Source organism: Streptomyces sp. MGP-P1, assembly GCF_057766565.1.
This window is the reverse complement of the sequence record NZ_JBYMEM010000003.1, coordinates 1-55,454: the sequence shown is the minus strand read 5'-3', so window position 1 is coordinate 55,454 and position 55,454 is coordinate 1. Positions and strand designations below refer to the sequence as shown.

The following is a 55,454-nucleotide window of genomic DNA, read 5'->3' as shown; positions in this document are numbered from 1 at the left end:
AGACCGGCGGCGACGCGGGCTTCGGCGGGCTGCGGCTGCCGGAGCTGCGGACGCTGCGCCGGGACGCCCAGCGCGACGAGGCCGATCTCAGTTACGTACGCCGGCTGGTGCAGGGCCGGATCGACATCCTCCGCGCCGAACTTGCCCGCCGCCGGGACCCCGCGGCCCCCGTGGAGGACGCGGCGGTGGTGAGCCGGCTCTCCGAGATCCTGGCCGACACCCCGTCCCGGCACCGCACCTCCGCGCGGCACGTCACGCTGACGACGCCGCGCGGCGACGAGTTCCGGCAGCTCGCCGCCGAGAACCTCGCCGAGGTCGAGCTGTCCGACCTGGAGGCCCGGACGGACGAGGAGCTGCACACGGCGATGGGGCGGCTCGTCCGCTACGAACAGCAGGTCTCCCGCCGCCGTCACGAGCTCCAGCGCACCGCCGACGATTGCGGCGCGGAGATGGCCCGCAGGTACCGTGACGGGGAAGCACAAGTAGACGACCTGCTCGCCTGAAGCGACCCTTCCGGGCGCGGGTCCCGCACCCCCGTCCCCGGAAGGCCACCATGACGTCCACCGACGCCCCGTCCGCCATATCCTCCGCCCCGGCCCCCGCCCCGCCCGTCCTGGCCGAGGTCGTGCGCTCCGGGTTCACGGAGGGGCACCACCGGGGGGCGCTGGTCCTGCTGGCCGCCGACGGCAGCGTGGAGCGGGCGATCGGGGACCCGGCGGCGCCGGTCTTCCCCCGGTCCTCCAACAAGCCGATGCAGGCCGCCGCGATCCTGCGGGCCGGCCTCGACCTCTCGGGCGAACGGCTGGCGCTGGCCGCCGCGAGCCACTCCGGGGAACCCTTCCACCTCGACCTCGTGCGGAAGATGCTCGCCGAACACGGGCTGAGCCCGGCCGACCTCCGGACCCCGCCGGACCTGCCGCTGGACCCGGTGGAGGCGGAGGCCTACCTCGCGAACGGGAACGCGCGCGAGCGGATCACGATGAACTGCTCCGGCAAGCACGCGGCCATGCTCGCCGTCTGCGTCCGCAACGGCTGGGACACCGCGACCTACCTCGCCCCGGACCATCCGCTCCAGCAGCTCGTCGGGCAGGTCGTCGCCGAGGCCGCCGGCGAGCCGGTCGCGGCGGTCGGCACGGACGGCTGCGGGGCCCCGCTGATGGCGATCGGGCTGACCGGCCTGGCCCGCGCGTTCCGGTCCTTCGTGCTGGCGGAGCCCGGGAGCGCCGAGCGCCGGGTCGCGGACGCGATGCGCGCCCACCCGGAGTACGTCGCGGGCACCCGGCGTCCCGACACCTGGCTGATGCGCGAGGTGCCGGGGACGCTCTCCAAGATGGGCGCCGAGGCGGTCCAGGCGGTGGCCCTGGCCGACGGCCGGGCCCTCGCCTTCAAGATCGACGACGGGGCCACCCGGGCGCTCGGCCCGGTGCTGGCCCGCGCCCTGGAGCTGCTGGGCGTGGACGCCCCGGTGGTCGCCCGGATCGGACGCTCACCGCTGCTGGGCGGGGCGGCGGAGGTCGGGGAAATTCGCGCGACATTCTGAGGGGTGCCTGCCTAGCGTGGAGGGATGAGCCTTGATGTCCGTACCGTCACCGCGTCCGAGTTCCCCGAGTGGATGAGGGCGGTGGGCACCGGCTTCCTGACCGCCGGCCAGGGGCCGGGCGAGGAACTCGCCGCGGACCGGCTCGCCGATGTCGACCTCTCCCGCACGCAGGGCGTCTTCGACGCCGGGCGCTGCGTGGCGACGTTCCGCTCGTTCACACAGCGGCTGACCGTCGTCGGCGGAGCCACCGTGGCGGCCGACGCGATCACCGCGGTCACGGTGACGCCCACCCACCGCCGGCGCGGACTGCTCAGCCGGATGATGGCGACGGACCTGGCGGCGGCCAAGGAGCGCGGCGACCTGGTCGCCTCGCTGATCGCCGCCGAGTACCCGATCTACGGGCGGTACGGTTTCGGCCCCGCGGCCTGGAGCGCCGTGTGGGAGGTCTCCGTGCACCGGGCGGGCCTCGACCCGCGCCGCTCCGGTCAGCCGGCGGGCGGTGGCCGGATCGAGATGGTGGACGGCGCCGACATCCGCAAGATCGGCCCCGAGGTGCATGAAGCGCTGGCGGCCCGGCAGCCCGGGATCGTCACCCGCGGGGAGCGCTGGTGGCGGCGGCACACGGGGGTCGCCCCCCGCCCGGACCACGAGACGTGGACCGAGCCCTTCCACGTGGTGCACCGGGCCGCCGACGGCACGGTCGACGGCCTGATGACGTACAGCACGGACGACAAGTGGGGCGACGCCAAGCAGCCGCTGAACACCGCCTCCGTACGGGACATGATCGCGCTGAACCCGGCGGCCGAGCGGGCCCTGTGGCACTTCCTCTGCTCGGTCGACTGGATCACCGCGGTCCGCTCCGGCTACCGCGCCCCCGACGATCTGCTTCCGCTGCTGCTGCCCGACCCGCGCGCGGCCCGGCTGGTCACGAACTCGGACTGGCTGTGGCTGCGGATGCTGGACGTGCCGCGCGCCCTGGAGGCCCGGACCTACGGCACCGAGGCGTCGCTCGTCCTGGAGGTCCGGGACGACGCGGGGCTGGCCGGGGGCCGCTTCCTGCTGGACGCCTCGACCGACGGCGCCCGGTGCGTCCCGACCACCCGGAGCGCCGATCTGGCCCTGGACGTGGCCGAGTTGGCGACGCTGTATCTGGGCGACGAGTCCGTGCGGCGGCTGGTGGACCTGGACCGGGCCGAGGAGCTGCGGGCGGGTGCGGCGACGACGGCGGACGCCGTGTTCCGTACGGGCCGGCGACCGTGGTGCCCGGACGTGTTCTGAGTCCTGTCCGCTGCCGCCGCCGGGACCGGACCAGGACAGGTGCCGCCGGACGGAGCCGGCGGTCAGCGGGTCCGGAGTTGGCGGTCAGCGGTTGAGGTTCCGCCGGGTCAGCGGGTCAGCGGGTCCGTATCCGGCGGTCAGCGGGTCCGGATCCGGAACAGCGTCCCCGAGACGCCGATCGCCACGGCGAGCAGCCCGGCGGCCCAGGCGAGCGCGATCCAGGGGGTGTTGCCCACGTCCTGGCCGAGCAGCAGTCCGCGCAGGGACTCGATGGCCGGGGTGATCGGCTGGTGGTCGGCGAAGCCGTGCAGCCAGTCCGGCATGTTCTCGGTCGGGACGAACGCGCTGCTCGGGTAGGGCAGGAACGACATGAAGAACGTGAAGCCGCTCGCCGCCTCCGGGGTACGGGCCAGCAGCCCGATCGCCGCCGAGATCCAGGACAGGGCCACGATGTAGGCCACCAGGACACCGCCCACCACGAGCCAGCCGCTCCAGGAGGCCGTGGGGCGGAAGCCGATCAGCAGCGCGACGCCGAAGACCAGGGCGGTGGCGCAGAGATTGCGGACGGTGCTCGCCGCCACGTGCCCGGCGAGCACCGACGTACCGCCCACGTCCAGGGAGCGGAACCGGTCGATGATGCCGCCCTTCATGTCCTCGCTGACGGCGGTGGCGGTGGTCGCGGCGCCGAACCCCGCGGACAGGAGCAGGACGCCCGGGACGACGTACATGACGTACGAGTCGTAGCCCGTCCCGGTGTCGATCGCGCCGCCGAAGAAGTAGACGAAGATCAGCATCAGCATGATCGGCAGGGCCAGCGACGTGATCAGCGCGTCGGTGTTGCGGCTGCTGATGCGCAGGGCGCGTGCGGCCATGACGGCGGTGTGGGTGAGCGGGCCGGGCCCGGGGCCGGGGTCGGGGCGCCGCGCGGCCCCGTCGGTGTGCCGGGCCGGGGTTACGCGCCGAACGGCGGTGTCAGACATGGGTGGATGCCTCCGGAGTCGTGGGCGCCTTCGAGGTCAGGTCCAGGAAGACGTCGTCGAGGGTCGCGCTGTACAGGCCGAAGCGTTCGATCTCGTGGCCCGTCGGGTCGATCTCGTCGAGCAGGGCGCGCACCTGGGCCGCCGAGCCGTCGGTGGGGAGGCCGAGCGTCAGGGTCTCGGGGGAGTGGTGGACGGCCCGGCCGGCCAGCCGGAGGTAGGCCTCGCTGCTGGTGAGGACCAGGTCGAGACGGTGGCCGCCGACGCGCGACTTGAGGTCGGCGGCGGTGCCCTCGGCGACGATCCGGCCCCGGTTCAGCAGGGCGATCCGGTCGGCGAGGCGGTCGGCCTCCTCCAGGTACTGGGTGGTGAGCAGGATGGTCGCCCCGCTCGCGGCCAGCTCCCGGACGACCTCCCAGAGTTCCTGCCGGCTGCGCGGGTCGAGGCCGGTGGTCGGCTCGTCCAGGAAGAACACGCCGGGCTCCGGTGAGCCGACGAGCCCGGCCGCCAGGTCGAGGCGGCGGCGCATGCCTCCGGAGTAGGTCCGGACGGGGCGACGGGCCGCCGCGGTGAGGTCGAAGCGTTCCAGCAGCTCCCCGGCCCGGCGCCGGGCGTCGGCCCGGGAGAGCCCGGTGAGCCGGGCCATCATCCGCAGGTTCTCCTCGCCGGTCTGGGTCTCGTCGACGGCGGCGAACTGTCCGGTGAGGCTGATCGACCTGCGCACCGCGCTCCGCTCGGCGACGACGTCGTACCCCGCGACACGGGCGGAGCCGGAATCGGCCTCGGTCAGCGTCGCGAGGATCCGCACGGTGGTGGTCTTGCCGGCCCCGTTCGGCCCGAGGAGGGCGAAGACGGTGCCGAGCCCGACCTGGAGGTCGATGCCGTCGAGGACCCGGACGGCGGGTTTTCCGTAGGACTTGGTGAGGCCGTACGCCTCGATGGCGTGGGCGCCGTCGGCAGCTCCGCCGCTGCCGCTGCTGGTGGTTCCGGTCGCGCCGGTCATGGGCGGGCCTCCTTCTGCGTATGACATACGCGTTATTGCGTAAGCATTACGCATCTCTAGGATGGGGTCAAGGCGCACGGGGGCGAGGAGCGCGGCGGCGCCAGGACGGCGGCGTGGTCGGGACGGCGGGCGAAGGGGATGCGGTGACGGAGAAGAACGGCTCGGGCGGCGGCGATCTGCCGGCCAGCCTGGAGGCGGCCTGGGGGCTGCGGGACCGCCCGGCAAAGGGGCCGAAGCCCGGCCTGAGCCTGGAGCGGATCGTGGCCGCGGCGGTGGCCGTCGCGGCGGCCGACGGGCTCGCTGCCGTGTCGATGGGCCGGGTCGCCCAGGAGGTCGGCGCGTCCACGATGTCCCTGTACCGGTACGTCTCCGCCAAGGACGAGCTGTACGTCCTGATGCAGGAGGCGGCCGTCGGCCCGCCGGAGCCCCTGTCCGCCCTGGAGACCGGTGCGGGCTGGCGGGCGGCGCTCACCGAGTGGGCCGCCACGCAGCGCGACCGCTTCCGCGCCAACCTCTGGGTGCTCCGGATCCCCATCGGCGGGCCGCCCGCCACCCCCAACTCCCTCGCCTGGTGGGAGCAGGGGCTCCAGGCGCTGGAGGGCAGCGGTCTCGGCGAGGGCGACAAGATCTCGGTGATCCTGCTGGTCTCCAGCTTCGTCCGCAGTGAAGCGCTCCTGATGAGCGACCTGGCGGCCGCCGTCACCGCGCGCGGAGTGTCGCCCGATGAGCTGTCGGCGTCCTACGAGCGGACACTCAAGCGGCTCGTCGATCCCGAGCGGCACCCCGGGATCACCCGGCAGCTGGAGGCCGGGATCATGAGCGAGCCGGACGACCCGGAGTACGAGTTCACTTTCGGCATGAGCGTGCTGCTGGACGGGGTGGAAGCGCTCATCGGGAAGACGGCCGACGGCTCCCACCCCGGGCGGTGACGTCAAGTCCGCTTGAGGTCAAGGGCGTACGCTTCATGGTCATGAGCGGAGAGAACACCGGGAGCAGGACCGGGAACGATCCCGGGAACGGCGTCGACGGGCAGACCGCCGGCCACGCGCGGCAGCGTCCCCCGGCACCGGTCGGTCTGCGGGAGCGAAAGAAGCGGCTGACCTATCAGGCGGTCTCCGACGCGGCCATCACGATGTTCCTGGAGCGCGGATTCGACAAGGTGTCCGTGGCGGAGGTGGCGGCCGCGGCGGACATCTCCAAGCCGACGCTCTTCCGGTACTTCCCCGCCAAGGAGGACCTGGTCCTGCACCGGTTCGCCGACCACGAGGACGAGTCCGCCCGGGTGGTCGCCGACCGGCCCCCCGGCGAGGGCCCGCTGGACGCCCTGTGCCGCCACTTCCTCGACGGCCTCGACCGGCGCGACCCGGTGACCGGACTCTGTGACGTACCGGAAGTGCTGGCGTTCCTCCGCCTGTTGTACGGAACGCCGTCCCTGGTGGCCCGCATGTACGCCTACCAGGGCCGCTCCGAGGCGGCACTCGCCCGCGCCCTCGGCGGCGGGCTGCCCGAACGGCTGGCGGCCGGGCAGATCATCGCCGTCCTGCGCATCCTGGCCCTGGAGAACTGGCGGCGGATCGACGCGGGGGAGAGCGCGGACCGGGTCCACGCGTCCGCGGTAAGGGCGGCCGAGCAGGCGTTCGTCCAGTTGCGGACGGGCCTGGAGCCGCAGCCGCGCGCCTGAGGCGCGCGGCCGGTGGGTCGGCGGTGGTCAGCCGGCGAGCGGGGGCCCCGGCGGGTTGACGGCGGTCAGTCGGCCAACAGGGCGGCGGTCAGTCGGCCAACAGGGCGGCGGTCAGCTCGCGGTGATGGTCCACCAGCCAGGTCTGGTGCCGGTCCCACGCCGCACGGCCGCTCTCCTCGTACGCCGCTACGTACGCCGCGTCCCCCCGCGCCACCCGCGACTCGACGAACGTCCGGCACACGGCGGTGGCCTGCTCGATCAGCCCGGGCAGGGCGGCCCGGTCCGCGCGCCCCAGCCCGTAGCCGTCGGCCAGGACCCGTAGACGGTGCGGCGGGTCGAGGCCGGCCCGGCCCCGCATCGGCGCCCAGTAGCGCGCCGCCATGGCCACGTCCCACGCCGGGCGGCCGGGCGCGGCCAGGTCGAAGTCGATGAGCGCGGCGGCGCGGCCGTCCCGGAACACCACGTTCTCCAGGCACACGTCGTTGTGGCAGACCACCGCGCCGGGAGCCGTCGCCCCCTCCGGGTCGGCCAGGTCGGCGGGCCAGCAGGCCGCCCGGCCTGACGGAACGGCCGCCGCCGCGTCGTGCATGCGCCGGAGCAGCACCCCCACGGAGCGCAGGGCCCCGTCCGTCCAGGCCCACGGCGGGTACGGGGCGACGGCGACCTTGCCGGGGACGTACGAGAGCCGCTCGCGACGTTCGGAGGCCGAGACCCCCAGAGGGACGGGTACGCCGTCGAACCCCTGCTCCCGGAGGGCCCGAGGTGGCTGTGCAGGAGGGCGGCATGCGGTGGGGCGGGGCGTTCGACGGCGTCGCCGTGACGGACGACGGCTCCGGCGTTGGCCAGTCCGCCGGACAGCACCTCCGGGTCCCGGTCCACGGGTCAACGCTCCCGGCCGGGCTGCGGAGCCCGCTCCGCGCAGGGCCCCAACGCGGCGCGCAGATCCGCCGGTTCGCGGTAGAGGACACCGGTCATGCCGAGGGCGGCGGCCGCGTCGACGTTCTCCTGCCGGTCGTCCACGAACAGGCACCGGTCCGGCGGTACGCCCGCCCGCTCGGCCGCGATGCGGTACATGGCAGGGTCGGGCTTGGCCACCTGCTCCACCGCGCTGCTCACGACCGAGTCGGCCAGGTCGGACAGGCCCAACAGGGCCAGATCAGCGTCCAGTTGGAGGGTCGCGTTGGTGACGATCACCAGGGGGACGTGGGTCCTGGCCCGGCGCAGCAGCGCCACCACCTCCTCATCGGCCCGGAACGGCGCGTCCGCGAGTGCCCGGCCCAGTTCGAGTGCCCGGTCCGCGCCCACCCGCTCCACGAGCCCGGCGGCGATGGCCGCCACCCAGGCGTCCGGGGTGATCCGGCCCAGGAGCAGCGGGAGATCGACCTCGGGCGCGTAGGCGATGTCGGTCGTGGTGCCCTCCGGAAGACCGGCGGCCCGCTCCAGGGCGGCGAGCGGGGCGGTGTCGTAGAAGCGGACGACGTTGTCGAGATCGCAGAGCACCGCGTCGAAGGCGCGCCCCGCGGGGGCCGGAGGGGCCGGGGTGGCTGGGGAAGCCGGAAGGGCCGGGGGAGTCGCTGCCGGGGTGCCGTTGTCGCCGGGGGCGGGTCGCGTACGCATCCTGGTACCGGACTCCTGCGGTGGGTTTCGGCGATGGTGCGCCGGGTGGGGAGGGGGACGTGGTCGACCATAAACGGCCGCCGGACCGCTCATGGTCGACCACTGCCGCCCTTGCGGGCGGCCCGCGGGACATCACGCGTCACCGTGTGTCCCACACTCGGCGGCGGTCAGTCGGTCAGCGCCCGCCAGGTCACCGGGCCCGCCTCGCCGTCGGCTACCAGACGGTTGCCGCTCTGGTAGGCGCGTACGGCGCTCGTGGTGACGGAACCGAACCCGCCGTCGACCGCCAGGCGGGCACCGCGTCTGTTCAGCGTGGTCTGCGGGGCGCGGACGTGGGACCCGCTCGCCCCCTGCCGCAGCCGCCGACGGGACAGGCCGCGGTCCGGGCTCTCCCGGTCCGCAGGTGTCCCCGTCGGCGAGGCGGCGGTCGCACAGGCTGGGCACATCATGTCTCCCTCGAAGCGGGTCGAGCCCGTGGGACGTCAGGGTGCGTGGGTGTCCGGGTGAGCGGCGTCAGTGGATGGATACGAGGATCTACTCGCATAGAAGATAGGGCCGGGCGGCTGCCCGGTCAGGGGCCCACGGGCCCACTGGGGGGCCCAACACGCGTATGGGTGGGCTGATTTCCGTTCCGGCCCCGCCTGTCACCCGGTCCCCGGTGGCTCCCGCGCCCGGCCGGGAACGCGCGGCGTCGGCTCTCCTCGGCCGGGCGGGCGGGCGGTCAGAGTGCCGCGAGGCCGGCGAGCAGTTCGGCGGCGGGCTTCGGGTGGACGAGCCAGCGCAGATGGCTGCCGGCGAGGGTCCGGACGTCGAAGATGTTGTCGGGGGTGAGCGCGTCGGCCTCGCGGATCATGCGGTCCTGCACGGCGGGCGGAACGCTGGCGTCGGCGTCCAGGCGGACGTAGGTCCTGGGTATCCGGCCCCAGGTCGTGGCCTGTGCCCGGTCGGCGGCCGTACCGGCGTCGAGGTTCTCGTCGCACTGGAAGGTGCTGAGGAAGGTCCGGAACTCGTCATCGGTGAGGTCGGCGGCGAAGGCCTGCTTGAGCGCGGTGAGCGCTGTCGGGTCGGCCGTGCGGAAGTTGAAGCGCAGCAGCCCGAGTTCGGCCGGGTTCCCGACGAGTGCGGCGGTGAGGGCTCCCGCGTCGACGTCGGCCATCTCCGGCTGGGCGTAGTAGCCCCCCACCTCCAGCTCGACGGGGCACCAGGCGGAGACGTAGACGATCCGGTCGATCAGGTCGGGCCGGGCGTTGGCGACGGCGGTGGTCGTGATGCCGCCCCTGCTGTGGGCGACGAGGACGGTGGGGCCGTTCCGCTTGGCCCGTTCGAGGACGTCGATCACGCGGGCGACGTTGTCCGCGAGCGTGACTCCCTCGATGCCTCCCGGCTCCGTGGCCAGCGTGTCCAGATCCTGGGGAGCCTGGTAGGACGCCGGCGACGTCGCCTCGAATCCGTGCCCCGGAAGGTCGACCGCGACCGAGCGGTGCCCGAGCAGGGCGAGTTCGGCCTGGAGGGGCGCGAACGAGAACGAATTCGCGAAGGCGCCGTGGACAAGGATGAACGTCGGTTGAGTATGCATGCTTCAGCCTCCAACAGAACGATCTTCGGAACAAGATCCGCCGGCGCCGGCTCATGCCAGGGTGACATCCATGCCGCCCTCGGTCAGGGACTCGAGGACTGCGGAGAACAGGTCGTACGGCCGGCCATCCGGTCTCAGGGCGTGGGACAGGTGCCCGCGTGCGGTCGCCGCGTCTCGCCAGAGCAGGGTGGCGGGCGCGGTGTAGCCGAAGGTGCCGCGCAGGCAGTCGTCAAGGGCGGCGAGACAGCCGCCGAAGTAGCCGCCCGGCCCGTTGACCGCCTCGCCGAGTGCCAGGTAGAGGGCTGGTGGGTCGGTGACGTGCCGGCCGTCGAGTTCGTAGGGGTGACCGGCCGGCCGATCACGGTGGGTACGCCGGCAGGCCCGCTCCCGGACGAGGTCATGCCAGGCCCCGCGTCGGCGGGTATCCAGGTCGGCCCAGGCGTTCACGGCGTCCGGCGGCCCGGAGAGCCACCGCTCCCAGATGGGCCGGGCGTATGCGGCAACGGGGGTGAAGCCGCCCCCGTCGAGCTCCAGGTCGATCAGGTCTGCTCCGCATGCGGACGGGCGCCAGCCACTGACTGTGGCCCACAGCGGTCGGTCGGCAAGCAGCTCGCCCTGGCCGTCCTGTATCTCCAAAGCGGTCCTCTCCAGATCCAGCGCCCGCCGGGTGCCTTTCATCAGCGCCGCTCTCAGCTGATCACTCGGCGCGAGCCCGCGCAGGACCAGCGGGGGCGGCGCCTCGTCGGGCGGCAGGATACGGGTGAACTCCCGGCAGGAGCCCAGCCAGCGATGCCCGTCGTGGAGGCGGACGCGCCCTCTGTACCCCTCGGGCGGACCTTCGTAGTCGTCCATGCCGGTGAGCAACAGACTGTCCGTCCCGCACGGTTTCCCCAAGCGCTCCGCGTCCTCCAGCAGCCAGGCGTCGAGTGACTCGTCGTCCGGGACCAGCCACACCCGGCTGCCGACCCCAGCGCGTACGCCGGATTCCTCCGGCACCCAACCGAACAGCTCGTACGTCCCACGCCGGGGTTCCCTGAACAGCCCCTCCGCCTCGGCGCAGACGCCCCAGACATGGCCGTGCTCAGTCTCGGTCAGCGTGTACCGGGCGCGCACGCGCTCGTTCTCGTCCTCATGCACAGCGGGAATGATGCCCGACAGCCCGACGGCGGAGTCGGCCGTCGCCGGCCGGCTGCGCACGTGCTCGGTGTCAGCCGGCACGACTCGATGTCATCTGCCTCGAAGAGCCGCTCAGGCGCGGGCGCCCAGGGCAGTGGCACGCGACACTTTTGCAAGCATGTGCTTGCAAAAGTTAGCAAGGGTGTGCACTATCGAGTCATGGCATCACTCAACGTCGGCAATCTCGGGGAGTACCTGCGGGAGCAGCGCCGTGCGGCGCAGCTCTCGCTGCGGCAGCTCGCCGAGGCGACCGGGGTGTCGAACCCGTATCTCAGCCAGATCGAGCGCGGTCTGCGCAAGCCCAGCGCGGACGTGCTCCAGCAGGTCGCCAAGGCGCTGCGGATCTCGGCCGAGACCCTGTACGTCCGTGCGGGGATCCTCGACGAGCGGGAGCGGGAGGAGCTGGAGACGCGGGCGGTGATTCTGGCCGATCCGTCGATCAACGAGCGGCAGAAGAACGTGCTGCTGCAGATCTACGACTCCTTCCGCCGCGAGAACGGATTCGTCCCCGGGCCCGACGCGGACGGGAAAGCGGACGCCGACGCCGGCGCGGGCGGCGATGCCGGGCCCCGTGAAGATGCCGCGCCCCGTAACGGCGACGGTGCCGGTGCGGACGCTGCCGAAGACCAAGACCCTCACAGCTGAACAGCTGGTTCTGATGATCCGGGAGGACCACAGTCATGGCCATCACCGATGACCTGCGCAAGACCCTCACCGACCCCACCCCCCTCTACTTCGCCGCCGGCACGGCCGACCTGGCCGTGCAGCAGGCGCGCAAGGTCCCGGCGCTGATCGAGCAGTTGCGGGCCGAGGCGCCCGAGCGGATCGAAGCGGTGCGCAACACCGACCCCAAGGCCGTGCAGGAGAAGGTGACCACGCAGGCCAAGGAGGCCCAGGCCACCGTGCAGGCGAAGGTCACCGAGGTGTTCGGTTCGCTCGACGCCGCCGACCTGAAGAAGCTGGGCGAGAGCGCTCAGGACCTGGCGCTCCGCAGTGTGGGCGTGGCCGCCGAGTACGCGATCAAGGCCCGGGAGACGTACGAGAAGGTCGCCGAGCACGGCGAGCAGACGGTACGGACCTGGCGCGGGGAGACCGCCGAGGAGATCGTCGAGATCGCCGCCGTCGTCGAGGCGGAGCCCAAGCCGAAGGCCGCGCCCGCCGCCACCAAGGCCTCGCCTGCCGCGAAGCCCGCCGCGCCTGCCGCGAAGCCCGCCGCGCCTGCCGCGAAGCCCGCCGCGACGAAGACCGCGCCCGCCGCGACCAAGCCCGCCGCCCCGGTGGAGTCCGCCGAGGCCAAGACCGCGCCCGCCAAGAAGACGCCCGCGCCGCGCAAGCCCGCGGCCAGGAAGACCCCGCCGCCCGCCGGCAAGTGACCCCCACGGGTCCTTCCGGTACGCGGTTCGCGGGACGCGTGACCGGGGCGCGAGGCGGGCACCTTTACGGGTGGCCGGCTCGTTGTCCCGGTACCTTGGCCTTCTCGGCCGCAGGGCGCTCATCCACTCACTAGGCGGTACACACCATGTTGCTCTCAGCGTTCGGCTCGCTCCTCCAGCTGCTCTATCTGGCGATGCTGGTGCTGGCCGTGGTCGCGTTCGTCTTCGCGGCGACCGCCCGTGAGGACGCCTACCGTGCCGCCGACAAGAAGAAGAAATCCTTCTGGCTGGTGATCCTGGGTGTCGCCGTCGCCGTGAACCTGCTGATCCCGATGCTCTTCCTACAGCTCGCGGGTGTGGTCGCGTCGATCGTGTTCATGGTCGACGTGCGTCCCGCGCTCAAGGCGGTCTCGGGCGGCGGCGGTGGCCGCAGCGGCGGCTCCAGCAGTGACGGCCCGTACGGTCCCTACAACGGCGGGCGCTGAGCCCTCGCCGCCCGCGCGTGCGGGGGCGGCGGCCGGTCGACGGACGCGGGGTGGGAGCGCGGTGCGCTGCCGCCCCATCGTCGTATCCGCTCCGGATCGCGGCCCAGCAGCAGGACCGCCACATCGTCGGTCAGCTCGCCGCCGTTCATCTCCCGCACCTCGGCGACCGCCGCCTCCAGCAGCTCCTCGCCCGCCAGCCCCTGTTCCAGCCGGCTGTTGACCATCGCGACCATGCCGTCCTGGCCGAGCCGCTCACTGCCGCCGGTCCCCACGCGCCCCTCAATGAGGCCGTCCGTGTACATCATCAGGCTCCAGGCGCCGCCCAGCTCCACCTGACGGCGCGGCCAACGGGCCCGTGGCAGCAGCCCCAGGGCCGGGCCGCCGTCCTCGTACGGGAGCAGCCGGGCGGGGAGGCCGTGGCGGGCGAGCAGCGGTGCGGGATGCCCGGCGAGGCAGAGTCCGGCCCGCCGCCCGTCGGGGGCGATGTCCACGGTGCAGAGCGTCGCGAAGATCTCCTCGCTCTGCCGCTCGTGCTCCAGCACCTGCTGGAGCGTGGAGAGCAGCTCGTCCCCGCACAGCCCGGCCAGGGTCAGCGCCCGCCAGGCGATCCGCAGCTCGACGCCGAGCGCAGCCTCGTCCGGGCCGTGTCCGCAGACGTCGCCGATCATCGCGTGCACCGTGCCGTCCGGGGTGCGGACGACGTCGTAGAAGTCGCCGCCGAGGAGGGCGCGGCTGCGGCCGGGGCGGTAGCGGGCGGCGAAGCTCAGCCCGGAACCGTCCAGCAGCGGGGTGGGGAGCAGGCCGCGTTCCAGGCGGGCGTTCTCCTGGGCGCGCAGCCGGGACTCGGTCAGCTGGTGCTGGGCGATGTCGGCGCGCTTGCGCTCCACGGCGTACCGGATGGCGCGGCTCAGGACGCGCGCGTCCAGCTCGCCCCGGAAGAGATAGTCCTGCGCCCCGACCCGGACCGCCTCGGCCGCCAGCTCCGTGTCGTCCTGCGCGGTCAGCGCGAGGACCGCGTGCAGCGGCGCGATGCGGAGTACGTAAGCGAGGGCCGCCAGCTCGTCGGCCCGCGCGGAGACGGGCTCGGGCAGCGACCCGCCGGACGCGCCGGTGCCTGCCGCCCCGGCGTCCGTGGTGGGCGCCCCGGGGCCGGACCCGCCGCCCGTCAGGGGCAGCGCCAGGTCCAGGAGGATGCAGTCGACGTCGTCGGTGAGCAGCCGCGCGGCCTCGGTGAGGTTGCGGGCGGTACGGATACGGACCCGGGTCCCGGCCGCTGCCGAGAGCTCGGGGACGGTGATGGTGGTGCCCGCCGGGTCGTCCTCGATCACCAGCAGGGTGAGGTCGCCGTGCGAGGTCTCCGCAGCGGGAACGGCTCGCTGCTGCGGTACGGGTACGGGCATCGGTTCGCGTTTCCTTCCCTCCCCCCGAGGGCACGGCGGGTCGACGATCGACGATCCGCCAGACGGGGACGATAGCGGTCCGCGGTGGGGGAACGGAATGGCGCACCGGGACCGGTCCCCGCCGGACGCGCCGCCATAAGCCGCGTCCCCACACGGATCCGGCGCGACGGGCGGCCATAACGGCGGAGAAGCGCGCATGACAAACATCACGCGCCCACGGGCGGCGGCGTGGCCCCGCTCACGTGGCCCCGCTCACGGCCCGGGAAGGGCCGTGCCACCTGACCGGGTCGCCCCGGTCCTGCGTACCTGTCCGGTCGCCGGCCTCGGGTACCTGTCCGGTCGGTCCTACTTGTCCGGGCGGACCACGCCGAGGATCTTCATCGAGCCGGCGCCGGCCAGCGTGACGTTGCGACCGGGGCGCGGGGCGTGGACGATCGCGCCGTCGCCGACGTACATCCCGACGTGGCTGGCGTCGGCGTGGTAGATGATCAGGTCGCCGGGGCGCATGTCCTGGACGTCGATACGCGGCAGCAGCCGCCACTGTTCCTGCGAGGTGCGCGGGATCGTGCGCTTCGCCGCCAGCCACGCCTGTGAGGTCAGCCCCGAGCAGTCGTACGAACCGGGGCCCTCGGCTCCCCAGACGTACGGCTTGCCTATCTGCGCCGTCGCGAAGGCCACCGCGGCCGCTCCGCCCTCGCTCGCCTCGCCGCTGACGTCCTTGACGGCGCCGGAGGAGAGCCAGGCGGTCTGTGCCTTGTCCGCGGCGTCCCGCTCCAGTTGGCGGAGCCGGTCGCGCTCCTTCTGCTCCAGCTGCGATTCGAGCTTCTCCGCCGCCTTGATCTGGGCGTTGATCTTCTTCTTGGCCTTGGCCTGCTTGACCCGGATCGTCTCCAGCTTCTCCCAGTTGGTGCTGGCGTCCTGGGTGTACGTCTCCAGGTCCTGCTGCGTCTGGGTCAGGTCGGTCAGGAGCGACTTGGACGCCTGCTGGCTCTGGCGGACCTGGTTGAGCCCGTCCAGGAACAGCTTCGGGTCGGTGCTCAGGGCCAGCTGCGCGCCGGGCGGCAGGCCGCCGTTGCGGTACTGCTCGCGGGCCTGGGCCCCGGCCCGGTCCTTCAGGGCGGCGATGCGCGCCTGGCCGTCGACGATGGCCTTGGCCAGCTTCACGATCTCGCCGGACTGCTTCTTCGTCTGCTCCTCGGCGAGGTTGTACGCGTCCGTCGCCGCGCCCGCCTTCCGGTACAGCGTGTCGATCTGCTCGCGCACCTTTTCGAGGTCCGCGTTGGAGTAGCGGGGCGGCGCGCCGGCGGAGGCGGACGGGGAGGGCGAGGGCTCCGGAACCGGGGCGGCCATGGCCTGGCCCGTGGTCGTCAGCAGGGCCAGCGCACAGACCAGCGTGATGGCGGCAGTGGCGCAGTGGCGTCGGTTCACGAGCTCCCCCTCCGGGCTGTTGCTCCGGGTCCGCCTCCGAACGAAGGCGACAACGTGCATCTGATTTACCGTCAGTAACTTCTGGGCAACGTCGCGATCGTGCCATGTCGTCCCGTAAAGCAACAGGGGCCGACGGTACCCGACGCGTCACCTACCGCCCCCGCAGGGCTACTTCGTCATGATTCCCCCGCCCCCCCGGCCCCTTCTGTCCGCCCGGCGCGCGCTCCGCCGCGACCCGCGCCATCTCCCCTCACTGGGACGAACGGTGCCCCTGCGGCGTTCCCGGAGCGGAGGATTTCTGCCCTTCCGGGCAAGGCCTCAGTGACTGTTGGGCCGCAGTGCGTCCCACGGCACGGTGATCTCGCCCTGCCGCCACCGCCGTACCCCGTCCGCCACCGGCCAGTCGGCCGACACCGCCCGCACCGCCGCGATCCAGCGCTGCCGCGCGCCGAGCGAGGCGTACGGGGCGGCCGTCGCCCAGGCCCGGTCGAAGTCCCGCAGGAACGCGTGGACCGGCTCACCCGGGACGTTGCGGTGGATCAGCGCCTTCGGCAGGCGTTCCGCGAGGTCCGAGGGGCGCTCCAGCGAGCCGAGCCGGGTCGCGAAGGTGACCGTGCGCGGCCCCTCGGGGCCCAGGGCCACCCAGACGTGCCGGCGCCCGATCTCGTCGCAGGTCCCCTCCACCAGGAGCCCGTCCGGGGCGAGGCGGGAGCACAGGCGCCCCAGACCTCGGCGACCTGGTCCTCGTCGTACTGGCGCAGCACGTTCGCCGCCCGGATGAGCAGCGGCCGGACGTCCAGCGGAACCTCGAAGCCGCCGTGCGCGAAGGTGAGGCCCTCGCGGGCGTACGGCTGCGCGGCGGCGACCCGCTCCGGGTCGATCTCGATGCCCGCCACCACGGTGCGCGGCTCGGCGGTGCGCAGCCGGTCCAGCAGCTCGACCGCGGTCCAGGGGGCCGCCCCGTAACCGAGGTCGACGGCGACCGGCGTCGCGGCGCGGCGCAGGGCCGGGCCGTGTGCGTCGGCGATCCAGCGGTCCATGCGGCGCAGCCGGTTCGGGTTGGTGGTCCCGCGGGTGGCGGTTCCGATGGGGCGCTGGCGCATGGGATCGAGCGTATGCGACAGGGCGCCGGCGCATGGGGGGCGGGCTTATGCGACAGGGCGCCGGCGCGTGGGTCGGGCGTAGCGACGGGCGCCGGCGCACGGGTGGAGCGTGTGCGACAGGGCGGGGCGCGGTGGCTGCCCGGACGTCCCGCCGTCGGCGCGCGACGCGCCGCCCGGCAACGTAATGATTTGGCAAAGCGGAAATGAAAGACGGGATTCCACTGTTCTCGCCCTTCGGAGGACCTCCGTGCCCTCCGGTCAGCATGCCCCGATCGAGGAGGACCGACGAGGTGAGCCAGTACGTCTCCCGGCTCGGCTCCACCCGCACGGCCGCGCGCCTCAGGTTTCCCGGAGGCTTCTCCGGGGCCTCCCGCAAGCCCCGCCGCATCGCGATGCTCTCCGTGCACACGTCTCCGCTCCACCAGCCCGGCACGGGCGACGCGGGCGGGATGAACGTCTACATCGTCGAACTGGCCAAGCGCCTCGCCGCGATCAACATCGAGGTCGAGATCTTCACCCGGGCCACCACCGGTTCGCTGGCCCCCGCGGTCGAGCTGGCGCCCGGCGTCCTGGTCCGGCACGTCGACGCCGGTCCCTACGAGGGTCTCGCCAAGGAGGAGCTGCCCGCCCAGCTCTGCGCCTTCACGCACGGCGTGATGCAGGCCTGGGCCGGTCAGCGCCCCGGCTACTACGACCTCGTGCACTCCCACTACTGGCTCTCCGGCCAGGTCGGCTGGCTCGCCGCCCAGCGCTGGGGCGTCCCGCTCGTGCACGCCATGCACACCATGGCCAAGGTCAAGAACGCCGCGCTCGCCGAGGGGGACACCCCCGAGCCGGCCGCCCGGGTCATCGGCGAGACCCAGATCGTGAACGCCTCCGACCGGCTGATCGCCAACACCGCCGAGGAGGCCGACGAGCTCGTCCGCTTCTACGACGCGGACCCGGCCGCGGTGGCCGTCGTGCACCCCGGCGTCAACCTGGACCGCTTCCGCCCCTTCCCCGAGGGCTCCGACACGCTCCGTCCGAGGGATGCCCCATCCGCCCGCGCCGCCGCGCGGGCCCGGCTCGGGCTGCCGCAGGACGCGCTGATCCCGCTCTTCGCGGGCCGCATCCAGCCGCTGAAGGCCCCGGACGTGCTGCTGCGCGCCGTGGCGGTGCTCCTGGACCGGGACCCGTCCCTGCGCTCCCGCATCGTCGTGCCGGTGGTCGGCGGCCCGAGCGGCAGCGGGCTCGCCAAGCCCGAGGGGCTCCAGAAGCTGGCCGCCCGCCTCGGCATCGCCGACGTCGTACGGTTCCACCCGCCGGTGGGCCAGGACCGGCTCGCCGACTGGTTCCGCGCCGCGTCGGTGCTGGTCATGCCGTCCTACAGCGAATCCTTCGGGCTGGTCGCCATAGAGGCGCAGGCGACCGGCACCCCCGTGGTCGCCGCGGCCGTGGGCGGGCTGCCGGTGGCGGTGCGCGACGGGGTCGGCGGCTTCCTGGTGCAGGGGCACGAGCCTGAGGCGTACGCCCGCGTGCTCGGACGGTTCGCGGAAGCGCCGGAGCTCGTCGAGCGGATGGGGGCGGCCGCCGCGGCGCACGCCCAGTCCTTCGGCTGGGACACGGCCGCCTCGGCGACCGCCGACGTGTACACGGCCGCGCTCTGCGACCACCGCCGCCGGGCCCGGGCGCACCACGGCTGAGCCCGTCCCGTGCGTCCCGGCGTCCTGTCGTAGGCTCGGAGCATGGCTGACGTACCGGACGAAACCGCAGCGGCCCAGGTCATCGAGGCGACGCTGAACGATGCCGGGCTCGCATGGGAGAGCCCGGGGCGCGGCAACTACGTCGTGACGCTGCCCGGCACCCGCAAGCTGTCGACGACCTGTTCGCTGATCGTCGGCAAGCACTCCCTCTCCCTCAACGCGTTCGTCGTCCGGCACCCCGACGAGAACGACGCCGAGGTGCACCGCTGGCTGCTGGAGCGCAACCTCCGCCTGTTCGGCGTGAGTTACGCGATCGACTCGCTCGGCGACGTCTACCTGGTCGGCAAGCTGCCGCTGTCGGTGGTCACCCCCGAGGAGCTGGACCGGCTGCTCGGCGTGGTGCTCGAAGCGGCGGACGGGGCGTTCAACACCCTCCTGGAGCTCGGTTTCGCGAGCTCGATCCGCAAGGAGTACGCGTGGCGGGTGTCGCGCGGCGAGTCCACCCGGAATCTGGACGCGTTCAGCCACCTGACCCGGCGTCCGTCCGACAGCTGACGGGCGCACCCCTCACTTCGGTCCGGCCGGCCAACCCGTACGAGGCGCGGCGGGGCGGGCGCGCGCGCCGAGGTCGGTCGGACGCCGCCGCCACGGACACGCCTGTCAGCCGCCGCCACCACGGACGGCGCCCAGGGCGTGGACGAGATGAGGCGCGACCACATCCCAGGTCTCCTCGGCCGCTTCGGGCCCGACCGCGCGGGGCACGGTCTCGACCAGCATGATCAGGTAGAGGTAGCTCCGGTACAGCGCGTAGCGGGCCCGCAGCGAGTCCGTGAACTCCACCGCCCCGCCGGGGGACCGTGCGTACCCGTCGAGGAAGTCCCGGTCCTCCTCGATGTCCCCGAAGAGCGCGAGGGAGACGAAGTCGGCCACCGGGTCGCCCCAGAACATCCGCTCCCCGTCGATGATCCCGCCGATGGCACGCGCGCCGGGAGCCCCTGTGACCAGCAGGTTTCCCGGCCACAGGTCGAAGTGGACGAGGGCGGGCCGGGTGACGTCGTCCAGCACGTGCGCCGCGCCCGCCAGCACCGTACGGATGTGGCCGACGGGATACGGCAGCCGGGCCCGGCAGGTCTCGGCGTCGGCGAGCACGGCCTCGGTCATCGCGGTGAACGCGGCACGCCAGGTGGGGGCGAGCGGCCCGAACGGCTCGGCGGGATAGCCGAACCCGGCGGGGCCGGTGACGGTGTGCAACCGTCCCACCAAGTCGCCGAGTTCGGCGCGCAGCCGGGGCTCGTCGTCCGCGCTCGCCGTACCGCTGACCTCGTGCCAGGGGCGGCCGGGGCAGGCGGTCATGACCAGATACGCACCGGTCGGCGAGGCCGGGTCCGGTTCGCTGCGGACGACGCGGGGGACGGCGGGTCCGCCGGCCTGCGCGGCGGCGGTGTAGAAGGCGACCTCGTTGACGAGGAGGTCACGTTCGTACCGCAGGGCGGCGGAGTGCGGCGGAGGCGTCTTGACCACCCAGTCGCGGCCGTCGGTGAGCGTGAGGCGGGTGACGGTGTTGTACGTGCCGCCGGTGAGGGTGGCGCGCGAGGCGATGTCGCGTTCACCGACCCCGAGGGCGTCGAGGACGCGGGCGAGCGGCGGGTCGTGAACGTGGCCGGACATACGGGTGACGCCCTTTCGTACGGCGGGAGCGGGGTGCACGGTGGGGTTGTACGGCGACGCCACACAGTGCGTTCACAGGATGATCACAGCAGAATCACGATCGGTGGAGGGAGCCACTTGACCCGTCATCGCTCACAGGTTCGATCGTAAAGTGTGGATCACTGCGACGGCCCGTCCCAGACGGAGTCGAAGTGCCGTACGGGGCAAGGGCGGTTGCTTCCGAACCGGAGATTGCAGGAAGTAGAACCATGCGCGCCACTGCCGTACGCCGTACCGCCCTCGCCGCCTCCGCGGCCGCCCTCACCCTGCTCGCCACCGCCTGCGGCGGCACGTCGGACGCCGACAAGAAGGACGACAAGGGCGCTGGGGGCGGGAGCAGTTCGGCCTCGAAGACCCCGGCCAAGGCGCTCACCGCCGCCGAGCTGGAGAAGGCCACCCTCGCCCAGGGCGACGTGCAGGGCCGCAAGGTCACCAAGGCAGGCCCGGCCGACGAGGTCCCGGCGGACGGCGTCAAGGTCGACAAGGAAGGCTGCCTGCCGGTCGCCCACGCCATGTTCGGTGTGGCGCAGAAGGGTTCGGTGGCCACCACGAAGCGCAAGGTGATCGACGAGCCGAAGACCGACGGCAAGAAGAAGTCGCTGGAGGACATGGCGGAGGGCGAAGCCGGGGAGGCGTTCAAGGACGCCTTCAACCTGACGTCCACCTTCGTCGCGTTGCACTCGTACGAGGGGACGGCGGGCCCGGACGCGTTCGCCGCGCTGAAGAAGGCCGCCGCGGACTGTGCGGGCGGCTTCACCGCCACGGTCGCGGGCACGCCGACGAAGGTCGCCTCGATCACCGAGGAGAAGGTCACCGGCGGCGACGAGGCCGCGGCCTGGACCGTCACCTCCGAGGACGAGGGCGACACCGCTCCGTTCAAGCTGGTGGCGCTGCGCAAGGAGGCCACCGTGGCGACGTTCTTCTCCTTCAACCTGGCAGCGGCGGGCGGCGACGTGAAGTTCGAGGTGCCGGCGGAGGTCGTGGCGGCGCAGGACAAGAAGCTCGCCTGACGTACGGACGGACCCAGGGCGTTCCCCTGCCCTTTCCGCCCGCCCCTCGGGTGGTCAGGGCCCGCCCCTCGGGCGGTCAGGGCAGGGGAACGAGGCGGACCACGGTGACGGTCAGGACGGACCGGGAGACGTAGTAGAGGACGATGGCGCCGGAGACGGTCGCCTCACGCCGGTCCCGTTCGCTCTTGACGGCGGAGGACGCGTGGCCGTACGGCTCCTCACCCAGGGTGCGGGCCATCTCGTCCCGGAAGGCCTCGCCGCCGCGCATCTTGGCCAGGGTGTCGTCGGCGGGCGGTGCGTAGGAGATACGGAAGCTCAAGCGACGCTCCGCCTCTCGGCCTCGTCCTGCGCCAGCCGGTCCAGGATCTTCTCGGCCTCGGGATCGGGGACGGCTTCCAGCATCCAGTGCCGCATGACGGCCTGAATCTCGTGCACCCCGGCCTCGTTGATCGCGAGATCGAACTCCTCGCGTCTCTCGTCCGGCAGCGCGGCCCGGATGTCCGGGATGCTGTTGGGCACCTCGACCTCGGCACCGCCGACGAAGGTCTTCAGAGACTCACCCATGATCGCTCTCCTCGATCTCCTTGCCCTGGAAGCACACGGACGGCATGGGCCCACCGTAGTGCGTACGAGGGGCACTTCGGCCGGTCCAGCGGGGTCACGGAACGGGCACGGATCGAGGCGCGCCCGTAGGTGCGCCGCGGCCTGTCCGGGTACGCCGAGGGCACGCCGGGGCCCACCGGGACGCGCCGCGGTCATGGGCGGCGGGCTCGGCCCGCGCGGTCCGACGACAGCGCGACACGGACCGCCACCGGGACCTCAGCCCCGACCGAGCCTCTCCGCGACCCGGTCGCGCAGGATCGCGTACTCCTCCTGAAGCCGCCGCCACTCGCTGACGGGCGGCCTGACTATGACGTCACCGCCCACGACGACCTCCTCCGGCCCGAACTGCTCCCGGGTCAGGTCGATCTCGACGCCCATGCCCAGGCGGTTCCACCAGTGGAAGTCGGTGCGCACACCGTCGACATGGACCTCGCCCCGGATCAGCTCCCCGCCGAGCAGGTCGTTGAGCACCATGGCGGTCACCCCGCACTGGTCCCGCGCCGGATTGTCCGGAGTCCAGCGGTCCCGGTACTCCGGGGTGCAGGTCTCGGCGCTCCAACTGTCGCGGAGGGCTTGTTCGATGTCGGTGAGCAGGTAGGTCGCCATGATGACCATGGTGGCAGGGGGCACTGACAACGGTGCCTCGCCGACCGCGGGCGTCAGCGGTCGGCGGCGACAGCGGCCGAGCGGCGATCGCGACGCCGCCTGAAAAGCAGACAACCGAGGTGCAGCGCGGCAGCGGTGGCGGAGATCCCGGCCAACACCCTGACATAGGGCTCGTTTCCAAAACTCGCCGCCGCCCAGAACGCCACGACCCCGAGGAACGCCATGTACCTGGTGGCGTCCCTGTACGACTGCTTCTCAGCCGCCACCCCGTGCCCCCGTCCGTCGTCGAACTCCAGTGCCCCACTCCGGGACCGCGGCCCCGGGGAGGCGGCCGAGCACGCGGGCAGCGGGCCGGGCCGCCATCAATTGCGTCGACAGTGCCAGGGCCTCCCGGCAGAGTGGTCGCCCGTGACGAGCAGCGAACTGTGGGGCCAAGAGACCGCCGACCGCTACGACGACGAGGAGGCCCAGAACTCCTCGGCCGCCGCCCTCGAACCGACCCTCGCCTTCCTCGCCGAACTCGCCGGAGGCGGCCGCGCCCTGGAGTTCGCCATCGGGACCGGGCGCGTGGGCGTGCCGCTCCGGGAGCGCGGCGTGCCGGTGGCGGGCATCGAACTGTCCGAACCGATGGCGGCGGTACTCCGCCGCAAGGTCGACGCGAACACCCTCCCGGTGACCATCGGGGACATGGCCACCACGGTCGTCCCCGGCGAGTTCACCCTGGTCTACCTCGTCTACAACACCATCTCGAACCTGCTCACCCAGGACGAGCAGGTCGCGTGCTTCCGCAACGCGGCCCGCCACCTCGCGCCCGGCGGCCGGTTCGTCATCGAACTGGACGTCCCGCCCCTGCGGTTCCTGCCACCGGGCCAGGTCGCGGTGCCGTTCGACGTGTCCGAGCGGCATCTCGGCTTCGACACCTTCGACCTGGTCGAGCAGATCCTCGTCTCGCACCACTTCACCCGCGACGGCGAGGACGGCCGCTACCGTCGCGGAAGCTCCCGGCACCGCTACGCCTGGCCGGCGGAGCTCGACCTGATGGCCCGCATCGCCGGGCTGGAGCTGGAACAACGCGTGGCGGACTGGCACGGAGCGCCGTTCACCGAGGACGCCGACCAGCACATCTCGGTCTGGCGCAAGCCGTCGGCCTGAGCCTCGACCACGCACTGGACTCTGCGTCGGCGTGGGTCGGTGCAGGTGCGACGGCCCGTCTCAACTCGTCCAGAGCAGACACACATCGGGGAACCTTGGGGACCGGACCGGTGCTCGGCCGGTGCCGTCGACCGGGAGGGACCCTCGCCATGGCCCGAAGCAAGCTGAGTCGTCGTGAACGCCTGGCCTTGTGGGGAGTGCTGCTGGGCAGCGCCGTCACTGCTGCGGTCGGAGCGATGGCCGACGGGATCGTCCGGTGGGTGTTCTCGTGATGCCCCCCCAGAAGGCGGTCAGGCATCGTCGGAGCGGTCCGCACGCTGCGATCACCGTGGGGATCGACCTGGTGGGGTCGTGCCCGACCGGCTTGCCGATCGGTCACTTTGTGTGTGTCTGCTGTTCCGATGAGCAAGGATGTTTCGATGACGGATCACCGGAGTACGCAGCGGCAGGGGAGCCAGCGGAGCATTCCCAAACCCCTCGCCGTAGGGCCCACTGCGGTGCGGGAGTTGAAGGATCGCCTGTATCGGCTCTACCTGGAGGCGGGCACCCCTTCGCTCAAGAGTGTGGCGAGCGCCATCGAGCTCGACGACTCGCTACCGGGGAGCCCGTCGAAGGCCACCGTCCACCGCATCATCGGATCGGGCGAGTTGGCGACAGGGCAGGAGGATGTGGTCTCCGTCGCCGTGTTGCTGGCCCGCATGGCGGGTGAGGACGCCGACGAGGTGGGCCGTCGGATCAAGGAGATGTGGGTCGCGGCACGCTTGGCCGAGCCTCTCGGCGCCCCGGTGGGGGAGCTGGACCCCTTCGCCCTGGAGGTGCACCCGGCCATCACCGTACCGGGGCAGAAGTCCTTACCTGCTCTGCCGTTGTACTTCGAGCGGGCGCATGACCGCGAGCTCAGGGAGGCCGTGGAGCGCGCGAGCCGGGGCGAGAGTGTCATGGTCACGTTGGTCGGCGAGTCCTCGACGGGGAAGACCCGCACCTGCTGGGAGGCGCTGCGCCTGCTTCCCGAGGGGTGGCGGGTGTGGCATCCGTACGACCCGTCCCGCCCCGACGCGGCCCTGCACCACATCAAGGAGGTGTCACCCCGGACTGTCATCTGGCTGAACGAAGCACAGCACTACCTCCTTGCTCAGGACCTCAAGATCGCCGAAAGCGTCACCTCCGCTCTGCGTACGGCTCTTGACGATCGGCGGCGCGGTCCCATCCTGATTCTGGCGACGATCTGGCCGAGGTTCTGGGACCCGCTCACCGCCCCGTCCGCCACCGGTTGCGAGGACCGGTATGAGCAGCAGCGCAAGCTCCTGACGGGGGTCGGCCGCCACATCGTGGTCCCGAAGGCGTTCACCGACCTGGAGATCGAGCAGGCATGGCAACAGGCCGACGGAGACCCGCGACTGCACAGCGCGCTGGCCGGTGCGACCGGCGGGGAGATCACGCAGTTCCTCGCCGGTGTACCCCGTCTGATGACGCGCTACCGGACCGCGACTCCCGGGGCCATGGCTCTGATCCACGCGGCCATGGACTACCGGCGGCTGGGCCATGGTCCGGCTCTGCAGTACGACTTACTGGAGCAGGCAGCCGAGGGGTACCTCACGGACCGGGAGCTCACCTTGCTCGGCCCCGACTGGATGGCGGACGCGCTCGCCTTCTGCGCCGAGCCCTGCTACGGCGTTCTGGGCCCTCTGACCCAGGTCCCGTACCGGGGTGATGAAGCCCGGGAGCCCGTCTACCGCCTTGCCGACTACCTGGAACAACACGGCCGTGTGGAACGCCGGTTGTTCTGCCCGCCCGCCACCTTCTGGAAGGCGGCGGTGCGGTATTGCACGAGCTCCGACGACTGTGCCGTGCTGGGGGGCGCCGCCGAGACCCGTGGACGGCTGCGGGCTGCGGCCGAGCTCTACCAGCGGGCCGTCTCACAGGGCAACACCGACGTCCTGCCCCAGCTCGCCCGCTTGCGAGAGGGCGCCGGAGACACCGACGAGGCAGCAAGTCTGTACGAAAAGGCGTACCGGAACGACGACGTCGCGCGGTGGGAGCTCGTGCGGCTGCGGAGTCTGGCGGGACACCGGGCAGGCGCGGAGGACCTGGCCGTTCATGCGGCCCATCAGGGGAACACCACATGCCTCATCAAGCTCTCCCAGCTGTGGCTGGAAGGCGGGGACGAGCACGGCGCGGAGCGCCTGCGCAGGAGCGCCGCCGCGCGAGGCGGGTACAGCACCTTCGCCGAGTTGGTGCGTACCAGGGAAGCGGCCGGAGACCACGAGCACGCGGAAGATTTCGCCTTCGCGTCATTGGAGGCCGGAAGCACGTACGCGCTGTCGGAGCTGATCCGGGCCCGGGAGAAGTCCGGCCGCTACGCGGAGGACCTGGTGACCAAGGCCACGGAGAGGGGCCAGGTTCGCCCGGTTCTGATGTTGGCCCGCGCACGCGAACGCTCCGGTGATGTCCGGAGCGCGGAGCGCCTGTTGGTCCAGGCAGCAGGCAAGGAGAGCGTGTTCGCCCTGGTGGAACACGCTCGGCTACGGCGGAAGGCCGGCGACCGGCAGAAGGCGGAAAGCCTTCTGCGTAAGGCCGTCGAGAAGGGCAGTACCGTGGCTTTGGTCGAGCTTGCCCGTCTGCGGGAGAAGGCGGGGGATCCGGCGGAGGCCCTTCAGCTGTTCCGTGCTGCGGCGAACCAGAAGAACACGGATGCGCTGGCGGCACTGGCCCTTTTTCGGGAGCAGGCCGGGGCGAGCGCGGAGGCGGAGACCATGGCCTGCGTGGCTGCGGACGCAGGAAGCACCTTCGCTCTGCTGGAACTCGTCTGGCGCCGTGAGCAGACGAGGGACCGCGAAGGCGCGGAACGCTTGGCGGAGACAGCTCTGCGCGCTGGGAACGCGGGAGCGCTCGTGCTGCTGGCCCGCCTGCGGGAAAAGGAGGGAGACGCCGCAGAGGCCGATCGCCTCGTTCTGCGCGCCGGCCGATCGGGCAACCGCTTTGCCCTCAACGAGTTCGTCCGGCGGCGGGAGTCCGCGGACGACCCCGAAGGAGCCGAACGCCTGGCCGTGGCGGGAGGCGGCCGGGCCTTGGCCCAGCTTGCCCGACTGCGGGAAGAAGGGGGGTCGGCCTCAGAGGGCGAGCGGCTCTACCACCTAGCGGTCGACCAGGGTGAGACCAGCGTCCTGGGGGAAGTGGTCCGGCTCAAGGAAGAGGCGGGACACCACGAGGAGGCGGATGCCTACGCCCGCCGCGCTGCCCAGGCAGGTCACGTGGAAGCACTGGCCGTCCTGGCGAAACTGCGCGCCGACTCCGGGGCGATGGAGGACGCCGACCGGCTCTACCGGGCTGCCGCGGACGCGGGCTTTCATGACGCGCTGCGTCACTTGGCGGAACTGCACCGCTTGTGGGACCCCGCCTGGGAGAGCCTGTGGCGCTACGGCCTCGCCCCGGACGGCTCTACGTCGGCGCCGTGGTGACCGGCGAGCGGCTGCTCCGCCGCGTCGATCCTCGTGGCCTTGGGCAGACGGTCAGCTCAAAGTCTTCTCGACGGCGTCGAAGATGTCTGCGTCGGTCTCCTGCTGCCAGCCAGGGAGGTCAAGCCAGTTGGCTGCATAGCCCGGCTTCGGGTCGTCGAAGTGCCGGCAGGTTGAGCCGGCCGAGCTGTACGTACCGCGAGCCCCGTCCCTAGGCCAGGCGTGCCCCGTCGAACCGTAGCCACCCGCCGCTGACGCCGCCTCCGGTGAGGTCGTGGACGGTCTCCGCGCGGTCCATCGCGCCGCTCGTACGCGCCCCGGCCGGCGAGGGGCTCGGCCGGGGCGAACATCTGCGCGGCCTGGTGATGGTGCCCCTCGGACATGACGACGACGCGTGCCTGACGAGCGCGCACGCCCACAGGCCGAACCCCTGGGCATCCTTGCTCACCGACGCCGCGAGCGCGTATGAAGCCGAGGCTTCGGTGTACCGGTTCCCGTCGAACGTCACCTCTCCAACGAGCTGGAACAGCCCGCCGTCGCGCGTTCAGCAGACGAATCGCGGATGGTGGAGTGGGAATGTCATGCGTGTAAGTGTCGCCGAATCCAAAATCTGTCTGGAATCGCGGATGGTGGAGTGGGAATGTCATGCGTGTAAGTGTCGCCGAATCCAAAATCTGTCTGGAATCGCGGATGGTGGAGTGGGAATGTCATGCGTGTAAGTGTCGCCGAACCCGAAACCCGGTGAGAAAGCGTGTTGGTGGGACAGTGGAGGGGCGGCAGGGTGACCAGTCGGGCGCCTGCCTCGGCCACCCACCTATCCGCCCACCCACCTGGCCCACCCGGCCGGTCGGCCGCCCACCCGGCCGGTCACTCGCCCGCCCACCCGGCCGGCCGGGTACCCGCCCGGCCGACCGCCCGCCCGGGAAATCAATGCGATGGCAGTAAGCCTTGCGGTCTCGCAGCACAGAGCTAGGCGCACGGATTAAAGGAAGCGAGGTGTGCTGGAAGGAAGGTTCAACAGGTGCCCCGACAGCTTAAGGATTTCGACTGATTCGACATGTATGTGGAATCGTCAGTTCCGCAAACGGGCGGGGATTTGCGTGGCGAGACAGCTGTGCAATATCGTCTGATCGCTAGCGGGGAAGCGAGAAGGCCACCCACTGGAATGGGTGGCCTTCGATCTCCATTAGTGCCTTGTCGTTGAGTCAACTAGGAGAAACTTATGGAGAACGCCATGGTGCCACGCTTCGGCGTCACCATCGACATCACCCCGCGCGAACCATCGTTTGCGGTGATCGGGTGCGTGCTCGGCGTCCTCGGCGTCTGGGTGGCGGCTCCCGCGTATGCCGTCGCGATCGGGGCCTTCCTCGTCACGTTTCGAGTGCGCGTCCGCCCCTGGAAGCCGGGAGACATCTAGTCAGGCGGCCCCACCACGGCCCAGACATGACGTCAGGCCTCCCGCCGGCGCAGAGCGTGCTGGTGGGAGGCCTGGCGCGTCGGGCTTACTTCTTCTTGCCCTGGTTCTTCACGGCCTCGATGGCGGCCTTCGCCGCGTCCGGGTCCAAGTACGTGCCACCCGGCTTCAGCGGCTTGAAGTCGGCGTCGAGCTCGTAGGAGAGCGGGATGCCGGTCGGGATGTTGAGGCCCGAGATCTCCTCGTCCGAGATGCCGTCCAGGTGCTTCACCAGACCGCGGAGGCTGTTGCCGTGGGCGGCGACCAGGACCGTGCGGCCCGTGAGGAGGTCCGGGACGATGCTGTCGAACCAGTACGGGAGCATGCGGACGACGACGTCCTTCAGGCACTCCGTGTCCGGGCGCAGCTCCGGCGGGAGCGTCGCGTAGCGCGGGTCGTCGAACTGGGAGTACTCGGCGTCGCGCTCCAGCGGCGGCGGCGGGGTGTCGTACGAGCGGCGCCACAGCATGAACTGCTCCTCGCCGAACTCGGCGAGCGTCTGCGCCTTGTCCTTGCCCTGGAGCGCGCCGTAGTGGCGCTCGTTCAGGCGCCAGGAGCGGCGGACCGGGATCCAGAGGCGGTCGGCGGACTCCAGGGCCAGCTGGGCGGTCCGGATCGCGCGGCGCTGGAGAGAGGTGTGCAGGACGTCGGGGAGCAGACCGGCGTCCTTGAGCAGCTCACCGCCGCGGACTGCTTCCTTCTCGCCCTTTTCGGTGAGGTTGACGTCCACCCAACCGGTGAACAGGTTCTTCGCGTTCCATTCGCTCTCGCCGTGGCGGAGGAGGATCAGCTTGTACGGTGCGTCGGCCATGAGTCCGAGCGTAATCGAACCCGTGCGGGCTCCGCGCGCCCGCCCGTAACGCGGACAGGGCCCGCGCCTGGAGGACCCGGCGGGCGGACGATTGATGGGGGCCGTCAATCCAGTGGCGGGTGGGGACCGGGGCTTCGTAATGTCTCGGACGTCGTCGGGGGTGTTACCCGAGGCCTCGTTCCGTACGTCCCGTGGGGGGAATCCTTATGTCCGTCGCCGGTCTGCGCACAGCCGCCCGCGAGACCGTCTCCGGGATGCCCCGCGAGTTCTGGTGGCTGTGGACCAGCACCCTGGTCAACCGCCTCGGCGCGTTCGTCGCGACCTTCATGGCCCTGTACCTGACCCTGGACCGGGGCTACTCCGCTTCGTACGCCGGGCTCGTCGCCGCCCTCCACGGGCTCGGCGGGGTCATCTCGTCACTCGGCGCCGGTGTGATGACCGACCGGCTCGGGCGGCGGCCCACCATGCTGATCGCCCAGGTCTCCACCGCGGTGTCGGTGGCGGTGCTCGGGTTCATGGTGCACCCCTTCGCCATCGCCGCCGTGGCGTTCTTCGTCGGCATGGCGAGCAACGCCTCCCGCCCCGCCGTCCAGGCGATGATGGCGGACATCGTGCCCGCTAAGGACCGGGTCCGGGCCTTCTCGCTCAACTACTGGGCCATCAACCTCGGCTTCGCGATCTCCTCCGCCGGGGCCGGCTTCATCGCCGAGTACAGCTACCTCGCCGGGTTCATCGGCGAGGCCCTGATGACGCTCGTGTGCGCCGTGCTCGTCTTCATGAAGGTGCCGGAGTCGCGGCCCGAGGAAGCGGTCGTGAAGACCGTCGGCGGCAAGCGGCCCAAGGATGAGGTGCGGCTGACCACCGTCCTGCGCGACGGGCGCTTCATGGGGGTCGTGGGGCTGTCGTTCCTGGTGTCGTTGATCTTCCAGCAGGGGTACGTGGGGCTGCCGGTGGCGATGGGTACGGACGGGCTCTCCAGCTCCGACTTCGGTACCGCCATCGCCGTCAACGGTGTGCTGATCGTGGTCCTCCAGATCCCCGTCACCCGCTTCATCCAGCACCGCGACCCGCGCAGGCTGCTGATCATCTCCTCGGTGCTCGCCGGGTACGGCTTCGGGCTGACGGCCTTCGCCGGGTCGGTCGCCGCGTACGCCCTGACGGTGTGTGTCTGGACCCTGGCCGAGATCGTGAACGCGCCGACCCAGACGGGCCTGGTCGTGCAGTTGTCGCCCGCCAAGGGCCGGGGCCGCTACCAGGGCATGTACACGATGTCCTGGTCGGTGGCCGCGCTCGTCGCACCGCTGATGTCCGGCTTCGTGATCGACCACTACGGCGCCGCCTGGCTCTGGGCCGCCTGCGCCGTGATCGGCACGGTCGCCGGCCTCGGCTACTGGCTGCTGATGCGCAACCTGCCGCGCGAGGAGCACGCGGTGCTGGACGCCCTCCCCGAGCCCGCGCCCGTACCGGCCGAGGCCCGGCCGGACCTGGCCGAGCCGGAGGCCGCGCCCGCCGCCGCGGTGGAGCGGGCGGGCTGAGCCGGACGACCCGTGACGCGCGAGGTGCCCGCCCGGAACAGAAGCCGGGCGGGCACCGTGCGTTCGTAGGAGGCGCGGGCCGGCCGGAGCAGCCGCCGCACCGCGCGGGTCAGCCGGAGCAGCCGCCGCACTGGCACGGGGCACCGGACTGGCAGCCGCACCCGCAGCCCGATCCGCAGCCGCAGGCGCCGAGCACGGGTCGGCGCACCACTTCGGTCGGGGTCTCCTGCTGGGGTCCGGTCGTGGGGGAATCGGCCATGGTTCCTCCTCAGGGCATACGGCTGGCGGCGGACGCCGGTGCGCCGCCGCCGGGGACGTAACGCATGACCCACCGCTCACGGCCATGGCGTCGTCCGTCCCCGCCCCATTGCATGCCCATCCCCGCGGGCGCATCAACGGCGCACGCGTGCAGGAACATGAGTGCGACCCGCGTGCGCCGTCGTTCTCCGGTACGACAGCGGCTGCCGGAGTTTCGAGAGCTGTCGGAGTTACGTGCGCTGCCGGAGTTTCGGGAGCTGCCCGAGTTTCGAGAGCTGTCGGAGTCATCCGAGCTTTCGGAGTTACCGGAGTTACTGCGGTTGCTGGGGCTGCCAGAGTTACCGGCGGCCGTAGCCGCCGTTACGCGCCCTCGACCGGGGCCGCCGCCTGGATCTCGTCCGCGTGCTCGCCCGTCACCAGGTAGACGACGCGCTTGGCGACCGACACCGCGTGGTCGGCGAAGCGCTCGTAGTAGCGGCCCAGCAGCGTCACGTCGACGGCCGTCTCGATGCCGTGCTTCCAGCGGTCGTCCATCAGGTGCTGGAACAGCGTGCGGTGCAGCAGGTCCATCTCATCGTCGTCCTGCTCCAGCTGGAGTGCCAGATCGACGTCCTTGGTGATGATGACCTCGGCCGCCTTGGCCATCAGACGCTGGGCGAGCTGGCCCATCTCCAGAATGGTGGCGTGCAGGTCGTTCGGGACCGCCGCCTGCGGAAAGCGCAGCCGGGCCAGCTTCGCCACGTGCTGGGCGAGGTCGCCCGAGCGCTCCAGATCGGCGCTCATCCGCAGCGAGGTCACCACGATCCGCAGGTCGGTCGCCACCGGCTGCTGGCGGGCGAGGAGCGCGATGGCGCGGGCCTCCAGGTCGTGCTGGAGGTCGTCGACCTTCTGGTCGCCGGCGATCACGGTCTCCGCCAACGCCAGGTCGGCGTCGAGCATGGACGTGGTCGCCCGCCCGATCGCCGAGCCGACCAGCCGGGCCATCTCGACCAGGCCCTCTCCGATCGAATCGAGTTCCTCGTGGTAAGCGTCGCGCATGGGAAGTCCCTCTCCAGTTCCAGACTGAGGCCGGGGTCTCGGACCGACCCCCACGGTTACACGGTGCGGCCGGAACGCGTCCGGATCCGTCCCCCCAAGTGAACCGGCTCCTACCCCTCGGTGAACTCTGGGCGACGAGTGTTCGAGATGGCACTCGGACGGCTGGGAGGGAGTCGTCGCACCCGCATAACCTTGAAGCATGGACGTGAACGCGGCGGTCGCCGCAGCTGCAGCGATCGCCGGGCTGTTGACCGGTGTGATCGCCATGCTGGCGTTCCGCTGGAGCGAACGCGACCTCAAACGGCCCACGCGTACGTCGCTGCGGCCGGACAACAACGCGGCCCTGCCCCCCGGAGTGGACACCGTCCTCTCCGTTCTCAGCTCCTCCGCCGTCGTCCTCGACGAGAGCGACGGCGTGGTGAAGGCCAGCTCGGCGGCGTACGCCCTGGGCCTGGTCAGAGGCGGCCGGCTGGCCGTCGAACCCATGCTCAACATGGCCAGGGACACCCGGCGGGACGGAGAGATACGGCAGGGCGAGCTGGACCTGCCCCGGCGCGGCACGGGCCGGGGGGACACCCTCGCGGTCTCCGCCCGGGTCGCCCCGCTGGGCTCGCGGCTGGTGCTGCTGCTGGTCGAGGACCTCACCGAGGCCCGCCGGATAGAAGCGGTACGGCGCGACTTCGTCGCCAACGTCAGCCACGAGCTGAAGACGCCGACCGGAGCGCTCTCCCTGCTCTCCGAAGCGGTCATGGACGCCTCTGACGACCCGGAGGCGGTGGAGCGGTTCGCCGGGCGGATGCAGATCGAGGCGACCCGGCTGACCAACCTCGTCCAGGAGCTCATCGACCTCTCCCGGGTGCAGAACGACGACCCGCTGGAGGACGCCGAGCCGGTCAAGGTGGAGACGCTGGTCGCCGAGGCGATCGACCGCTGCCGCCAGCAGGCCGGCTCGAAGCAGATCACCATGGCCTCCGCGGGAGCCGAGGGCCTCACGGTCTGGGGCAACCGCGGCCAGCTCGTCGGCGCGCTCGGCAATCTCGTCGAGAACGCCGTCAACTACAGCCCCGCCCACACCCGCGTCGGCATCGCCGCACGCCGCATGGCCTCACCGGGCGGGGACCTCATCGAGATAGCCGTCACCGACCAGGGGATCGGCATCTCCGAGAAGGACCGCGAACGGGTCTTCGAGCGGTTCTACCGCGTCGACCCGGCCCGCTCACGGGCCACCGGTGGCACCGGTCTCGGCCTCGCCATCGTCAAACACGTGGCCGCCTCGCACGGCGGGGAGGTCACCGTCTGGAGCTCCGAGGGACAGGGCTCCACCTTCACCCTCCGGCTGCCCGAATCGGGCGCCGCGAGGGAGCGCACCACCGGCGGACCGCTTATCGTCAACGGCGACGACGAGGGGCCGTACGAGACCGACACCTTTGACCCCTTCCCTGCCCCGGAGGCTCTTCCGTGACCCGAGTGCTTGTCGTCGAGGATGAGGAATCCTTCAGCGACGCCCTGTCCTACATGCTGCGCAAGGAAGGTTTCGAGGTCGCCATCGCGGCGACCGGCCCCGACGGTCTCGACGAGTTCGAGCGCAACGGCGCCGACCTGGTCCTGCTCGACCTGATGCTGCCAGGCCTGCCCGGCACCGAGGTGTGCCGCCAGCTCCGCAGCCGGTCCAACGTTCCGGTGATCATGGTCACCGCCAAGGACAGCGAGATCGACAAGGTCGTCGGGCTGGAAATAGGAGCCGACGACTACGTCACCAAGCCGTTCTCCTCCCGGGAGCTCGTCGCCCGCATCCGGGCCGTCCTGCGCCGCCGGGGCGAGCCGGAGGAGGTCACCCCGGCGGCCCTGGAGGCGGGCCCCGTCCGGATGGACGTGGACCGGCACGTGGTCACCGTCTCCGGCGGCAAGGTCGACCTCCCGCTCAAGGAGTTCGACCTGCTGGAGATGCTCCTGCGCAACGCGGGCCGGGTGCTGACCCGGATGCAGCTCATCGACCGGGTCTGGGGGGCGGACTACGTCGGCGACACCAAGACCCTCGACGTCCACGTGAAGCGCCTGCGCGCCAAGATCGAGCCCGACCCGGGCGCCCCGCGCTACCTCGTCACCGTGCGGGGCCTGGGGTACAAGTTCGAGCCGTAAACCGAAGGACGCCGAGGGGGACACCCCCGCGGTATGCCGAAGGGGCGCTTCCCGGCCGGGAAGCGCCCCTTCGGCGTGCTGTACGCCCGTGGTCGCGTTACTTCGGGCGGAGCGGTTCCGCGTCAGTCGGCCGCGGGCACCGAGGCGGCGTCGCCCGTGCCCTGGGCGCCCGTCTCGCCCTGGGCGCCGGTCTCGCCCTGGGCGCCCTCGGTGCTCGCGCCGTTCTCCGGCGTGCCGGGCGTCTCGCCCTCGGGCGTGCCGGCGGTCTCCCCCTCGCCGGACGCGTCGCCGGAAGCACTGCCCGACGGCGTCGGCTTCGGCGCGGGCGCCTCCGCCTTCGGGCTGGGGCCGAAGTCCTTGAAGAAGCCCTCGGCCGGGAAGACGCTGGCGCCGAGGCCGACATCGCCGGTCCGGCTGAGCTTGAAGACGACCTGCTGGACGTCGCCGTTGCGCGCCGCCTCGCCGCTGTTCTCGATCACGGCGGCGGCGTTGCCCTTGCCGCCGAGCGTGACCTGGCCGCCGGCCGGGACCACGACGGGGCCGTCGCCCTCGGCGGCCTGGAGCTTCACCTCGACGTCGCTGCCGGGCAGCGTGACCGACTCCAGCACCTCGCGCTCGGTGCCTTCGTTGAACAGCGTCGCGGCGACGACGGCGGGGCCGTCCGCGCCGCCCTCGGGCTGCGTGAGCACGTTCACGTTCTGGATCTTGATGTCGCCCACCGTGGTGGCCGGGTTGTCCGGCCTGATCCTGAGCGTCTCGGCGTTGTTGCCCGCCGCGCACGCGGACAGGGAGACGATCGAGATCACGGTGGCGGCGGCGGCGAGGGCGCCGTGTCGAAGGCTGCGGCTCACGGCGGCGGCAACTCCTTGAACGAGTCGGACTGCGGACTTCGGACGTCAGTCGTCGAGCGGTGGTGTGTCGAGCGGTGGTGTAAAGCCGCCCTAAGGGTGTGTCAGCGGCCTTAGGCTACCGAGCCGCCGCGCCCGCCCCGCACCCGACCCGCCCCTACGCGCTCCGGCTCTTCCCCGGGGGCGGTGAGGGGCGTGTCCCGGGGATGGTGCGGGGCGTGCCTCGGGGGATGACGAGGGACGTTCCCCCTGGGGAGGGTGAGGGATGTTCTCCAGGTGCGGCGGGAGAGGGGCCGGGAGGCTTCGGAGGTACGTCCTCCGATGGGGCCGAGAGGTGTTCTACCGGCGGGTACGCCATGTGCCGTTCACATAATCCGCGTGATCAATTCTTCTGCCCGTGTCGTGGCGTCTCTTCTGCCCGTGTCGTGGCGTCGTGGTCGTTTCTTCGCCATTCCCGGCTTCGCGACGGAAAGGGGCGGGCCTCATGTGGCTTGATCAATTTCATTGCGGTCGGACAGTTACGTCCGTACGGGTGAGCGATCACCGAACGGAGTACGGAATGATGGGCTTCTCGAAACCGACAAAACGGGACTTTCGTCCTCTTCTGTAGGTCTTCGGGGCTGTGTGGCGTGACTGTTTCGCTCCGGGCGCACAGCGGCTCCGACCTGCGAATACCGTCTTCCGGAACCCTTCCGCAGCACGTTCGTGTTGCTGTTGTCAAGCCCCGAGATATGCCCTGACCTGCGAAAACGCCATTCAGGAGATGCGGTTCTCGTGTTACTCTGGATAGCCACGGAAGGGGTACCTGTCACATGACGTTCAAGGTTGGCGACACCGTGGTCTATCCCCATCACGGGGCCGCGCTGATCGAGGCTATCGAAACTCGCCAGATCAAAGGCGTGGACAAGACCTACTTGGTGCTCAAGGTCGCCCAGGGCGACTTGACGGTTCGTGTGCCGGCGGACAATGCGGAGTTCGTGGGCGTGCGCGACGTGGTCGGGCAGGACGGGCTGGACCGGGTCTTCGAGGTGCTGCGCGCACCGTATGCCGAAGAGCCGACGAACTGGTCCCGGCGCTACAAGGCAAATCTCGAAAAGCTCGCCTCCGGCGATGTCATCAAGGTCGCCGAAGTAGTGCGTGACCTGTGGCGTCGGGAGCGCGAGCGCGGTCTCTCCGCCGGAGAGAAGCGCATGCTCGCCAAGGCCCGCCAGATCCTGGTGAGCGAGCTCGCTCTCGCGGAGAACACGAACGAGGACAAGGCCGAGGCTCTGCTCGACGAGGTCCTCGCGTCCTGAAAACTGGATTACTCCGGCTCGTACGGCCGGAGCGCACCGGTTGTATGAATGTGCCGCGGTGCCCGCTGACCAGCCGTTTTCACGCTGCGTCGTCGGGCGCTGCGGCATGTTCGGACCCGCATCCGGTGCCCGACTGCCGGTAACCCCGTGCCCGCGGTGTGATCCGCGTGTGCGGCGGCCGTCGGTGAGGACGGCCCCCGTGCTGTGTGAGCACCCGACGCGACCTGCGCTCGACCGGGTGTCACGGAAGGGGCCCGGTGCGAGCTCAGGGCGTCACGCCCGGCTCGCTGGGGCCCCTACCCATGTCGGTCGTGGAAACAAACCTGCCGAACCTTCGGACCTTCTCGGACCTTCGGAGTGCAACCGATGTCATCGACGCCACCCCCGACCGACCGGCCGCGCCCTCCCCGTACCGCCGCGGTGATCCCCGCGGCCGGACGGGGCGTGCGACTCGGCCCCGGCGCGCCCAAGGCCCTTCGGGCGCTCGGCGGGACGCCCATGCTGATCCACGCCATTCGCGCCATGGCCGCGTCCCGGGCCGTCTCCCTCGTCGTGGTCGTCGCCCCGCCGGACGGCGCGCCCGAGGTGAAGCACCTCCTCGACGAGCACGCGCTCCCCGAGCGCACCGACTACCTGGTGGTGCCGGGCGGTGAGACCCGCCAGGAGTCCGTCCGGCTGGGACTCGACGCGCTGCCCGAGGACATCTCCGTCGTCCTGGTCCACGACGCCGCCCGCCCCCTGGTGCCGGTGGACACGGTCGACGCCGTCGCCTCCGCCGTACGGGACGGAGCGCCCGCCGTCGTTCCCGCGCTGCCCCTCGCGGACACCGTCAAGGAGGTCGAGCCCGCTCCGGCGCCCGGGGAACCGGAGCCGGTGCTCGCCACCCCCGTACGGGCCAGGCTGCGCGCGGTGCAGACGCCGCAGGGCTTCGACCGGGCCACGCTGGTCCGGGCCCACGCCGAGGTCGCGGTCGACGGTGAGGGCGCCACGGACGACGCGGGCATGGTGGAACGGCTCGGCGCGCCCGTGGTCGTCGTCCCCGGCCACGAGGAGGCGTTCAAGGTGACCCGGCCGCTCGACTTGGTGCTGGCCGAGGCGGTACTCGCCCGCAGGAGGGCCAACGATGGTTTCTGAGAACCCCGCAGCGGGAGCCCCCGCCGCTCCCGTCATCCCGCTCGTCGGCATCGGCACCGACATCCACGCCTTCGAGGAGGGCCGCGAACTGTGGTGCGCGGGCCTGAAGTGGGAGGGCGAGGGCCCCGGTCTGGCCGGCCACTCGGACGCCGACGTCGTCGCGCACGCCGCCTGCAACGCGCTCTTCTCCGCCGCCGGCCTCGGCGACCTCGGGCAGCACTTCGGCACCGGCCGCCCCGAGTGGTCCGGGGCCGCGGGCGTCACGCTGCTCACCGAAGCAGCCCGGATCGTCCGCGCCGGGGGCTTCGAGATCGGGAACGTCGCCGTCCAGGTCGTCGGCGCCCGCCCGAAGATCGGCAAACGGCGCGAGGAGGCGCAGAAGGTGCTGTCCGACGCCGTGGGCGCCCCGGTCTCGCTCTCCGCCGCCACCTCCGACGGGCTCGGCTTCACCGGCCGCGGCGAGGGCATCGCCGGCATCGCGACCGCCCTGGTCTACCGCACCGCCTGACGCCCGGGCGGCCCCCGGCCCGCCTCCTCCTGCACATCACTTGCACGTACGCTGAAGACGCAAGCGATGTGCAGGAGGAGGCGGAAGTGGCACCGGTGACCAGCGCGACCACGGTGATGGCGGGGGCGGCGGGGACGGCGGCCGACCGGGCCGGCGACCGGACCGCCCGCGACGGCCACCGGGACGCCGGATACGTCCTGCGCACCGCCACCGCCGACGACCTCGGCGGAGCGCGGGCCGTGATGCTCGACACCGTCTACCGCGATCTGAAGTCCGGCTACGTACCCCGCTGGCACGCCGACATCATCGACCCCGCGGCCGCCTATCTGCGCCCGGAGCGCTGCACCCTGCTCGTCGTCGAGCACCGCGGCGAGATCGTCGCCACCGGGGCCGTGCGCGACCGGGGGCCGCAGGCGCCGCCCAATCCTCGGTGGGTCGCCGAGCGTTTCCCCTCCGGGACCACCGCGCAGCTCTGCCGGATCTACGTGCGTCCCGAGCACCGCAGGCACGGACTGGCCCGGCAGTTGGTGCGCGAGCTGGCGGAGTTCGCCGCACGGGCCGGGGGCTACGAGGCGCTGTACCTGCACACCGACCCCGCCGTGCCGGGCGCCGAGCCCTTCTGGCGTTCGCTGGCCCGCGAGGTGTGCGACGAGCGGGCGCTGCCCGGGGGCGGGCAGGGGATCGTCCACTTCGAACTGCCGATGCCCGGGGCCGTCCCCGTTCCCGCCGGCGGCTCCACCCGGACCACCCCCGCCCGTTAGATGACAATCATTTTCATATAAGGTCGTCGCCATGCCCACCTCCCGCCCCCGCCATCACCGCCGCGTCGCGCTGCCCCTGGCCGCCGCCACGCTCCTCGTGCCCGTCGCCACCGCCTGCACCTCGTCCACGGACTCCGGCGGCTCCGGCGGGGACCAGCGGCTGAAGGTGGCCATGGCCTTCCCGCCCGCCCAGGCCATGTCCCCGTACGGCGACGACGCCGTCACCCTGAGCCGGCTCGCCGTCGTCGAGGGCCTCACCCGGCTCGACCGCGACGGGGAGGCCGAGCCCGCGCTCGCCGCCTCCTGGAAGCGCGACGGGGAAAGGGCCTGGGAGTTCACCGTCCGCGAGGACGCCGTCTTCCAGGACGGGACGAAGCTCGACGCCGCCGCCGTGGTCCGCTCGCTGACCGCCGCGCAGAAGGCGTCCCCCAAGCCCCGGGTGCTGTCCGACACCACCCTCACCGCCACGGCCGCGGCCGCCGGAACCGTACGGATCACCACCGAGGACGCCGACCCGCTGCTGCCCCAGCGGCTCGCCAACCCCTCCCTGAGCATCCTGTCCGCCGCCGCGTACAAGGACGGCTCCCAGGTCAACCCCGCCGGGCACGCCACCGGACCCTTCACCCTCGCCAAGGTCAACGGAGCGGTCAGCGCCACCCTGGAGCGCCACGACACCTACTGGGGCGGCAAGGCGAAAGCCCCCGGCGTCGACGTGAAGTTCGTCGCCGACGGCACCGCCCGCGCCAACGCGCTGCGGACCAAGGACGTCGACGTCGCCGAGTACGTACCCATCTCCCAGGCCTCGCTGCTCGGCGACGGCCTGGTCCACGAGTTCCCCTCCGCCCGCACCAACGGCCTCTCCCTCAACACCGGACGCGGCGTCTTCGCCGACCCGGCGATGCGCGCCGCCGCCCGCGAGGCCATCGACCCCGAGGCCCTGGTCGACGGCGTCTACGAAGGGCGCGCCGACGCCGCCCAGGGGCTGCTCGGACCCGGCGTCCCCTGGGCCGCCGACCTGCGCACCGCCCCCACCGGCCGCACGAAGGCCGCCGCCCCGGCCGACGTGAGCAAGACGTCCGCGATCGTCCTGGCCACCTACACCAACCGGCCCGAACTGCCCGAGGCCGCCACCGTCGTCCAGCAGCAGCTGGAGAAGCGCGGCTTCACCGTCAAGCAGGTCGTCCGCGACTACGCGCAGCTGGAGGCCGACGCGCTCGCCGGGAAGTACGACGCGTTCATCCAGGCCCGCAACACCCTCCTGGACACCGCCGACCCGGTCTCCTACCTCGCCTCCGACTTCACCTGCGACGGCAGCTTCAACATCACCCAGCTCTGCGCGAAGCCCGTCGACGCCGCCGTCGACAAGGCCGCCGCCCTCGCCGACACCGACGCCCGGCACAAGGCCGAGATGACCGCCGAGGCCGCGATCCTCGGCTCCGACGCCCTCGTCCCGCTCGTCCACGAACGCTTCGTGCAGGGCTACGACGACACCCGCGTCCAAGGCGTCGCCCTCGACCCGATGGAGCGCACCCTCATCACCGCCGACACCCGCGTCGGGTGACCGCGTGAAGTACCTCGCCGGACGGCTCGGCGCGCTGCTCGCCGTCGTCGCGGTGATCGGGCTGCTGCCCTGGCTGACCCGGACCGACCCGGCCCGCACGATCCTGCACGCCCGGTACGCCGACCGGGCCCCGACGCCCGAGACCCTCGCCGCGATCCGCGCCGAGACCGGGCTCGACGGCGGGCCGTGGCACGTCCTGGGCGGCTGGCTCGGCGGGCTGCTCCGGGGCGACGCGGGGGAGTCCTGGGTCTCCGGGCAGCCCGTCGGACCCGACGTGACCGCCGCGCTCGGCAACTCCCTCACCCTGATGGCCGCCTCGCTCACCGTCGCCGTGCTCCTCGCCCTCGCACTGAGCGCCCCGACCCTGCGGCGCGGGGCCGCGCGCCGGATCGTCCGGGTGCGCGCCGGAGCGGGCGCCGCGGTTCTCGCCGCGCTGCCGGAGTTCCTGCTCGCCGCCGTACTGGCCACCGTGTTCGCCGTGCACCTCGGGTGGTTCCCCGCGCTCGGCTGGGGCGCCCCCGACCAGCTCGTGCTGCCCGCGCTCGCCATGGGCGTCCCCGCCGGGGCGCTGCTCGGCCGACTGCTGGACGACGCCCTGCCCGGCGCGTTCGCCGAACCCTGGGCCCGGGCCGCCGCCGCGAACGGCCTGCCCGGCCGCATCGTCGCCCGACACGCCCTGCGCAGGGCGCTGCCGGGCCTGCTGCCCCAGCTCGGCCTGGTCGCCGTCGGGCTGACCGGCGGGGCGGTCGCCGTCGAGACGCTGTACGCCATCCCCGGCCTCGGCGGTACGGCCCTGGCCGCCGCCCTCGCCCAGGACCTCCCCGTCCTCCAGGCGACCGTCCTGGCCCTGCTGCTCCTCGGCGTCGCCGCGGGCCTGCTCTCCCGCCTCGCCGTCCGCGTGCTGCTCGGCCCCGCGCTCACCGACCACGCGCTCCCCGCCCTCGTCGCGCCCCGGCTGCCCGGCCGCCGCGCGCTCGCCCTCGCCGCCCTCGTCCTCGGCGGCCTCCTGATCGCCGTCACCGTCGCGGGCCTCCTGCGCGACCCGCTCCACGTCGACACGGCCGCCCGCCTCGCCGGCCCCTCCGCCGCACACCCCTTCGGCACCGACAACCTCGGCCGCGACGTCCTCGCCCGCCTCGGACACGGCGCGGCCCGCACCGCACTGGCGGCCGTCGCGGTCGGAGCCGTCACCCTGATGCTCGGGCTGCTCCTCGGAGCCGCCCGCGCCGGGGCGCTCACCGAGACCGCGAACGCGCTCCCCGCCGTCCTCGCCGGCCTCGTCGTCGCCGGCATCGCCGGGCCGGGCCCCTGGGGCGCCGCAGCGGCCGTGGCCGCCGTCGCCTGGGCCCCCCTCGCCTCCCACACCGCCGCCCTGTACGCCCAGGAGAAGGCGGCCCCGCACCTCGCCGCCGCCGCGGCCCTCGGCGCGGACCGGGCCCACCTGCTGCGCCGCCACGTCCTGCCCGGGGTCCTGCCGCCGGTGGTGCGCCACGCCCTGCTCCGCGTCCCGGCCATCGCCCTGGCCCTCGCCTCCCTCGGCTTCCTCGGCCTCGGCACGCAGGCCCCGGCGCCGGAGTGGGGCCGGATGCTGTCGGAGAACATGCCGTACGCCGAACGCGCCCCGTGGGCCGTCCTGGCCCCCGCCGCCGTCCTCGCCCTCCTCGGCGCCCTGGCCGTCCTCACCTCGGCCGCGGTGCGCGGGCGCACCCCGGCGGGCCTGAAGTGAACCGGCCCCTGCCCGCGAAGGCCGACATGCCCGTGCCTGCGAAGGCCGACGAGCCCGTGCCTGCGAAGGCCGATAAGCCCGTGCCTGCGAAGGTCGGCAAGCCCGTGCCCGCCGGCGCGCCCGCACCCGCGCAAGCCGCCGTCCCCACCAGGGAGCGCCGCCGCCCCAGGCCCCGGCTCGCGAGCGCGCCCACCCCCTACCTCCGGCTCCTCACCGCCACTCAGTTCGCCTTCAACATCGGTTTCTACGCCGTCCTGCCCTACCTGGCCACCCACCTCGGCAGCGGCCTCGGCATGGCGGGCTGGCTCGTCGGCCTCGTCCTCGGGCTGCGCACCTTCAGCCAGCAGGGCCTGTTCGTCGTCGGCGGCGCCCTCACCGACCGCTACGGCCCGCGCCCCGTCGTGCTGGCGGGCTGCGCCCTGCGGATCGCAGGGTTCGGCTGGCTCGCCCTCGCCGGATCCACGGCCACCGTCATCGCCGCCGTCCTCCTCATCGGCTTCGCCGCCGCGCTGTTCTCCCCGGCCGTCGAGTCCGAGGCCGCCCGCGAGGCCGTCCGGCACGAACGGGCCACCGGCGCACCGCGCGCCCACGTCCTCGCCCTGTTCTCCGCCGCCGGGCAGGCCGGCGCGTTCATCGGGCCGCTGCTCGGCTCCCTGCTCCTGCTCCTCGGCGGCGGCTTCCGGGCGGCCTGCCTCGCCGGGGCCGCCGTCTTCGTCTGCGTACTGGCCGGGCACGCCCGCCTGATGCCGCGCGCCGACCCCGTACGGGAACGGGCAGCCGACCCCGTACGCGAACGGGCAGCCGACCCCGTACGCGAACGAGAACAGGACGACGCACAGGCACCGGACGCCATCACCCGTACGGCCCAACCTGGCCGGTCGCCGTGGCGGGCGGTCTTCACCAACCGGGCGTTCCTGCTGCTCTGCCTCGCGTACAGCAGCTATCTCGTCGCCTACAACCAGCTCTACCTCTCGCTCCCCGTCGAGGTGGAGCGGGCCACCGGATCGGGGGCCGCGCTCGGCTGGCTCTTCGCCCTGTCCTCGCTGCTCGTCGTCGTCGCCCAGTTGCCGCTGACCCGCTGGTCCGCCCACCGGATCGCCCCGCGCACCGCGCTGGTCACCGGCCTCGTCATCGTCGCCGCCGGGTTCGCCGCCGTACCGCTCACCCCGGCGGGCCCCGGCGGTCTGCTGCCCGGCGCGACGCTCGTCGTCCTGCTGACCCTGGGCCAGATGCTGCTGGTCCCCGCCGCCCGGGGCCTGGTGCCCGACCTGGTCGAGGACCGGCAGCTCGGGCTGGCCACCGGGGCCCTGTCCTCCGTCTCCGGGATCGCCGTCCTCGGAGGGAGCGCGGCGACCGGCGCCCTGCTCGACGCGCCCGCGCCCGTGCGGTGGGCGGTGCTCGCCGCGGTCCCGCTGGCCGGGGCGGCGCTCGCGTTCACCCTTCCGGCGGGCCGGGGCGGGAAGGATCAGGGAACGCGCGCGGTTGCCGGGTAGGAGCAGCACTGGACGAAGGACCGACCCGCAGCGCACAGGAGGCCCTACGCATGACCGCCGAACTCTCCGCCGAGCTCAAGAACCTGCTCGACAGCCCCGTGTTCGTCAACATCGCCACCATCCAGCCCGACGGCAGCCCCCAGGTCTCCCCGGTCTGGGTCAAGCGCGACGGCGACGACGTCCTGATCTCCACCACCGTCGGCCGCCGCAAGGAGAAGAACCTCCGCCGCGACCCGCGCGTCACCGTGGTCGTCCAGCCCTTCGACAACCCGTACACCTACGCCGAGATCCGCGGCGAGGCGACGCTGACGACGGACGGCGGGCAGGAACTGATCGACGAGCTGTCGATGAAGTACACCGGCAAGCCGTACGCGGAGTTCAACCCGGACTCCGCCGCCGACGACCCCCGCGTCGTCGTCCGCGTCTCCCCGCGCAAGATCGTCGGCCGCCTCTAGGCCCCACGAAGGGCGTGAGAACGCTCTCCGACCCCTTCCAGGGCCGTTCCGGGGCATCCCGGTACCAGAAAGTTGTCCCCGCGATCCCCAAGGGTCGCGGGGCACTGGTGCGGGCCTACTACCCTTGAGGCGTGACTATTCGCCTGCACGACACCAACGCCCGGCAGATCCGTGACTTCGTCCCGCTCACGGCGGGCTGCGTCTCGATCTACCTCTGTGGCGCCACTGTGCAGGCAGCACCGCACATCGGCCACATCCGCTCGGGCCTGAACTTCGACATCATGCGCCGCTGGTTCACGTACCGCGGCTACGACGTCACGTTCATCCGGAACGTCACCGACATCGACGACAAGATCATCGCGAAGTCCGCCGACCAGGGCCGCCCGTGGTGGTCGATCGGCTACGAGAACGAGCGCGCGTTCAACGACGGCTACGACGCCCTGGGCTGCCTGCCGCCCACCTACGAGCCGCGCGCCACCGGCCACGTTCCCGAGATGATCGAGATGATGCGCGGCCTCATCGAGAGCGGTCACGCCTACGAGGCCGACGGCAACGTCTACTTCGACGTGCGCTCCCTACCCAGCTATCTGGCCCTCTCCAACCAGGAGCTGGACGATCTGCGCCAGCCCTCCGGCGAGGGTGAGACCGGCAAGCGCGACCAGCGTGACTTCGCCATGTGGAAGGCCACCAAGCCGGGCGAGCCCAGCTGGGAGACGCCCTGGGGCCGCGGCCGTCCCGGCTGGCACCTGGAGTGCTCCGCGATGGCCCACAAGTACCTGGGCTCCGCCTTCGACATCCACGGCGGCGGCATCGACCTGATCTTCCCCCACCACGAGAACGAGATCGCCCAGGCCAAGGCCTACGGCGACGAGTTCGCGAAGTACTGGGTGCACAACGGCTGGGTCACCCTGTCCGGCGAGAAGATGTCCAAGTCGCTGGGCAACTCCGTCCTCGTCAGCGAGATGGTCAAGCACTGGCGCCCGATCGTCCTGCGCTACTACCTCGGCACCCCGCACTACCGGTCCATGATCGAGTACAGCGAGGAGGCCCTGCGCGAGGCCGAGTCCGCCTTCGCGCGGATCGAGGGCTTCGTCCAGCGCGTCACCGAGAAGGCCGGCGAGGTCGTCGCCCCCGCCGCCGAGGTGCCGCCCGCCTTCGCCGAGGCGATGGACGAGGACCTGGGCGTGCCCCAGGCGCTCGCGATCATCCACACCACCGTCCGCCAGGGCAACAGCGCACTGGCCGCCGACGACAAGGAAGCCGCGGTCGACCGCCTCGCCGAGGTCCGGGCCATGCTCGGCGTCCTAGGCCTGGACCCGCTCGACCCGCACTGGGCGGGCGAGAGCGACCGGGGCGAGGACCTCCACGGCGTCGTCGACACCCTCGTCCGCCTCGTCCTCGACCAGCGGCAGTCCGCCCGCGCCCGCAAGGACTGGGCCGCCGCCGACGCCATCCGCGACCAGCTCAACCAGTCCGGCCTCGTCATCGAGGACAGCCCCACCGGCCCCCGGTGGACACTGGGACCGCGCTGAGCACCCGCTCCGAGCAGTGAGATTGTGCCGCCCGGCGACCCGGGCGGCACACTTTCCTTATACGTACGTACGTCTGAAAGCAACGAAACAGGTAGATCATGGCCGGGAACAGCCAACGCAGGAACCGCCGCACGTCCAACAAGAAGGGCATGCAGGTCGGCAGCGGTGGCCAGCGACGCCGTGGTCTCGAAGGCAAGGGACCGACGCCGCCGGCCTCCGCCCGCAAGGGACACAAGAAGAACCGCATCGCCGGCGCCCAGGCCAAGCAGGCCGCCGCCCGCCGCCCCGCCCCCCGGCGCGGCGGCGTCAAGGGCACCTCGGAGATGGTCGTCGGCCGCAACCCGGTCTACGAGGCCCTGCGCGACGGCGTGCCCGCCGTCACCCTCTACGTCCAGCAGTACATCGACAACGACGAGCGCGTCCGCGACGCCCTCAAGCTCGCGAGCGAGCGCGGCAACATCAACCTGATGGAGGCCCCGCGCCCCGAGCTGGACCGGATGACGAACGGCCTGAACCACCAGGGCCTCGTCCTCCAGGTCCCGCCGTACGAGTACGCGCACCCGGAGGACCTCACCGCCGCCGCGTACGACAACAACGAGGACCCGCTGATCGTCGCCCTCGACGGGGTGACCGACCCGCGCAACCTCGGCGCCATCGTCCGCTCGGTCTCCGCGTTCGGCGGCCACGGCGTGGTCGTCCCCGAGCGCCGCGCGGCCGGCATGACCGCCGGTGCGTGGAAGTCCTCCGCCGGCACGGCGGCCCGCACGCCCGTCTCCCGGGTCACCAACCTCACCCGAGCCCTGGAGGGCTACCAGAAGGCGGGCCTCACCGTCGTCGGCCTGGCCGCCGACGGCGAGCACACGGTCGAGGACCTGGAGCAGCTGGCGGGCCCGGTCGTCATCGTCATCGGCAGCGAGGGCAAGGGGCTCGGCCGTCTCGTCGGCGAGACCTGCGACTACCGGGTGCGGATCTCGATGCCGGGCGGCGCGGAGTCGCTCAACGCCGGTGTCGCGGCGGGCATCGTGCTGTACGAGGTGGCGCGCCGCCGCGGATAGCCGTCCGGCGGGCGGTGGGCGGCGGGCGGCGGGCCGGCCCGGACCGCGGGCCCGCCGGTGCGCCACCGCGTTCGCGCGGCAGCGCGCGCACGTGCGCTGCCACGCGTTGCGGTGCGCTGCCACGCGCCGGCCGTGCGCGGCAACCGGCTCGCCCGCCCGGCGAGTTGACGCGCGAACGCCGAACACAGCCCCAGGTTGCCCGAGTTTGGCCTGATCTTGACGGGTCTCGGACACATTCGGTGCGGTCAAGGCAGTGTCCTAAACACACATCACTCGGTTAGATGAGTGTGGACACCAGAACGCCTCGGTTCGACGAGCAACCCGCCGCCCTGAGCATGACCAAGGTGGACAGCGACCCCGCGCAGGTCATCGTCAACCACGCCAGCTTCCGGGTGCAGCTCGCCCCGGGCCAGCGCGCACGGCTGCGCGTCCCCGCGGAGACGGCCCGCATCCCTGCCATGAGCGGTCCCGGCGGAGGCCGCAGGCGGGCACCGGTCGTCTGGAGCGGGAAGTCCGCTCCTGGCGACCCCGGCGCGACAGGCCTCCTCCAGGCCGTGCGCAACTCCACCGCGGGCCACCTCGACGCCGGACTCGGCGGGGCCTCCGGGAGCGGGCACGGGGCGGGCGCGACGCAGGTCATCCCGCTCCTCGAGGAGACGCAGCCCAACCCCGTACTGACCGCCCCCCACCAGCCGGGACACACCGGCCCGCTGCTGCCGCCCATGCGGCAGGCCATCGGCGCCTACGACCCGGTCGAAGCGCCCGACGACCTCGGCACGACCGGCGCCCCCGGCGACGACTACGACGAGGCCGACGAAAGCGCCGAGTCCGCCGAGTCCCGCGCCCGGCGCGGCGTGGGCGACCCCGTCCGGCACGCCTACTACCCCGGCCACCGGATGAACCTGGGCGTCGTCCTGCTCCCCATGCGGGTGCTCCTCGGCTTCATCTCCATCTACGCCGGCATGGGCAAGCTGAGCGACCCCGTCTACTTCGACGGCGGCGAGCGCGGCTCCATGGTCAAGTGGCTGACCTCCCTGCACCCGTGGGCGATGGCCGAACCGCTGCGCGACTTCGCGCTCTCCCACCCGGTCGGCGCCGGCCTGACCGTCGCCTTCCTCCAGGTCGTCGTCGGCGTGCTCACCGTCCTCGGCCTCTGGCAGCGGGTCGCCGCCGCGCTCGGCGCGCTGCTCTCCGCCGCACTGCTGGTGACCGTGAGCTGGCGCTCGGTCGCCGTGTACGACGCACCCGACATCATCCTGCTGGCCGCCTGGAGCCCGCTGATCATCGCCGGCGCGCCGGTCTACTCCCTGGACGGCCGACTGGCCGGAGAGGCCTGGCGCAAGCTCGGCCCGCGCTCGGAGATCTGGGACCTGCGCCGCCGGGTCCTGCGCCGAGGCACCGTCGTCGCGACCGTCGTCGTCGGCTGCACCCTGCTCATCGGCTCCATCCTCGGCGGCGCGGTCCGCTCCAGCGAGGTCGTCACCGTCCCCGGCCGCAACGACAACCCCACCAACCGCCTCCCCGGCATGCCACTGCCCCAGGAGTCCACCGGCGAGCGCCAGGCCTCCCGTACACCGGACCAGCGGCGACAGCCGGAGCCCAGCCGCTCCGGCGCGGCCACCCCGCCCGAGGGCGAACGGGCCACACCGGGCGCGACGCGCGACTCCGGCGGCCAGAACACCGGTACGGACACCCAGCCCAGCCAGACCCAGGGCACCGACCAGGCGCCCCCGCAGCAGTCCACCCCGCAGGAGCCCCCGGCCGCCACCAGCTCCGGGCCCACCTCCTCCGGCTCCACCGGCGACGCCTCGTCCGGAGGCGCCGGCGAACCGGCGCCCACCGGCGGCTCGACCTCCTCCGGCGGCGAGGGATCGACCACGGGCGGCGGCGGCGGCCGGAACCCGATCGGCGGCCTCCTCGGCTGACCCCGCACGACCGGTTCGACAGCAGTGAGGGGCGGCCCCCACCCGGACGGAAGAACCGGGTGGGGGCCGCCCCTCCGTAGGGGACGAGAGAGACCCCGGTGCGAAGCCGACGGCCGTCAGCCCCGTCAGCCCCGTCGGCCCCGTCAGTCCCGTCAGCCGTCGCGGGAGCCGAGCTCGCGGGCCGCCTCGGTCAGGTCCTTCGCCGTGTCGATGGCCCGCCAGTACGCCCCGTTCGGCAACGGATACCCGGCCAGCCGACGCTCGCGGGCGAGACGCGGGAACGTGGTCCGCTCATGGTCGCCGCGGTCCGGCAGCAGCTTCGTGAACGCCGGCGAGAACACGTACACCCCGGCGTTGATCAGATACGGGGACGGCGGCGACTCGATGAAGTCGGTGATGTGCCCGAACGCGTCCGTCTCCACGGCGCCCCACGGGATCCGGGGCCGGGCGAGGGCCAGGGTGGCGGTGGCGTCGCGCTCCGCGTGGAAGGCGGCCATCTCCCGCAGGGAGAAACGGGTCCAGATGTCGCCGTTGGTGGCGTACCAGGGCTGCTCTGGATCGGGCAGCCGCCCGGCCGCGTACTTGAGACCGCCACCGCGGCCCAGCGGCTCGGTCTCCACGACGGTGGTGACCCGGAGCGGCAGCACGGCGGCGTCCAGCCACTCCTGGAGCACCTCGGCGAGATGCCCGCAGGAGACCACGGCGTCGGTGACTCCCTCAGCGGCCAGCCAGGACAGCTGATGCCCGATGATCGGAGTCCCGGTCCCGGGGATCTCCACCATCGGCTTGGGGCGGTCGTCGGTGTACGGCCGCAGCCGCGACCCCTGGCCACCGGCAAGGATCACGGCCTGCGTCGGATACGTATGCATGGCAGGCACGATATGCGGTGCCCGCCATCGGAGGGCGACGCTCCGTGCGACCGCCCCCCCCGGCCGGGAGGCCTCAGCTGAACTGCGCGACGCCGGAGGCGAACGAGGTGTCGCAGACGGGCCGGGAGAAGCGGTGCGCCCGGGTCGGGCCGTACTGCTCGACGGCCGCCTTGCCGAGGGCCTTCGCGATCGACATGCAGTGGCGGGCGAGCGAGGGACGCTGCTCGACGGCGCGCTGGAGGCCGGTGAGCGCGGTGCCCGGGTCCTTCTCCTGCAGCTCCACGAGCAGCTTCTCGCGCAGGACGTCCTGCGGGGCGTGCGGCTTCGCCGGCTTGGACACGGTCTCCGAAGAGGCGGCCAGCAGCTGCGAGTCGTTGTCCGACTCCGCCCACTGGACGCTGGTGACCGCGAGGGTCCCGGACAGAACCATGACGACGGGCAGGACGAGAGCGAGGGATCGGCCGATGCGGCGCGCGGTGTGGGTCACGCAGCGAGCGTAGCGGCCAGTGATGACTTGGCAGCAATTCGTCACCCTTGCGGGGGATGGTTCGACGCGCCCTTTCGAATGCGGGCTTGACGAACCAGGGTGAAATGCCCGTGAAATACCCTGTGTGCCGGGGTATTTGCTGCCACCCCGCACCGAAACCCAAACTCGCCGGGACCACGCAAACGGCCCCGCACCCCCTCGCGGGGAGTGCGGGGCCACGCGTACGGCGGGCGGGGCGGGCGGGGCGTCAGTTGGTGAGACGCTCGCCGGTGGAGGTCGCGAAGACGTGCAGCTCGTCCGGGCGCGGGACGACGTGCAGCTCCGTGCCCTTCTCCGGGACGGCACGGCCGCCGACGCGGACGACCAGGTCCTTGTGCTCCCCGGCGACCTGCGCGCCACCGTAGACGAAGCCGTCGGCGCCGAGCTCCTCGACGACGTTGACGGAGACGGCGAGACCGGCCGGGGCGTCCGAGGAGTCCTTGGTCAGCGTCTTCGCGGCGGCGCCGCCGTGCTCGACGATGTCGAAGTGCTCGGGGCGGATGCCGACCGTCACGGTGGTGTCACCGCGGTCCGCGGCGGCGGTGAGCGCCTCACGGGAGACCGGGACGACGCTGTTGCCGAACTTCACGCCGCCGTCGGTGATCGGGACCTCGACGAGGTTCATCGCGGGGGAGCCGATGAAGCCGGCGACGAAGAGGTTCGCGGGCCGGTCGTACATGTTGCGCGGCGAGTCGACCTGCTGGAGCAGCCCGTCCTTCAGCACCGCGACCCGGTCGCCCATGGTGAGGGCCTCGACCTGGTCGTGGGTGACGTACACGGTGGTGATGCCGAGGCGGCGCTGCAGCGAGGCGATCTGCGTACGGGTGGAGACACGGAGCTTCGCGTCGAGGTTCGACAGCGGCTCGTCCATGAGGAAGACCTGCGGCTCACGCACGATGGCACGGCCCATCGCCACACGCTGACGCTGACCACCGGAGAGCGCCTTCGGCTTGCGGTCCAGGTAGTCGGTGAGGTCCAGCATCTTGGCGGCCTCTTCGACCTTCGCCCGGATCTCGGTCTTGTTGATACCGGCGATCTTCAGCGCGAAGCCCATGTTGTCCGCGACGGACATGTGCGGGTAGAGCGCGTAGTTCTGGAACACCATGGCGATGTCCCGGTCCTTCGGCGGCAGGTGCGTGACGTCGCGGTCACCGATGCGGATCGCACCGCCATTGACGTCCTCAAGACCCGCGAGCATGCGCAGGGAGGTCGACTTGCCACAACCGGAAGGACCGACGAGGACGAGGAACTCACCGTCCGCGATGTCGATCTCGAGCTGGTCCACGGCCGGCTTCGTGGAGCCGGGGTAGACGCGGGACGCCTTGTCGAACGTGACACTGGCCATGCTGAATCTTCTCCTCAACCGGCAGGAACGTGCCGGACGATCCGAGTAGGGAGTGGTCTGGTCCACAGACGCGAACCTGCCGTGACGCTACCTGGCGTTCATGTGTTCTGTCAGTACCTCTTGGGTCACGAAAAGCGCCCCGTGGACCCGGAGGACGCCAGAGCAGCTGTCTTTTGGCCCGGTCCCTTTATGAGAGGAAGCTTCCTGTTTCGGCACCCACCGCCGACCGGACGCCACCCTGAAGGCGACACCCCGCCGGTCTCACACGGACTCCACAGGCATCACGGCCGACGGCCCGTCGGTCCGGCTGCACACTTTCCTACGTATCCGCCTGCCGCACCCGAACGGATCCCCGGGTGCCTCACGCCGACTATGCCGTCAGCACCACGTCCGGCATCTCGGATGCCTTGATCACCGACGGCATCACCCGCCCCGCCGGAAGCGCCGACGCCACCAGTGCGTACAGGCGCAGCCCCTCCTCGCGCAGATTCCGTGCGGCGTTCACATCCCGGTCATGCACCGCACCACACCCGTCGCAGGACCAGCCACGCACGGACAGAGCCAACTTCGGCCCCATCGCCCCGCACGCGGAGCAACGCCGGGTCGAGGGGAAGAAGCGGTCGACGATGACCAGCGTCCGGCCGTACCACGCGCACTTGTACCGCAACTGGCGCAGCAACTCGCCCCACGCCGCGTCCATAATCGCCCGGTTCAGCCCCGCCTTTCGCCGACGGCCCTTGCCTTTTGGCGACCGTACGAGAGAGGCGACGGCCAGGTCCTCCACCACGAGCACTTGGTTCTCGCGCACGAGGCGGGTGGTGAGCTGGTCCAACGCGTCTCGACGGACGTCGGCGATGAGGGCGTACAACCGCGCGATCTCCTGCCGCGCCTTGTCCCGGTTCCTGGATCCCCTCTCCTTACGGTGCAGACTCCGCTGGAGAGCCGCGAGCTTCACTCCGTACTTCTTGAGCAGGCGAGGGTGGTCCACCTTCTCCCCGTCGTCCAGCGTGACCAGAGCGGCCAGCCCGAGGTCCAGGCCGACCGCCCTCGGCGCACCGCCGTCCCGCAGAAATACGGGTGGCAGCGGCTCGATCCGCTCCTCCACCAGCACGGAGACGAAGAAGCGCCCCGCCCGGTCACGGCTCACGGTGAGCTTCACCGGTCGCACTCCTGCCGGAAGCGGCCGGGACCACCGGATACGCAGCGGCTCGGACTGCTTGGCCAGCGCAATCAGCCCCGTACCCGGCCGCTCCGGGTCCTCCGCCCAGCGGAAGCCCGTACGGACATAGGTCGCGGAGTCACGGGAACGGCCCTTCTTCTTGGGCTTCGGGTGTCTCCCCGTGCCCTTGAAGAACCGCCCGAACCCGGCGTCGAGATGGCGGAGCGACTGTTGGAGAACCGTCGAGGACACCTCCTGCAGCCATCGCGTCCCCTCGGTGTTCCGCCAGCCTGTGAGAGCCCGGCAGGACTCGGCGAACCCGAGCGACACCCGGTGCTCGCGCCAGGCCTTGTCCCGCAGGGCGAGGCCCTCGTTGTAGGTCCAGCGGCAGGCGCCGAAGGTCTTGATCAGCTGCTCGGACTGGGTGGGGGAGGGGTAGCAGCGGTACCGGTAGACACGCTGCCGGGTGTCCGCCTCCGGAGTCCGCCGCTGCATCGGCACGGCCACCCGCTGCTGATGCAGACGCTTGATCGGGTCAGGAACGCCCAGCGCCTCGCGTTTGACGCGCTTGGCCTCCGCGCCGGTGACGCGGAGCCGTCCGCCCTTCCCTGCGGCCTCGACCACGACCCCTCCCCCTGTCCGATAGTCGGATGGCACTTCAGTGCGTTCAACGAACAGGTGAGTGGGAGGTTACGGCCGCCCGATATGCCTGTCCGTGGGGGAGCGGGGCTGTGTAGAGTTGTGGCGTCTTGGTGCGCGCTACTGGCGCGCGTCCTTGCCTCCTTAGCTCAGTCCGGCCCAGAGCAATGTACTTGTAATACATAGGTCGTCGGTTCGAATCCGACAGGGGGCTCAGCGTGAAGCCCAGGTCGGATCTCCTCTGGCCTGGGCTTCTTCCATTCCCGTGTGGCGCATGCCCGTTGAGTCTCTGTTTATCGGACCCTTATTGCGTTTCCCCGGCTCTCAAGGAGCCGAGCCCCTGGGGGGACGGCCACCGTTCTTCGGGTGTGCCCCCGGTCCGGGCTCGCCGGCGATCTCCGGTGCCGTCGCTCCGGCCGGCTTGGGTCTGCCGACGGCTTTGAACTTGCTGTCCTCGTGGTGCCAGGTGGTGCCAGATGACCCCGGGTGGTGCCAGGTGGTGCGCCAATGGCGCCAAGTGGCGTCTCTGTGGTGCCATCCTGGGCCCTCTTGGCTGCCCCTGTGGTGTTGCCTTGGCTTCTCTGGTGGTGATGTTGCAGGTCAGCGGGTTTTGAAGCGCGGTGAGCCAAGATGGCTCGACATGGTGCCATTCATGTGCCATGATGGCGTCATGGACCTCACCCCCTACGTCGACAATCTTCGGCGGGAACTCGCCGTCGCCGCGGATGCCAGCGGCGACGAAGCCCGCGCCCTTGCCGAGCGGCTCAGTGCTCCCCTGGAGTCCGCTGTGCGGCTGACCCTGCTCAACGTGCTCTCCGCGGCCATGGGAGACGTCACCCGGGAGCTGGCTCCCGGTTCGGTCGACGTACGGCTGCGCGGGCTCGATCCCGAGTTCGTGGTGACGCCGCCGCCGGTGCCCGAGCCGGAGTCGGTGCGGGAGGAGCGGGAGGAGGTCGTGGCTCCCGTGGTGGTGGCGCCTGCGGCCGGGGAGGCCGACGACGGCACCATGGTGCGGATCAACCTCCGTCTCCCCGCCCACCTCAAGGGCCGCGCCGAGAGCGCCGCCGCGGCGGAGGGGCTGTCGGTCAACGCCTGGCTCGTGCGGGCCGTGTCCGTGTCCCTCGACGGCGGGGGGCGCGCGAGCGCAACGGGCCGGGCCAAGGACTCGGGCGGTCGCGGTTTCACCGGCTGGGTCCGCTAGGACCGCTGGGTCCGGTCTGGGCCTGCTGGGTCCGCTGGGCCGCCTGTTCGTAGTCGGCGCCATTTCACCGGCGGATCGCCGATCCGGCCGACGTTACTGATCACTCATCACTCACCGAGCCAAGAGGACGGGACAGCCATGCCTTCTTTCGACACCCCCGAGCCGATCTCCGCCGTCATCGAGCTGGACGCCGGCACCGCCCGCATCACCGCCGGCAAGCGCACCGACACGGTCGTCGAGGTGCTGCCGGGCAACGGATCCGACGAGGACGACGTACGGGCCGTGCAGCAGACCCAGGTCGCCTGCTCGGGTGGCCGTCTCACCGTCAGAACCCCCAAGAAGCGTTCCCTGTTCGGCAAGCCGGGCGCCGTCGTGGTGAGCATCGAACTGCCCGCGGGGTCCGATGTGCGCGGCACCACCGCGCTGGGCGGATTCTTCGGTGAAGGGCCGCTCGGCGAGGTCCGGCTCAGGACCTCGCTCGGCGACCTCCAGGTGGAGGAGGCGGCCCGCGCCGAGCTCAGGACCGACCACGGCGACATCCGGCTGGTCCGTTCCACCGGGGATGTCGAGGTCATCGGCTCGGGCCGGGTCGAGGTCGGCGCCGTCGCCGGGGCGGCGGTCGTCAAGAACGGCAACGGCGCGACCGTGATCGACGAGGTCGGCGGTGAGCTGAAGGTCAACGCGGCCAACGGCGACATCTCTGTGGGCGTCGCGCACGGCGACGTCGTCGCCAAGTCCGCCAACGGGCGGATCGAGATCGGCGTCGCCCGGGCCGGGGTCGACGCGACCTCCTCCAACGGGCGCATCCGCGTCGGCGACGTGACCCGCGGCCGCATCGATCTGCGCACCTCCGTCGGCGACCTCGAAGTGGGCATCCACGAGGGCACCGCCGCCTGGCTCGACCTGCACCCCAAGTTCGGCACCGTACGCAACTCGCTCGGCGCCGCCGCCGGGCCCGAGGACTCCGACGAGACCGTCGAGGTCCACGCCCGGAGCGGGGCCGGCGACATCATCGTCCGCCGTGCCTGAGTCCGCCGTGCCTGAGTGCGCCGTACCCGGCTCCGTCGTGTCTGAGTGCGTCGTGTCTGGGGCCGCCGCGCCTGAGTGCGTCGTGCCCGACTCCGTCGTGGCTGGGGCCGCCGCTTCCGAATCCGCTGCGGCCGGCCCCCGCCGTGCTCGCCTCCTGTCCCGCCCATGCCCGACTCGCCGCTCGCGCAAGGGCACCAGCATGAAGGGAACCAGCATGACTGTCACCCGGACTTCCGCGCCGCTCGCCACCCAGGCCCCGGCGCAGGGGATCACCGCCACCGGACTGCGCAAGTCCTACGGCGACAAG

The 55,454-nt window shown here is 72.0% G+C and carries 51 protein-coding genes, 1 tRNA gene and 3 pseudogenes (1 of these 55 running past the window's edge); 32 read left to right on the top strand and 23 right to left on the bottom strand.

The genetic code is table 11. The features are described 5' to 3' along the window. The 3 genes in view from AC3CH1_RS07650 to AC3CH1_RS07640 are tightly spaced (at most 50 nt apart) and all read left to right on the top strand, a layout consistent with a single transcriptional unit that may run on beyond the window. Positions 1-503 carry the 3' portion of an RsiG family protein gene (locus tag AC3CH1_RS07650; RefSeq protein ID WP_488462228.1) on the top strand. It extends 154 nt beyond the left edge of the window, so only the last 503 of its 657 coding nucleotides appear in the window; its start codon lies beyond the left edge, outside the window; its stop codon occupies positions 501-503. 50 nt (positions 504-553) lie between these two features. Beyond that, positions 554-1,540 (top strand): asparaginase, encoded by a 987-nt coding sequence (locus AC3CH1_RS07645; protein ID WP_488462227.1) that lies wholly within the window; start codon positions 554-556, stop codon positions 1,538-1,540. Positions 1,541-1,564: 24 nt separating this feature from the next. Further along, positions 1,565-2,818 (top strand): GNAT family N-acetyltransferase, encoded by a 1,254-nt coding sequence (locus AC3CH1_RS07640; protein WP_488462226.1) that lies wholly within the window; start codon positions 1,565-1,567, stop codon positions 2,816-2,818. A gap of 137 nt (positions 2,819-2,955) precedes the next feature. Here the strand turns inward: AC3CH1_RS07640 and AC3CH1_RS07635 are convergent, their stop codons facing one another. Both AC3CH1_RS07635 and AC3CH1_RS07630 read right to left on the bottom strand, forming a co-directional pair. Next, positions 2,956-3,798 (bottom strand): ABC transporter permease, encoded by an 843-nt coding sequence (locus AC3CH1_RS07635; protein ID WP_488462225.1) that lies wholly within the window; start codon positions 3,796-3,798, stop codon positions 2,956-2,958. Then, a complete protein-coding gene (locus tag AC3CH1_RS07630) occupies positions 3,791-4,798 on the bottom strand; it encodes an ATP-binding cassette domain-containing protein (RefSeq protein WP_488462224.1) in 1,008 nt (335 codons plus the stop codon). The genes AC3CH1_RS07635 and AC3CH1_RS07630 overlap by 8 nt, the downstream gene beginning before the upstream one ends. Positions 4,799-4,941: 143 nt before the next feature. On the opposite strand from AC3CH1_RS07630, the gene AC3CH1_RS07625 reads away from it, so the two are divergent. Continuing rightward, positions 4,942-5,727 (top strand): TetR/AcrR family transcriptional regulator C-terminal domain-containing protein, encoded by a 786-nt coding sequence (locus AC3CH1_RS07625; RefSeq protein ID WP_488462223.1) that lies wholly within the window; start codon positions 4,942-4,944, stop codon positions 5,725-5,727. 35 nt (positions 5,728-5,762) lie between these two features. Next, positions 5,763-6,479 carry a TetR family transcriptional regulator gene (locus tag AC3CH1_RS07620; RefSeq protein WP_488462222.1) on the top strand — a complete coding sequence of 239 codons (717 nt, stop codon included), beginning with the start codon at positions 5,763-5,765 and terminating at the stop codon, positions 6,477-6,479. An 88-nt stretch (positions 6,480-6,567) separates the two neighbouring features. On the opposite strand, the pseudogene AC3CH1_RS07615 reads toward AC3CH1_RS07620, so the two are convergent. The 5 genes and pseudogenes from AC3CH1_RS07615 to AC3CH1_RS07595 form a co-directional block, all read right to left on the bottom strand. Further along, positions 6,568-7,358, bottom strand: a pseudogene (locus AC3CH1_RS07615) (phosphotransferase). Between the two features lie 3 nt (positions 7,359-7,361). Beyond that, entirely contained in the window at positions 7,362-8,096 is a 735-nt protein-coding gene (locus AC3CH1_RS07610) for an HAD-IA family hydrolase (protein ID WP_488462221.1), read from the bottom strand. Between the two features lie 167 nt (positions 8,097-8,263). Continuing rightward, positions 8,264-8,455, bottom strand: a pseudogene (locus tag AC3CH1_RS07605) (peptidoglycan-binding domain-containing protein); the annotation flags it as partial. A gap of 362 nt (positions 8,456-8,817) precedes the next feature. Then, positions 8,818-9,672, bottom strand: a complete 855-nt coding sequence (locus AC3CH1_RS07600) for an alpha/beta fold hydrolase (RefSeq protein ID WP_488462220.1) — start codon at positions 9,670-9,672, stop codon at positions 8,818-8,820. A gap of 51 nt (positions 9,673-9,723) precedes the next feature. Next, the gene (locus AC3CH1_RS07595; protein ID WP_488462239.1) at positions 9,724-10,821 is read right to left on the bottom strand and encodes a barstar family protein; all 1,098 of its coding nucleotides are present in this window, start codon (positions 10,819-10,821) and stop codon (positions 9,724-9,726) included. A gap of 186 nt (positions 10,822-11,007) precedes the next feature. Here AC3CH1_RS07595 and AC3CH1_RS07590 point away from each other — a divergent pair, with 186 nt between their 5' ends. The 3 genes from AC3CH1_RS07590 to AC3CH1_RS07580 all read left to right on the top strand — a co-directional run bounded on the left by AC3CH1_RS07590 (position 11,008) and on the right by AC3CH1_RS07580 (position 12,706). Continuing rightward, the gene (locus AC3CH1_RS07590; protein WP_488462219.1) at positions 11,008-11,493 is read left to right on the top strand and encodes a helix-turn-helix domain-containing protein; all 486 of its coding nucleotides are present in this window, start codon (positions 11,008-11,010) and stop codon (positions 11,491-11,493) included. 35 nt (positions 11,494-11,528) lie between these two features. Further along, the gene (locus tag AC3CH1_RS07585) at positions 11,529-12,221 is read left to right on the top strand and encodes a hypothetical protein (protein WP_488462218.1); all 693 of its coding nucleotides are present in this window, start codon (positions 11,529-11,531) and stop codon (positions 12,219-12,221) included. A gap of 146 nt (positions 12,222-12,367) precedes the next feature. After that, positions 12,368-12,706, top strand: a complete 339-nt coding sequence (locus AC3CH1_RS07580) for a DUF2516 family protein (RefSeq protein WP_018959825.1) — start codon at positions 12,368-12,370, stop codon at positions 12,704-12,706. Here AC3CH1_RS07580 and AC3CH1_RS07575 read toward each other — a convergent pair. The 3 genes and pseudogenes from AC3CH1_RS07575 to AC3CH1_RS07565 all read right to left on the bottom strand — a co-directional run bounded on the left by AC3CH1_RS07575 (position 12,688) and on the right by AC3CH1_RS07565 (position 16,637). After that, complete coding sequence (locus AC3CH1_RS07575) at positions 12,688-14,106, bottom strand: PP2C family protein-serine/threonine phosphatase (RefSeq protein ID WP_488462217.1); 1,419 nt, start codon at positions 14,104-14,106, stop codon at positions 12,688-12,690. The genes AC3CH1_RS07580 and AC3CH1_RS07575 overlap by 19 nt on opposite strands. Positions 14,107-14,451: 345 nt before the next feature. Then, positions 14,452-15,534 (bottom strand): C40 family peptidase, encoded by a 1,083-nt coding sequence (locus AC3CH1_RS07570; protein ID WP_488462216.1) that lies wholly within the window; start codon positions 15,532-15,534, stop codon positions 14,452-14,454. Positions 15,535-15,852: 318 nt separating this feature from the next. After that, positions 15,853-16,637: pseudogene (locus AC3CH1_RS07565) on the bottom strand (class I SAM-dependent methyltransferase). A gap of 290 nt (positions 16,638-16,927) precedes the next feature. Here AC3CH1_RS07565 and mshA point away from each other — a divergent pair. Next, positions 16,928-18,319, top strand: a complete 1,392-nt coding sequence (gene mshA, locus AC3CH1_RS07560; protein WP_488462215.1) for a D-inositol-3-phosphate glycosyltransferase — start codon at positions 16,928-16,930, stop codon at positions 18,317-18,319. A 42-nt stretch (positions 18,320-18,361) separates the two neighbouring features. Continuing rightward, complete coding sequence (locus tag AC3CH1_RS07555; protein WP_488462214.1) at positions 18,362-18,874, top strand: type III secretion system chaperone family protein; 513 nt, start codon at positions 18,362-18,364, stop codon at positions 18,872-18,874. A 105-nt stretch (positions 18,875-18,979) separates the two neighbouring features. Here the strand turns inward: AC3CH1_RS07555 and AC3CH1_RS07550 are convergent, their stop codons facing one another. Continuing rightward, positions 18,980-19,987 (bottom strand): phosphotransferase family protein, encoded by a 1,008-nt coding sequence (locus AC3CH1_RS07550; RefSeq protein ID WP_488462213.1) that lies wholly within the window; start codon positions 19,985-19,987, stop codon positions 18,980-18,982. Between the two features lie 248 nt (positions 19,988-20,235). On the opposite strand from AC3CH1_RS07550, the gene AC3CH1_RS07545 reads away from it, so the two are divergent. Next, entirely contained in the window at positions 20,236-21,036 is an 801-nt protein-coding gene (locus AC3CH1_RS07545; RefSeq protein WP_488462212.1) for a hypothetical protein, read from the top strand. Positions 21,037-21,112: 76 nt separating this feature from the next. On the opposite strand, the gene AC3CH1_RS07540 is transcribed toward AC3CH1_RS07545, so the two are convergent. The 3 genes from AC3CH1_RS07540 to AC3CH1_RS07530 form a co-directional block, all read right to left on the bottom strand. Then, entirely contained in the window at positions 21,113-21,355 is a 243-nt protein-coding gene (locus AC3CH1_RS07540) for a hypothetical protein (protein WP_018959818.1), read from the bottom strand. Next, positions 21,352-21,600 (bottom strand): hypothetical protein, encoded by a 249-nt coding sequence (locus AC3CH1_RS07535; RefSeq protein WP_003968171.1) that lies wholly within the window; start codon positions 21,598-21,600, stop codon positions 21,352-21,354. The genes AC3CH1_RS07540 and AC3CH1_RS07535 overlap by 4 nt, the downstream gene beginning before the upstream one ends. Before the next feature lie 255 nt (positions 21,601-21,855). Then, on the bottom strand, positions 21,856-22,245 hold the full coding sequence (locus tag AC3CH1_RS07530) for a YunG family protein (protein ID WP_047180774.1): 390 nt from the start codon (positions 22,243-22,245) through the stop codon (positions 21,856-21,858). A 408-nt stretch (positions 22,246-22,653) separates the two neighbouring features. Here AC3CH1_RS07530 and AC3CH1_RS07525 point away from each other — a divergent pair, with 408 nt between their 5' ends. The 3 genes from AC3CH1_RS07525 to AC3CH1_RS07515 all read left to right on the top strand — a co-directional run bounded on the left by AC3CH1_RS07525 (position 22,654) and on the right by AC3CH1_RS07515 (position 26,855). Further along, positions 22,654-23,397 (top strand): class I SAM-dependent DNA methyltransferase, encoded by a 744-nt coding sequence (locus tag AC3CH1_RS07525; protein WP_488462211.1) that lies wholly within the window; start codon positions 22,654-22,656, stop codon positions 23,395-23,397. A gap of 149 nt (positions 23,398-23,546) precedes the next feature. After that, positions 23,547-23,669, top strand: coding sequence for a hypothetical protein (locus AC3CH1_RS07520; RefSeq protein ID WP_488462210.1), 123 nt, complete (start codon positions 23,547-23,549; stop codon positions 23,667-23,669). A gap of 234 nt (positions 23,670-23,903) precedes the next feature. Beyond that, positions 23,904-26,855: a tetratricopeptide repeat protein gene (locus tag AC3CH1_RS07515; protein WP_488462209.1), complete on the top strand. Its 2,952-nt coding sequence runs from the start codon at positions 23,904-23,906 to the stop codon at positions 26,853-26,855. 51 nt (positions 26,856-26,906) lie between these two features. Here AC3CH1_RS07515 and AC3CH1_RS07510 read toward each other — a convergent pair whose 3' ends face one another. Further along, a complete protein-coding gene (locus AC3CH1_RS07510) occupies positions 26,907-27,290 on the bottom strand; it encodes a hypothetical protein (protein ID WP_488462208.1) in 384 nt (127 codons plus the stop codon). Between the two features lie 784 nt (positions 27,291-28,074). On the opposite strand from AC3CH1_RS07510, the gene AC3CH1_RS07505 reads away from it, so the two are divergent. Next, positions 28,075-28,269 carry a hypothetical protein gene (locus tag AC3CH1_RS07505; protein ID WP_488462207.1) on the top strand — a complete coding sequence of 65 codons (195 nt, stop codon included), beginning with the start codon at positions 28,075-28,077 and terminating at the stop codon, positions 28,267-28,269. A gap of 85 nt (positions 28,270-28,354) precedes the next feature. On the opposite strand, the gene AC3CH1_RS07500 is transcribed toward AC3CH1_RS07505, so the two are convergent. Further along, complete coding sequence (locus AC3CH1_RS07500; protein WP_469225424.1) at positions 28,355-29,116, bottom strand: phosphoglyceromutase; 762 nt, start codon at positions 29,114-29,116, stop codon at positions 28,355-28,357. Positions 29,117-29,322: 206 nt separating this feature from the next. On the opposite strand from AC3CH1_RS07500, the gene AC3CH1_RS07495 reads away from it, so the two are divergent. Next, positions 29,323-30,651, top strand: a complete 1,329-nt coding sequence (locus tag AC3CH1_RS07495; protein WP_488462238.1) for an MDR family MFS transporter — start codon at positions 29,323-29,325, stop codon at positions 30,649-30,651. Positions 30,652-30,760: 109 nt separating this feature from the next. Here AC3CH1_RS07495 and AC3CH1_RS07490 read toward each other — a convergent pair whose 3' ends face one another. Together AC3CH1_RS07490 and phoU are read right to left on the bottom strand one after the other, a co-directional pair. After that, positions 30,761-30,910 (bottom strand): hypothetical protein, encoded by a 150-nt coding sequence (locus AC3CH1_RS07490; protein WP_265600841.1) that lies wholly within the window; start codon positions 30,908-30,910, stop codon positions 30,761-30,763. Between the two features lie 359 nt (positions 30,911-31,269). Beyond that, complete coding sequence (gene phoU, locus AC3CH1_RS07485; RefSeq protein ID WP_018959812.1) at positions 31,270-31,947, bottom strand: phosphate signaling complex protein PhoU; 678 nt, start codon at positions 31,945-31,947, stop codon at positions 31,270-31,272. 199 nt (positions 31,948-32,146) lie between these two features. On the opposite strand from phoU, the gene phoR reads away from it, so the two are divergent. After that, the gene (gene phoR, locus AC3CH1_RS07480) at positions 32,147-33,409 is read left to right on the top strand and encodes a two-component system sensor histidine kinase PhoR (protein WP_397925021.1); all 1,263 of its coding nucleotides are present in this window, start codon (positions 32,147-32,149) and stop codon (positions 33,407-33,409) included. A gap of 5 nt (positions 33,410-33,414) precedes the next feature. Then, the gene (gene phoP, locus AC3CH1_RS07475; protein WP_007446453.1) at positions 33,415-34,086 is read left to right on the top strand and encodes a two-component system response regulator PhoP; all 672 of its coding nucleotides are present in this window, start codon (positions 33,415-33,417) and stop codon (positions 34,084-34,086) included. A 122-nt stretch (positions 34,087-34,208) separates the two neighbouring features. On the opposite strand, the gene AC3CH1_RS07470 is transcribed toward phoP, so the two are convergent. Beyond that, the gene (locus AC3CH1_RS07470) at positions 34,209-34,937 is read right to left on the bottom strand and encodes a prolipoprotein diacylglyceryl transferase (protein WP_488462206.1); all 729 of its coding nucleotides are present in this window, start codon (positions 34,935-34,937) and stop codon (positions 34,209-34,211) included. A gap of 809 nt (positions 34,938-35,746) precedes the next feature. Here AC3CH1_RS07470 and AC3CH1_RS07465 point away from each other — a divergent pair. The 11 genes from AC3CH1_RS07465 (at position 35,747) to AC3CH1_RS07415 (ending at position 48,379) form a co-directional block, all read left to right on the top strand. Further along, positions 35,747-36,229 carry a CarD family transcriptional regulator gene (locus AC3CH1_RS07465; RefSeq protein ID WP_003953493.1) on the top strand — a complete coding sequence of 161 codons (483 nt, stop codon included), beginning with the start codon at positions 35,747-35,749 and terminating at the stop codon, positions 36,227-36,229. A 366-nt stretch (positions 36,230-36,595) separates the two neighbouring features. Continuing rightward, on the top strand, positions 36,596-37,363 hold the full coding sequence (ispD, locus tag AC3CH1_RS07460; RefSeq protein WP_488462205.1) for a 2-C-methyl-D-erythritol 4-phosphate cytidylyltransferase: 768 nt from the start codon (positions 36,596-36,598) through the stop codon (positions 37,361-37,363). Continuing rightward, complete coding sequence (gene ispF, locus AC3CH1_RS07455) at positions 37,353-37,871, top strand: 2-C-methyl-D-erythritol 2,4-cyclodiphosphate synthase (RefSeq protein WP_488462204.1); 519 nt, start codon at positions 37,353-37,355, stop codon at positions 37,869-37,871. Before ispD ends, ispF begins: the two co-directional genes overlap by 11 nt. A 116-nt stretch (positions 37,872-37,987) precedes the next feature. Beyond that, positions 37,988-38,632 (top strand): GNAT family N-acetyltransferase, encoded by a 645-nt coding sequence (locus tag AC3CH1_RS07450; RefSeq protein WP_488462237.1) that lies wholly within the window; start codon positions 37,988-37,990, stop codon positions 38,630-38,632. 31 nt (positions 38,633-38,663) lie between these two features. After that, positions 38,664-40,193 (top strand): ABC transporter substrate-binding protein, encoded by a 1,530-nt coding sequence (locus AC3CH1_RS07445; RefSeq protein ID WP_488462203.1) that lies wholly within the window; start codon positions 38,664-38,666, stop codon positions 40,191-40,193. 4 nt (positions 40,194-40,197) lie between these two features. Beyond that, entirely contained in the window at positions 40,198-41,919 is a 1,722-nt protein-coding gene (locus AC3CH1_RS07440) for an ABC transporter permease subunit (RefSeq protein WP_488462202.1), read from the top strand. A gap of 26 nt (positions 41,920-41,945) precedes the next feature. Next, entirely contained in the window at positions 41,946-43,412 is a 1,467-nt protein-coding gene (locus AC3CH1_RS07435) for an MDR family MFS transporter (RefSeq protein ID WP_488462201.1), read from the top strand. Between the two features lie 50 nt (positions 43,413-43,462). Next, positions 43,463-43,867, top strand: coding sequence for a PPOX class F420-dependent oxidoreductase (locus AC3CH1_RS07430; protein ID WP_488462200.1), 405 nt, complete (start codon positions 43,463-43,465; stop codon positions 43,865-43,867). 131 nt (positions 43,868-43,998) lie between these two features. Continuing rightward, positions 43,999-45,399, top strand: coding sequence for a cysteine--tRNA ligase (gene cysS / locus AC3CH1_RS07425; RefSeq protein ID WP_488462199.1), 1,401 nt, complete (start codon positions 43,999-44,001; stop codon positions 45,397-45,399). A gap of 98 nt (positions 45,400-45,497) precedes the next feature. Then, the gene (rlmB, locus tag AC3CH1_RS07420; RefSeq protein ID WP_097867448.1) at positions 45,498-46,454 is read left to right on the top strand and encodes a 23S rRNA (guanosine(2251)-2'-O)-methyltransferase RlmB; all 957 of its coding nucleotides are present in this window, start codon (positions 45,498-45,500) and stop codon (positions 46,452-46,454) included. A 281-nt stretch (positions 46,455-46,735) separates the two neighbouring features. After that, positions 46,736-48,379 (top strand): DoxX family membrane protein, encoded by a 1,644-nt coding sequence (locus AC3CH1_RS07415; RefSeq protein ID WP_488462198.1) that lies wholly within the window; start codon positions 46,736-46,738, stop codon positions 48,377-48,379. Between the two features lie 152 nt (positions 48,380-48,531). On the opposite strand, the gene AC3CH1_RS07410 is transcribed toward AC3CH1_RS07415, so the two are convergent. From AC3CH1_RS07410 to AC3CH1_RS07395, 4 genes are all read right to left on the bottom strand, one after another. Then, positions 48,532-49,248: a nucleotidyltransferase family protein gene (locus AC3CH1_RS07410; protein ID WP_265600854.1), complete on the bottom strand. Its 717-nt coding sequence runs from the start codon at positions 49,246-49,248 to the stop codon at positions 48,532-48,534. A 73-nt stretch (positions 49,249-49,321) separates the two neighbouring features. Next, positions 49,322-49,735 (bottom strand): hypothetical protein, encoded by a 414-nt coding sequence (locus tag AC3CH1_RS07405; RefSeq protein WP_215106499.1) that lies wholly within the window; start codon positions 49,733-49,735, stop codon positions 49,322-49,324. Between the two features lie 247 nt (positions 49,736-49,982). Beyond that, positions 49,983-51,119, bottom strand: coding sequence for an ABC transporter ATP-binding protein (locus AC3CH1_RS07400; protein WP_403762618.1), 1,137 nt, complete (start codon positions 51,117-51,119; stop codon positions 49,983-49,985). A gap of 370 nt (positions 51,120-51,489) precedes the next feature. Further along, on the bottom strand, positions 51,490-52,902 hold the full coding sequence (locus AC3CH1_RS07395; protein ID WP_488462197.1) for an RNA-guided endonuclease InsQ/TnpB family protein: 1,413 nt from the start codon (positions 52,900-52,902) through the stop codon (positions 51,490-51,492). 153 nt (positions 52,903-53,055) lie between these two features. Between AC3CH1_RS07395 and AC3CH1_RS07390 the strand changes: the two genes are divergently transcribed. From AC3CH1_RS07390 to AC3CH1_RS07380, 3 genes are all read left to right on the top strand, one after another. Further along, positions 53,056-53,131 (top strand) — tRNA-Thr (locus AC3CH1_RS07390). Between the two features lie 456 nt (positions 53,132-53,587). Beyond that, complete coding sequence (locus AC3CH1_RS07385; RefSeq protein ID WP_488462196.1) at positions 53,588-54,118, top strand: toxin-antitoxin system HicB family antitoxin; 531 nt, start codon at positions 53,588-53,590, stop codon at positions 54,116-54,118. A gap of 138 nt (positions 54,119-54,256) precedes the next feature. Next, on the top strand, positions 54,257-55,147 hold the full coding sequence (locus AC3CH1_RS07380) for a DUF4097 family beta strand repeat-containing protein (protein WP_488462195.1): 891 nt from the start codon (positions 54,257-54,259) through the stop codon (positions 55,145-55,147). Positions 55,148-55,454 lie beyond the last annotated feature (307 nt).

Bases quoted from the DNA above. Each gene is read 5' to 3' on its own strand.
- AC3CH1_RS07555 (WP_488462214.1), top strand. From the start codon at position 18,362: ATGGCTGACGTACCGGACGAAACCGCAGCGGCCCAGGTCATCGAGGCG.
- AC3CH1_RS07640 (WP_488462226.1), top strand. From the start codon at position 1,565: ATGAGCCTTGATGTCCGTACCGTCACCGCGTCCGAGTTCCCCGAGTGG.
- AC3CH1_RS07450 (WP_488462237.1), top strand. From the start codon at position 37,988: ATGGCGGGGGCGGCGGGGACGGCGGCCGACCGGGCCGGCGACCGGACC.
- AC3CH1_RS07435 (WP_488462201.1), top strand. From the start codon at position 41,946: ATGCCCGTGCCTGCGAAGGCCGACGAGCCCGTGCCTGCGAAGGCCGAT.
- AC3CH1_RS07585 (WP_488462218.1), top strand. From the start codon at position 11,529: ATGGCCATCACCGATGACCTGCGCAAGACCCTCACCGACCCCACCCCC.
- AC3CH1_RS07505 (WP_488462207.1), top strand. From the start codon at position 28,075: ATGGAGAACGCCATGGTGCCACGCTTCGGCGTCACCATCGACATCACC.
- AC3CH1_RS07410 (WP_265600854.1), bottom strand. From the start codon at position 49,248: ATGCATACGTATCCGACGCAGGCCGTGATCCTTGCCGGTGGCCAGGGG.
- AC3CH1_RS07415 (WP_488462198.1), top strand. From the start codon at position 46,736: ATGAGTGTGGACACCAGAACGCCTCGGTTCGACGAGCAACCCGCCGCC.
- AC3CH1_RS07490 (WP_265600841.1), bottom strand. From the start codon at position 30,910: ATGGCCGATTCCCCCACGACCGGACCCCAGCAGGAGACCCCGACCGAA.
- AC3CH1_RS07630 (WP_488462224.1), bottom strand. From the start codon at position 4,798: ATGACCGGCGCGACCGGAACCACCAGCAGCGGCAGCGGCGGAGCTGCC.
- AC3CH1_RS07500 (WP_469225424.1), bottom strand. From the start codon at position 29,116: ATGGCCGACGCACCGTACAAGCTGATCCTCCTCCGCCACGGCGAGAGC.
- AC3CH1_RS07590 (WP_488462219.1), top strand. From the start codon at position 11,008: ATGGCATCACTCAACGTCGGCAATCTCGGGGAGTACCTGCGGGAGCAG.
- rlmB (WP_097867448.1), top strand. From the start codon at position 45,498: ATGGCCGGGAACAGCCAACGCAGGAACCGCCGCACGTCCAACAAGAAG.
- AC3CH1_RS07635 (WP_488462225.1), bottom strand. From the start codon at position 3,798: ATGTCTGACACCGCCGTTCGGCGCGTAACCCCGGCCCGGCACACCGAC.
- AC3CH1_RS07385 (WP_488462196.1), top strand. From the start codon at position 53,588: ATGGACCTCACCCCCTACGTCGACAATCTTCGGCGGGAACTCGCCGTC.
- phoU (WP_018959812.1), bottom strand. From the start codon at position 31,947: ATGCGCGACGCTTACCACGAGGAACTCGATTCGATCGGAGAGGGCCTG.
- AC3CH1_RS07430 (WP_488462200.1), top strand. From the start codon at position 43,463: ATGACCGCCGAACTCTCCGCCGAGCTCAAGAACCTGCTCGACAGCCCC.
- ispD (WP_488462205.1), top strand. From the start codon at position 36,596: ATGTCATCGACGCCACCCCCGACCGACCGGCCGCGCCCTCCCCGTACC.
- AC3CH1_RS07620 (WP_488462222.1), top strand. From the start codon at position 5,763: ATGGTCATGAGCGGAGAGAACACCGGGAGCAGGACCGGGAACGATCCC.
- AC3CH1_RS07380 (WP_488462195.1), top strand. From the start codon at position 54,257: ATGCCTTCTTTCGACACCCCCGAGCCGATCTCCGCCGTCATCGAGCTG.
- AC3CH1_RS07600 (WP_488462220.1), bottom strand. From the start codon at position 9,672: ATGCATACTCAACCGACGTTCATCCTTGTCCACGGCGCCTTCGCGAAT.
- AC3CH1_RS07530 (WP_047180774.1), bottom strand. From the start codon at position 22,245: ATGGCGACCTACCTGCTCACCGACATCGAACAAGCCCTCCGCGACAGT.
- AC3CH1_RS07535 (WP_003968171.1), bottom strand. From the start codon at position 21,600: ATGGGTGAGTCTCTGAAGACCTTCGTCGGCGGTGCCGAGGTCGAGGTG.
- AC3CH1_RS07545 (WP_488462212.1), top strand. From the start codon at position 20,236: ATGCGCGCCACTGCCGTACGCCGTACCGCCCTCGCCGCCTCCGCGGCC.
- AC3CH1_RS07645 (WP_488462227.1), top strand. From the start codon at position 554: ATGACGTCCACCGACGCCCCGTCCGCCATATCCTCCGCCCCGGCCCCC.
- AC3CH1_RS07575 (WP_488462217.1), bottom strand. From the start codon at position 14,106: ATGCCCGTACCCGTACCGCAGCAGCGAGCCGTTCCCGCTGCGGAGACC.
- AC3CH1_RS07580 (WP_018959825.1), top strand. From the start codon at position 12,368: ATGTTGCTCTCAGCGTTCGGCTCGCTCCTCCAGCTGCTCTATCTGGCG.
- AC3CH1_RS07550 (WP_488462213.1), bottom strand. From the start codon at position 19,987: ATGTCCGGCCACGTTCACGACCCGCCGCTCGCCCGCGTCCTCGACGCC.
- AC3CH1_RS07400 (WP_403762618.1), bottom strand. From the start codon at position 51,119: ATGGCCAGTGTCACGTTCGACAAGGCGTCCCGCGTCTACCCCGGCTCC.
- AC3CH1_RS07465 (WP_003953493.1), top strand. From the start codon at position 35,747: ATGACGTTCAAGGTTGGCGACACCGTGGTCTATCCCCATCACGGGGCC.
- AC3CH1_RS07610 (WP_488462221.1), bottom strand. From the start codon at position 8,096: ATGCGTACGCGACCCGCCCCCGGCGACAACGGCACCCCGGCAGCGACT.
- AC3CH1_RS07520 (WP_488462210.1), top strand. From the start codon at position 23,547: ATGGCCCGAAGCAAGCTGAGTCGTCGTGAACGCCTGGCCTTGTGGGGA.
- AC3CH1_RS07510 (WP_488462208.1), bottom strand. From the start codon at position 27,290: ATGCCCAGGGGTTCGGCCTGTGGGCGTGCGCGCTCGTCAGGCACGCGT.
- AC3CH1_RS07495 (WP_488462238.1), top strand. From the start codon at position 29,323: ATGTCCGTCGCCGGTCTGCGCACAGCCGCCCGCGAGACCGTCTCCGGG.
- AC3CH1_RS07445 (WP_488462203.1), top strand. From the start codon at position 38,664: ATGCCCACCTCCCGCCCCCGCCATCACCGCCGCGTCGCGCTGCCCCTG.
- ispF (WP_488462204.1), top strand. From the start codon at position 37,353: ATGGTTTCTGAGAACCCCGCAGCGGGAGCCCCCGCCGCTCCCGTCATC.
- phoR (WP_397925021.1), top strand. From the start codon at position 32,147: ATGGACGTGAACGCGGCGGTCGCCGCAGCTGCAGCGATCGCCGGGCTG.